The 52,653-nt window shown below is 61.5% G+C and carries 45 protein-coding genes and 1 pseudogene; 21 read left to right on the top strand and 25 right to left on the bottom strand.

Annotated elements, in window-relative coordinates; genetic code table 11:
* Positions 1 to 108: 108 nt before the first annotated feature.
* The 4 genes from GIW02_RS15615 to GIW02_RS15600 form a co-directional block, all read right to left on the bottom strand.
* Positions 109 to 1,062 carry a hypothetical protein gene (locus GIW02_RS15615; protein ID WP_236418628.1) on the bottom strand — a complete coding sequence of 318 codons (954 nt, stop codon included), beginning with the start codon at positions 1,060 to 1,062 and terminating at the stop codon, positions 109 to 111.
* Positions 1,063 to 1,082: 20 nt separating this feature from the next.
* On the bottom strand, positions 1,083 to 2,798 hold the full coding sequence (locus GIW02_RS15610; protein ID WP_236418627.1) for a proline--tRNA ligase: 1,716 nt from the start codon (positions 2,796 to 2,798) through the stop codon (positions 1,083 to 1,085).
* A gap of 194 nt (positions 2,799 to 2,992) precedes the next feature.
* The gene (locus GIW02_RS15605) at positions 2,993 to 4,525 is read right to left on the bottom strand and encodes an AmpG family muropeptide MFS transporter (RefSeq protein WP_236418626.1); all 1,533 of its coding nucleotides are present in this window, start codon (positions 4,523 to 4,525) and stop codon (positions 2,993 to 2,995) included.
* A gap of 43 nt (positions 4,526 to 4,568) precedes the next feature.
* Positions 4,569 to 4,931, bottom strand: a complete 363-nt coding sequence (locus tag GIW02_RS15600) for an MGMT family protein (protein ID WP_236418625.1) — start codon at positions 4,929 to 4,931, stop codon at positions 4,569 to 4,571.
* A gap of 127 nt (positions 4,932 to 5,058) precedes the next feature.
* On the opposite strand from GIW02_RS15600, the gene GIW02_RS15595 reads away from it, so the two are divergent.
* From GIW02_RS15595 to GIW02_RS15550, 10 genes are all read left to right on the top strand, one after another.
* Positions 5,059 to 6,066, top strand: a complete 1,008-nt coding sequence (locus GIW02_RS15595; protein ID WP_236418624.1) for a DUF481 domain-containing protein — start codon at positions 5,059 to 5,061, stop codon at positions 6,064 to 6,066.
* A gap of 106 nt (positions 6,067 to 6,172) precedes the next feature.
* Positions 6,173 to 6,904, top strand: a complete 732-nt coding sequence (locus tag GIW02_RS15590; protein WP_236418623.1) for a HugZ family pyridoxamine 5'-phosphate oxidase — start codon at positions 6,173 to 6,175, stop codon at positions 6,902 to 6,904.
* Positions 6,905 to 6,970: 66 nt separating this feature from the next.
* A complete protein-coding gene (locus tag GIW02_RS15585) occupies positions 6,971 to 7,447 on the top strand; it encodes an FxsA family protein (protein WP_236418622.1) in 477 nt (158 codons plus the stop codon).
* Between the two features lie 247 nt (positions 7,448 to 7,694).
* Entirely contained in the window at positions 7,695 to 7,991 is a 297-nt protein-coding gene (locus tag GIW02_RS15580; protein WP_017846112.1) for a co-chaperone GroES, read from the top strand.
* 49 nt (positions 7,992 to 8,040) lie between these two features.
* Positions 8,041 to 9,687 (top strand): chaperonin GroEL, encoded by a 1,647-nt coding sequence (groL, locus tag GIW02_RS15575; protein ID WP_105523826.1) that lies wholly within the window; start codon positions 8,041 to 8,043, stop codon positions 9,685 to 9,687.
* A 265-nt stretch (positions 9,688 to 9,952) separates the two neighbouring features.
* Positions 9,953 to 10,636, top strand: coding sequence for a two-component system response regulator ColR (colR, locus tag GIW02_RS15570; RefSeq protein ID WP_003175870.1), 684 nt, complete (start codon positions 9,953 to 9,955; stop codon positions 10,634 to 10,636).
* Complete coding sequence (locus tag GIW02_RS15565; protein WP_236418363.1) at positions 10,626 to 11,906, top strand: sensor histidine kinase; 1,281 nt, start codon at positions 10,626 to 10,628, stop codon at positions 11,904 to 11,906. The genes colR and GIW02_RS15565 overlap by 11 nt, the downstream gene beginning before the upstream one ends.
* Before the next feature lie 196 nt (positions 11,907 to 12,102).
* Positions 12,103 to 12,783, top strand: coding sequence for a class I SAM-dependent methyltransferase (locus GIW02_RS15560; RefSeq protein ID WP_236418365.1), 681 nt, complete (start codon positions 12,103 to 12,105; stop codon positions 12,781 to 12,783).
* A gap of 4 nt (positions 12,784 to 12,787) precedes the next feature.
* On the top strand, positions 12,788 to 13,507 hold the full coding sequence (locus GIW02_RS15555; RefSeq protein WP_236418367.1) for a lipopolysaccharide kinase InaA family protein: 720 nt from the start codon (positions 12,788 to 12,790) through the stop codon (positions 13,505 to 13,507).
* Entirely contained in the window at positions 13,504 to 13,731 is a 228-nt protein-coding gene (locus GIW02_RS15550; protein WP_236418368.1) for a hypothetical protein, read from the top strand. The genes GIW02_RS15555 and GIW02_RS15550 overlap by 4 nt, the downstream gene beginning before the upstream one ends.
* A gap of 54 nt (positions 13,732 to 13,785) precedes the next feature.
* Here the strand turns inward: GIW02_RS15550 and GIW02_RS15545 are convergent, their stop codons facing one another.
* From GIW02_RS15545 to GIW02_RS15525, 5 genes are all read right to left on the bottom strand, one after another.
* Positions 13,786 to 16,812 carry a multidrug efflux RND transporter permease subunit gene (locus GIW02_RS15545; protein ID WP_236418369.1) on the bottom strand — a complete coding sequence of 1,009 codons (3,027 nt, stop codon included), beginning with the start codon at positions 16,810 to 16,812 and terminating at the stop codon, positions 13,786 to 13,788.
* Positions 16,813 to 16,815: 3 nt separating this feature from the next.
* Positions 16,816 to 17,946, bottom strand: coding sequence for an efflux RND transporter periplasmic adaptor subunit (locus GIW02_RS15540; protein ID WP_236418370.1), 1,131 nt, complete (start codon positions 17,944 to 17,946; stop codon positions 16,816 to 16,818).
* 146 nt (positions 17,947 to 18,092) lie between these two features.
* Complete coding sequence (locus GIW02_RS15535; protein ID WP_236418373.1) at positions 18,093 to 19,190, bottom strand: DUF1513 domain-containing protein; 1,098 nt, start codon at positions 19,188 to 19,190, stop codon at positions 18,093 to 18,095.
* A gap of 2 nt (positions 19,191 to 19,192) precedes the next feature.
* A complete protein-coding gene (locus GIW02_RS15530) occupies positions 19,193 to 20,257 on the bottom strand; it encodes an imelysin family protein (protein ID WP_236421929.1) in 1,065 nt (354 codons plus the stop codon).
* 31 nt (positions 20,258 to 20,288) lie between these two features.
* Positions 20,289 to 21,716 carry a di-heme oxidoredictase family protein gene (locus GIW02_RS15525; protein ID WP_236421928.1) on the bottom strand — a complete coding sequence of 476 codons (1,428 nt, stop codon included), beginning with the start codon at positions 21,714 to 21,716 and terminating at the stop codon, positions 20,289 to 20,291.
* 140 nt (positions 21,717 to 21,856) lie between these two features.
* Here GIW02_RS15525 and GIW02_RS15520 point away from each other — a divergent pair, with 140 nt between their 5' ends.
* Complete coding sequence (locus GIW02_RS15520; RefSeq protein ID WP_236415810.1) at positions 21,857 to 22,420, top strand: NAD(P)H nitroreductase; 564 nt, start codon at positions 21,857 to 21,859, stop codon at positions 22,418 to 22,420.
* A gap of 132 nt (positions 22,421 to 22,552) precedes the next feature.
* On the opposite strand, the gene GIW02_RS27335 is transcribed toward GIW02_RS15520, so the two are convergent.
* The 8 genes and pseudogenes from GIW02_RS27335 to gap form a co-directional block, all read right to left on the bottom strand.
* Entirely contained in the window at positions 22,553 to 23,308 is a 756-nt protein-coding gene (locus GIW02_RS27335) for a methyl-accepting chemotaxis protein (RefSeq protein ID WP_371858613.1), read from the bottom strand.
* Positions 23,309 to 23,410: 102 nt separating this feature from the next.
* Positions 23,411 to 24,478, bottom strand: a pseudogene (locus GIW02_RS27330) (PDC sensor domain-containing protein); the annotation flags it as partial.
* A gap of 352 nt (positions 24,479 to 24,830) precedes the next feature.
* Positions 24,831 to 25,232, bottom strand: coding sequence for a YbaN family protein (locus GIW02_RS15510; protein ID WP_236415812.1), 402 nt, complete (start codon positions 25,230 to 25,232; stop codon positions 24,831 to 24,833).
* A 154-nt stretch (positions 25,233 to 25,386) separates the two neighbouring features.
* Entirely contained in the window at positions 25,387 to 25,995 is a 609-nt protein-coding gene (locus GIW02_RS15505) for a biliverdin-producing heme oxygenase (protein ID WP_236415813.1), read from the bottom strand.
* A 139-nt stretch (positions 25,996 to 26,134) separates the two neighbouring features.
* Positions 26,135 to 28,705, bottom strand: coding sequence for a TonB-dependent receptor (locus GIW02_RS15500; protein ID WP_236415814.1), 2,571 nt, complete (start codon positions 28,703 to 28,705; stop codon positions 26,135 to 26,137).
* Between the two features lie 117 nt (positions 28,706 to 28,822).
* Positions 28,823 to 29,791 (bottom strand): FecR domain-containing protein, encoded by a 969-nt coding sequence (locus GIW02_RS15495; protein ID WP_236415815.1) that lies wholly within the window; start codon positions 29,789 to 29,791, stop codon positions 28,823 to 28,825.
* A gap of 74 nt (positions 29,792 to 29,865) precedes the next feature.
* The gene (locus GIW02_RS15490; protein WP_236415822.1) at positions 29,866 to 30,384 is read right to left on the bottom strand and encodes a sigma-70 family RNA polymerase sigma factor; all 519 of its coding nucleotides are present in this window, start codon (positions 30,382 to 30,384) and stop codon (positions 29,866 to 29,868) included.
* A gap of 201 nt (positions 30,385 to 30,585) precedes the next feature.
* On the bottom strand, positions 30,586 to 31,587 hold the full coding sequence (gene gap / locus GIW02_RS15485; RefSeq protein ID WP_236415830.1) for a type I glyceraldehyde-3-phosphate dehydrogenase: 1,002 nt from the start codon (positions 31,585 to 31,587) through the stop codon (positions 30,586 to 30,588).
* A 221-nt stretch (positions 31,588 to 31,808) separates the two neighbouring features.
* On the opposite strand from gap, the gene edd reads away from it, so the two are divergent.
* The 4 genes from edd (at position 31,809) to GIW02_RS15465 (ending at position 36,917) form a co-directional block, all read left to right on the top strand.
* Entirely contained in the window at positions 31,809 to 33,635 is a 1,827-nt protein-coding gene (gene edd, locus GIW02_RS15480; RefSeq protein ID WP_236415832.1) for a phosphogluconate dehydratase, read from the top strand.
* Positions 33,632 to 34,588 (top strand): glucokinase, encoded by a 957-nt coding sequence (locus tag GIW02_RS15475; RefSeq protein ID WP_236415834.1) that lies wholly within the window; start codon positions 33,632 to 33,634, stop codon positions 34,586 to 34,588. Before edd ends, GIW02_RS15475 begins: the two co-directional genes overlap by 4 nt.
* 135 nt (positions 34,589 to 34,723) lie before the next feature.
* Positions 34,724 to 35,458, top strand: coding sequence for a response regulator transcription factor (locus GIW02_RS15470; RefSeq protein ID WP_236415836.1), 735 nt, complete (start codon positions 34,724 to 34,726; stop codon positions 35,456 to 35,458).
* 31 nt (positions 35,459 to 35,489) lie between these two features.
* Positions 35,490 to 36,917 carry an ATP-binding protein gene (locus tag GIW02_RS15465; RefSeq protein WP_236415841.1) on the top strand — a complete coding sequence of 476 codons (1,428 nt, stop codon included), beginning with the start codon at positions 35,490 to 35,492 and terminating at the stop codon, positions 36,915 to 36,917.
* A 140-nt stretch (positions 36,918 to 37,057) separates the two neighbouring features.
* Here the strand turns inward: GIW02_RS15465 and GIW02_RS15460 are convergent, their stop codons facing one another.
* Positions 37,058 to 37,987, bottom strand: a complete 930-nt coding sequence (locus GIW02_RS15460; protein WP_236415838.1) for an AraC family transcriptional regulator — start codon at positions 37,985 to 37,987, stop codon at positions 37,058 to 37,060.
* Positions 37,988 to 38,314: 327 nt separating this feature from the next.
* Here GIW02_RS15460 and GIW02_RS15455 point away from each other — a divergent pair, with 327 nt between their 5' ends.
* Together GIW02_RS15455 and GIW02_RS15450 are read left to right on the top strand one after the other, a co-directional pair.
* On the top strand, positions 38,315 to 38,656 hold the full coding sequence (locus GIW02_RS15455) for an antibiotic biosynthesis monooxygenase family protein (RefSeq protein WP_065925866.1): 342 nt from the start codon (positions 38,315 to 38,317) through the stop codon (positions 38,654 to 38,656).
* A 42-nt stretch (positions 38,657 to 38,698) separates the two neighbouring features.
* Positions 38,699 to 38,944, top strand: coding sequence for a hypothetical protein (locus GIW02_RS15450; RefSeq protein ID WP_236415840.1), 246 nt, complete (start codon positions 38,699 to 38,701; stop codon positions 38,942 to 38,944).
* A gap of 159 nt (positions 38,945 to 39,103) precedes the next feature.
* On the opposite strand, the gene GIW02_RS15445 is transcribed toward GIW02_RS15450, so the two are convergent.
* The 5 genes from GIW02_RS15445 to GIW02_RS15425 form a co-directional block, all read right to left on the bottom strand.
* On the bottom strand, positions 39,104 to 39,724 hold the full coding sequence (locus GIW02_RS15445; RefSeq protein ID WP_236415843.1) for a flavin reductase family protein: 621 nt from the start codon (positions 39,722 to 39,724) through the stop codon (positions 39,104 to 39,106).
* A 151-nt stretch (positions 39,725 to 39,875) separates the two neighbouring features.
* On the bottom strand, positions 39,876 to 41,195 hold the full coding sequence (locus GIW02_RS15440) for an MFS transporter (RefSeq protein WP_236421927.1): 1,320 nt from the start codon (positions 41,193 to 41,195) through the stop codon (positions 39,876 to 39,878).
* A 271-nt stretch (positions 41,196 to 41,466) separates the two neighbouring features.
* Positions 41,467 to 42,792, bottom strand: coding sequence for a sigma-54-dependent transcriptional regulator (locus GIW02_RS15435; RefSeq protein ID WP_236414246.1), 1,326 nt, complete (start codon positions 42,790 to 42,792; stop codon positions 41,467 to 41,469).
* Positions 42,786 to 44,552 (bottom strand): ATP-binding protein, encoded by a 1,767-nt coding sequence (locus tag GIW02_RS15430; RefSeq protein WP_236414244.1) that lies wholly within the window; start codon positions 44,550 to 44,552, stop codon positions 42,786 to 42,788. The genes GIW02_RS15435 and GIW02_RS15430 overlap by 7 nt, the downstream gene beginning before the upstream one ends.
* A 506-nt stretch (positions 44,553 to 45,058) precedes the next feature.
* Entirely contained in the window at positions 45,059 to 46,582 is a 1,524-nt protein-coding gene (locus GIW02_RS15425; RefSeq protein ID WP_010208051.1) for a fumarate hydratase, read from the bottom strand.
* Between the two features lie 336 nt (positions 46,583 to 46,918).
* Here GIW02_RS15425 and GIW02_RS15420 point away from each other — a divergent pair, with 336 nt between their 5' ends.
* Positions 46,919 to 47,851, top strand: coding sequence for an iron-sulfur-binding ferredoxin reductase (locus GIW02_RS15420; RefSeq protein ID WP_236414242.1), 933 nt, complete (start codon positions 46,919 to 46,921; stop codon positions 47,849 to 47,851).
* A 30-nt stretch (positions 47,852 to 47,881) separates the two neighbouring features.
* Complete coding sequence (locus GIW02_RS15415) at positions 47,882 to 48,631, top strand: enoyl-CoA hydratase (RefSeq protein ID WP_236414240.1); 750 nt, start codon at positions 47,882 to 47,884, stop codon at positions 48,629 to 48,631.
* Here the strand turns inward: GIW02_RS15415 and GIW02_RS15410 are convergent, their stop codons facing one another.
* Positions 48,632 to 49,516, bottom strand: a complete 885-nt coding sequence (locus GIW02_RS15410; protein WP_236414238.1) for a LysR family transcriptional regulator — start codon at positions 49,514 to 49,516, stop codon at positions 48,632 to 48,634. It lies immediately after the preceding gene.
* A 111-nt stretch (positions 49,517 to 49,627) separates the two neighbouring features.
* Here GIW02_RS15410 and GIW02_RS15405 point away from each other — a divergent pair, with 111 nt between their 5' ends.
* Together GIW02_RS15405 and GIW02_RS15400 are read left to right on the top strand one after the other, a co-directional pair.
* The gene (locus tag GIW02_RS15405; RefSeq protein ID WP_236414236.1) at positions 49,628 to 50,746 is read left to right on the top strand and encodes an NADH:flavin oxidoreductase; all 1,119 of its coding nucleotides are present in this window, start codon (positions 49,628 to 49,630) and stop codon (positions 50,744 to 50,746) included.
* Positions 50,743 to 51,732: an MBL fold metallo-hydrolase gene (locus tag GIW02_RS15400; protein ID WP_236414226.1), complete on the top strand. Its 990-nt coding sequence runs from the start codon at positions 50,743 to 50,745 to the stop codon at positions 51,730 to 51,732. The genes GIW02_RS15405 and GIW02_RS15400 overlap by 4 nt, the downstream gene beginning before the upstream one ends.
* Positions 51,733 to 51,798: 66 nt before the next feature.
* Here the strand turns inward: GIW02_RS15400 and GIW02_RS15395 are convergent.
* Positions 51,799 to 52,653, bottom strand: an 855-nt coding sequence (locus GIW02_RS15395) for a pyruvate kinase (protein ID WP_236421926.1), incomplete at its 5' end; no start/stop codon positions are given.

The following is a 52,653-nucleotide window of genomic DNA, read 5'->3' as shown; positions in this document are numbered from 1 at the left end:
ATAGCGGTGTGTCAGTCAGCTTATAGATAGCTGACACACTGCAATCGGGGGCAAGTCGAATCGTCGCACCGCCCCTCCCACATTTGGATTTATATCCAGTCTGGAGACTCAGCGTGCGCCGGGATCTGCCACCAACCGTCCCGCATCCTTGGTCAGCGCTTGCAGGAATTCCTGCTGCAACTCCGGATCGTTGCGGGTCAGTTCGATCAGGCTTTGCTCCAGTTCGCTGGCTTCTTCTTCCAGGCCCAGCTCCGACAGGCGCTTGACGCGGTGCACCCATTGGCTGACCTCATCGTCTTCCAGGTCGTCGTAGATCAGGCCGTGGGCCTCCAGCAACTTGCCCCGCAAGGTGCCGCTGATCGCCAGGGTCGAGTCCGAATGCACGTCGTCCTGGCCATCTTCCACGCTGATTTTCAAGGTCGTGACGCGGTTCAGGTCCTGCTCGGCAAACGGGCTGTCCAACAGGTTCAGGCGCAGGACGCCGTTGCGGTCGGTGGTCAGCTCGTGAACCTGCTTGCCGGCGGTGACCTGTACCGGGCGTTCGCTCCAGGGCAGGCTCGAATACTCCACGCGCTTGTCGCGCTGGACTTCATCGATACCCGCCAGGTTCTGTTGCGCACGGCCATGGGATTGCACGTTCATGAACGGGTTGAGGCCGTCCACGCCGTAGGTCAGCCAGTCGCGGGTCACGCTGGTCGGCAGGTTGCCAAGGGCGAAGATATTCACCACGTTGGCGCCCGCGCCGGCCACCAGCGCTACGGCACCGAGGGGCATCTCATAGAGTTTGCGCCAGGGTTGGTAGGGGGTGTAGCGGTCGTAACGACGGGTGACTTCAAATTCAGTGACCTCAAAGGTCTTCTGCTCGTGAATGCGCACCCGGCGTTGCGGCAGCTCCAGCACTTTGGGTTCGCCTACATCGATCTGCAGGCTGTGGTCGAGCAACTTACGCTCGACCCGCTCCTCGTGCTCACTGCGTTGCGACATCTGGTTGGCGCAGCCGCTGACCAGCAGGGCGCCGCACAAGGCGGCGCCCCCCAGGGCTCTGGTGTTTCGCTTGAACATGACTTCTCTTGATCTGGTTTTCAGCGACGAATACGCGCCTGAAGGAAAGACAGCACGTCAGCCACCGGCAACGGTTGGGCTTGTGCTTCGGTCCGGCTCTTGTATTCCAGATTGCCATCGGCCAGGCCGCGGTCACTGACCACGATCCGGTGCGGGATGCCAATCAGTTCCATGTCGGCGAACTTGATGCCCGGGCTGGTTTTCTTGTCCCGGTCATCGAGCAACACTTCAAAACCGGCAGCGGTCAGTTCCGCGTACAGTTTGTCGGTGGCTTCGCGTACTTGCTCGTTGTCGTAGCGCAGCGGTACCAGGGCGATCTGGAACGGCGCCAGGGCGTCACTCCAGATGATGCCTTTTTCGTCGTTGTTCTGCTCGATGGCAGCAGCAACCACGCGGGAAACGCCAATGCCGTAGCAACCCATGTCCAGGGTGATCGGCTTGCCGTTTTCGCCCAGTACTTCGCACTTCATCGCCTTGCTGTACTTGTTGCCCAGCTGGAAGATGTGCCCGACCTCGATACCGCGCTTGATCTCCAGGGTGCCCTTGCCATCCGGGCTCGGGTCACCGGCGACCACGTTACGCAGGTCGGCGACGGTCGGAACCGGCAAATCACGCTCCCAGTTCACGCCGAAGTAGTGCTTGTCGTCGATGTTCGCGCCGATACCGAAGTCGCTCATCAGCTCGACCGAACGGTCGATGATGATCGGCAGCGGCAGGTTCAGCGGGCCGAGCGAACCGGCACCGGCGCCAATGGCGTCGCGCAGTTCTGCATCGGTGGCCATGACCAGCGGGCTGGCGACGCCAGGTTGCTGGGCAGCCTTGATTTCGTTGAGTTCGTGGTCGCCACGGATCACCAGGGCGATCAGCTTGCCTTCTTCCTCAGCACGCACGATCAGGGTCTTGATGGTCTTTTCAATCGGCAGATTGAATTTTTCCACCAGGGCCGCGATGGTCTTGGTTTCTGGGGTATCGACCAGGCGCAGCTCTTCAGCCGGGGCAGGGCGCGAGGTTTCGCGTGGCACGGCTTCGGCTTTCTCGATGTTCGCCGCGTAGTCGGAACCGTTGCTGAACACGATATCGTCTTCGCCGGATTCGGCCAGCACGTGGAATTCGTGGGAGCCGGCACCGCCTATGGAGCCGTTGTCCGCTTCAACCGGGCGGAACTTCAGGCCCAGGCGCGTGAACACGTTGCAGTAGGCCTGGTGCATGCGGTCGTAGGTGACCTGCAAGGAAGCCTGGTCGGCGTGGAACGAATACGCGTCCTTCATGATGAATTCGCGGCCGCGCATCAAACCGAAGCGTGGGCGGATTTCATCGCGGAATTTGGTCTGGATCTGATACAGATTCAGCGGCAGCTGCTTGTAGCTGCTCAGCTCGTTGCGCATCAGGTCGGTGATCACTTCTTCGTGGGTCGGGCCGGCGCAGAAGTCGCGACCGTGGCGATCCTTGAAGCGCAGCAACTCAGGGCCGTACTCTTCCCAGCGCCCGGATTCCTGCCACAACTCAGCCGGTTGGGTGCTCGGCATCAACACTTCCAGAGAGCCGGCGGCGTTCATTTCTTCACGAACGATGGCTTCGACCTTGCGCATCACCTTCAAGCCCATGGGCAGCCAGGTGTACAGGCCGGAGGCCAGTTTGCGGATCATGCCGGCGCGCAGCATCAGCTGATGGCTGATCACAACCGCGTCGGAAGGCGTTTCTTTCTGTGTGGCGAGCAAATATTGACTGGTACGCATGGTAGGCCGTTGTCGGTTGCTTGGACTTGAAATGACTTGGGATTGTACGGGCGGTTGCTACTGGAGTACAGGCATCAGAATGCACAGAGCTGCGTGGGCTAGTGTGGGAGGGGGCTTGCCCCCGATAGCGCTGTGTCAGCCATAGATAAGTTGAATGACACCCTGCTATCGGGGGCAGGCCCCCTCCCACCTTGTCAGTATTCTACCGGGGGATTCAATTTGATCCGCCGGTTTTCCTGATACCAATGCAGCGCTATCAGCACCAGCGTCGGCACCCCCAGCATGCAGGTGATCAGGAAGAAGTTGTGATAGCCGAACTTTTCTACTATCACCCCCGAATACCCGCCGATCAGGCGTGGCAGCAACAGCATGATCGAGCTGAGCAGTGCATATTGGGTGGCGGAAAACTTGAGGTTGGTCAGGCTCGACAGATAAGCCACGAACGCCGAAGTGGCCAGGCCCGAGCTGAAGTTGTCCAGAGAGATGGTGAAGATCAGCATCTGCAGGTCCGGGCCCATGTCCGCGAGCATCACGAACAACAGGTTGGTGCCGGCCGACGTGATACCGCCGATAAACAGGATCGGCAGGATGCCGAAACGCACGATCAGCAGGCCGCCCATGCCGGCGCCGAGCAGGGTCATGATCAGGCCGAAGATCTTGCTGACCCCGGCGATCTGGTCCTTGGTGAAGCCCTGGTCGATGTAGAACACGTTGGCCATCACGCCCATCACAGTGTCGGACATGCGATAGGTTGCGATCAGCCCCAGCAGCAGCAGTGCCTGCCAGCGGTAGCGCAGGATAAAGTCGTTGACCGGCGTCAGCACCGGCGCCAGGCCCCGACGGCCCATGGCCGAAAGGCACAGCGCGGTGAGGGTGATATAGAGGATGGCACGCAGGAACGCGCGGTCGTCCATCAGCAGGTCCCACAGGCTTACGCCGTGAAACACCACGCTGGCGAAATCGGTGTTGTACAGCTGGGTGAACATCGCTGGCACCGACACCAGCAGCACGATCAGCACAAATACCGAAACCAGCTGGTGCACAAAGCTGTAGCGCCCGGCCTGCAATTGGGTGCGCAGCGGCACGTTCGGCTCGCGCATGAACAGCGTGGTCAGCAGCGCCGGAATCATCAGCACGCCGAACAGCACGTAGGTGCCGGTCCAGGCCGAGTGTTTATAGTTGAAGCCGGTGGAGCCGAAGCCTTCGGCAAAAAACAGCGCGCCCGCGGTCGCCAGCAGCGCGGCGATGCGGTAACCGGACATGTAGCTGGCAGCCAGGGCGGCCTGGCGGCTGTCGTCGGCGATTTCCAGGCGATAAGCGTCTACCGCGATGTCCTGGGTCGCGGAGGCGAAAGCAACGACGACGGCAATGGCGATCAGCCAGGACAGGTGTTTTTGAGGGTCGCAGAACCCCATGCCGATCAATCCGAGGATCACCAGCGACTGGGCCAGCACCAGCCAGGAACGGCGCCGTCCAAGCTTGCCGAGCAGCGGCAGGCGCCATTGGTCAAGCAGCGGCGACCAGACCCACTTGAAGGCGTAGGCCAAACCGATCAGGCTCGCATAGCCGATGGTTTCGCGGGCCACACCGGCCTCACGCAACCACACCGACAGCGTCGAGAACACCAACATGTAAGGCAGGCCGGCGGCAAAGCCGAGCAACAACAGGACTAGCGTCGAGGGGCTGGCATAGGCGGCGAGCGCGGCGCGCCAGGTTTTACGGGGCATGGGCTGGAGTCTGCCTCAGATTCACGGAAACAAAGCGCGCACTCTAACCGCTGTGCTCTACCGGGCGCCAGCCATGGCGCTGAATATCCACGCGATTGTTGCGCACCGTAACGCCCTCATCGCGCAATCGCGCCCGCTGCTCATCGCCCGAGGCACTGCCCACCGGCAGACTTATCCGACCACCGGCACCCAGCACCCGGTGCCAAGGCAGTTTGGTGCCCTCGGGCAGTTGGCTCAGCGTACGTCCCACCCAGCGCGCCGCACGGCCCAGGCCGGCCAGGTGGGCCAGCTCGCCATAACTCACCACGCAGCCGGCGGGTACCTGGGCCAAGGTCAGGTACAGCGCGGTGCGGCGCATCTCGGCAGGGCTTTGGGGCGGTTCGACTGGCGGGTTCGATATAGGCATGTCTTTGTAAGAAAAGTCTGTAAGTGTGGCGTTGAGAATTGAACTCAACATTAATACTTGAGTCAGTCCTAGCTATCTAACACGATAATCGCCCTTTTTTCGCCAACCTTGAGCTCACTATCCGCTTATGTGGTCCAGAACCTTGTTGTGCCTCGCTGTTTTCAGCGCCTCCACGCCCTTGTTGGCCGATACCGTCTGGTTGAAGAACGGTGATCGCCTGACCGGCAAAATCAAGGTCTTCGACGGTGGCAAGCTGCTGATCCAGACTGATTATGCAGGTGCCATCCCGGTGGATTGGAAGCAGGTCAAAACCCTTGAAAGCGACCAGGAGCTGCTGGTCAAGCAGGATGCCTACACCGGTGAGAAGGCCAAGTCCCTCAAGGCGGCAGAGGATGGCAAGGTGGTCCTGGCCAATGGCGAGGCGCCCAAGACCGTCGAGCTGGCCAGCATCCAGCAGATCATCAAGCCCAAGCCTGTGATCGAAGACCTGGTGTGGAAGGGTAATGTCGATCTGGCGCTGGACTACAAGCGTGCCGAAAACGACACCAACGACTACGACGTCGATTTCAAGACCACTGCGCGTCATGGTCAATGGCGTCATACCGGGCAGGGCGAGTACAACCGCGAGTTCCAGGACGACGTCACCACCACTGACAACTGGGCCCTGGAATATGACCTGGACCGCTTCCTCACCGAACACTGGTTCTGGCAAGGCCGCCTGACCTACAAGCGTGACAAGGTTGAAGACCTGGCGCGCCAGCGCACCGTCGGTACCGGTCCGGGCTACCAGTTCTGGGACGATGAGCTGGGCGCGTTCTCCCTCGGTTCGCTGGTCAACCGCACCGACTATGAATACGCCGAGGGCGGTAAAGACAATTTCTACTCGGTGGCCATGAAGTGGAATTACAACCGCTACCTGGTGGGCAAAACCGTCGAATTCTTCACCAATGGTGAGCTGGGCCGTCCGATTGACGGGCCGGTCGATTACTCCCTGGATGCGGAAATGGGCCTGCGCTACAAAGTCACCGAGTGGGCGTCCCTCAACCTCAAGGCCGAGCGCGACCTCATCAGTGGCGATTCGGAGAGCAGCCTGAGCAAGACCCGCTACACCGCAGGTTTTGGCGTGGCCTGGTAACACGGCCGAACAAAACGGGCTTGGCAACCTTTGCGGTTATTGATTACCTTGCGTTGAGATCCATTCCCATATGCCATGGGCGGCTGAATACCCGAGGAGTCAAACGTTGAGCGCACAGGTTGCCAAGAACGCCCGAGAGCTGTTGCTCAAGGAATACCGTGGGGCTCTCTCCACATTGTCCAAGGCCATGCCCGGCTTTCCGTTCGGTTCGGTCGTGCCCTACTGCCTGGACGAGCAGGGTCGCCCGCTGATCCTCATCAGTCGCATCGCCCAGCACACCCATAACCTGCAAAAAGACCCCAAATGCTCGCTGCTGGTGGGTGAGCGCGAGGCCGATGATGTGCAGGCGGTAGGCCGCCTGACCTACCTGGCCGAAGCCGAGAAGCTCGAAGACCCCGCAGCCATCGAAGCGGCTGCCGAGCGCTATTACCGCTATTTCCCTGATTCTGCCAACTACCACAAGGCCCACGATTTCGACTTCTGGGTGCTCAAGCCGGTACGTCACCGTTATATCGGCGGCTTTGGCGCGATCCACTGGGTCGACGACCTGACCCTGGCCAACCCGTTCTTCGGCAAGGCCGAGCGCAGCATGATCGAACACATGAACAGCGATCACACCAAGGCCATCGCCCACTACGTCGAACTCAGCGGTTTGCCGACGTGCGAGCCTGCACAGTTGGCCGGTATCGACAGCGAGGGCATGCACCTGCGCATCGGCCAATCTTTGTATTGGTTGCCTTTCGAAGCCTCCTGCAACACTCCGACACAAGTGCGCGAGGCCTTGGTTTCATTGGCTCACGCCCACGAGTGGCCGAAAAAAACAGCTGCCAACGCTTGAATTCACGAAACGGCGACGTCATCTAAGGTGGACTGGCAAGGCATTCTTGCGTTGAGGAACCATTTGATGCGCCCTTTTTTGTTGCTCTTTCTGCTGTTCCCGGTGCTGGAGCTGTTCGTATTCGTTCAAGTCAGCAGTGCGATCGGGTTTTTCCCGGCCCTGTTGCTGATCATTCTCGGCTCGGTGCTCGGCGTTCTGGTCCTGCGTGTCGCCGGCCTGGCCACGGCGCTGCGTGCCCGTGAAAGCCTGAACCGCGGCGAATTGCCCGCTCAAACCATGCTTGAAGGCCTGATGATGGCCCTGGCAGGCGGTCTGTTGATCCTGCCGGGTTTCATCAGCGATGTGTTTGGCCTGGTCATGCTGCTGCCGATCACCCGCAAGCTGCTGGCCGGCAAGATGCGCCAGCGTGCCGAAGAGGCCGCGATCCGCCAGCGCGCGTTTTCCGATGACCTGCAATCGCGTGGTGGCCCAGCTCCGCGCCAGCCCTTGGGGCGCGAAGGTGATGTAATCGAAGGCGAGTTCGAACACCGCGACACCAAATAACCGCTTCACCGTTACGGCACCTCAGGGTGCCGTACTGCTTTACAGGGCGCGGCAGTTGCAAAAAAATTCATCCCCGGCCCCTTGTAATAAGCTTATGCGCCCTTATGTAACGGTCACCGCAAGGTTTCTGGTGGCGACACCAGACAGACTTCCGCGTTTTGCTCAGCGAACCGCGACCGGCACCGCCGGATTAAACCTGCCGGTACAGATACCGGCCGATGAAAAACACAATTAGGAGAGATCGACAATGAGCAAGCTTCGTCCTCTGCACGACCGCGTCGTTATCCGTCGCAGCGAAGAAGAAAAGAAAACCGCTGGCGGTATCGTTCTGCCAGGTTCGGCTGCTGAAAAAGCCAACCACGGTGTGATCGTCGCTGCAGGCCCAGGCAAAACCCTGGAAAACGGTGAAGTACGTGCGCTGGCCGTTAAAGTCGGTGACAAGGTTGTATTCGGTCCTTACTCCGGCAGCAACACTGTGAAAGTCGACGGCGAAGACCTGCTGGTAATGGCTGAGAACGAGATTCTCGCTGTACTGGAAGGCTGATTTCCCGCTCATTTTCCCGTTACTACAAAGTATTTAAGGAATATCGATCATGGCTGCTAAAGAAGTTAAATTCGGCGATTCCGCCCGCAAGAAAATGCTCACCGGTGTTAACGTCCTGGCTGACGCAGTAAAAGCGACCCTGGGCCCGAAAGGCCGTAACGTGATCATCGAGAAGAGCTTCGGCGCTCCGACCATCACCAAGGACGGCGTTTCCGTAGCAAAAGAAATCGAACTCGAAGACCGTTTCGAGAACATGGGCGCGCAGCTGGTCAAAGACGTTGCCTCCCGTGCCAACGATGACGCAGGCGACGGCACCACCACCGCTACCGTTCTGGCTCAAGCCATCGTCAACGAAGGCTACAAAGCCGTCGCTGCCGGCATGAACCCGATGGACCTCAAGCGCGGCATCGACAAGGCGACCATCGCCGTTGTTGCCGAGCTGAAAAACCTGTCCAAGCCATGCGCTGACACCAAGGCTATCGCTCAGGTAGGCACCATCTCCGCCAACTCCGACAGCTCCATCGGCGACATCATTGCCGAAGCCATGGAAAAAGTCGGCAAAGAAGGCGTGATCACCGTTGAAGAAGGCACTGGCCTGGAAAACGAACTGTCGGTTGTAGAAGGCATGCAGTTCGACCGTGGCTACCTGTCCCCGTACTTCGTCAACAAGCCAGAGACTATGGTTGCCGAGCTGGACAGCCCGCTGATCCTGCTGGTCGACAAAAAAATCTCCAACATCCGTGAAATGCTGCCAGTCCTGGAAGCCGTTGCCAAAGCTGGCCGCCCACTGCTGATCGTTTCCGAAGACGTTGAAGGCGAAGCCCTGGCGACGCTGGTTGTGAACAACATGCGTGGCATCGTTAAAGTCGCAGCCGTCAAGGCTCCTGGCTTCGGCGACCGTCGCAAGGCCATGCTGCAGGACATCGCCGTTCTGACTGGCGGTACCGTTATCTCCGAAGAGATCGGCCTGAGCCTGGAAAGCGCTACCCTGGAAAACCTGGGCAGTGCCAAGCGCGTGACCATCTCCAAAGAAAACACCATCATCGTTGACGGTGCTGGCGTAGAGCAGGACATCCAGGCTCGCATCACTCAGATCCGTGCCCAGGTTGCCGAGACTTCGTCCGACTACGACCGTGAAAAACTGCAAGAGCGTCTGGCCAAGCTGTCCGGCGGCGTTGCAGTGATCAAGGTTGGCGCTGGTTCCGAAGTTGAAATGAAAGAGAAGAAAGCCCGCGTTGAAGACGCCCTGCACGCTACCCGTGCAGCCGTTGAAGAAGGCGTGGTTCCTGGCGGTGGCGTTGCGCTGATCCGTGCTCTGGAAGCCTTGACCGGCCTGACCGGCGACAACGCTGACCAGAACGTCGGTATCGCTGTACTGCGTCGTGCTGTTGAAGCACCGCTGCGCCAGATCGCTGCCAACTCCGGCGACGAGCCAAGCGTTGTGGTCAACGAAGTCAAGAACGGCAAAGGTAACTACGGTTACAACGCTGCGACTGGCGTGTACGGCGACATGATCGAAATGGGCATCCTGGACCCTACCAAGGTGACCCGTTCGGCGCTGCAGGCAGCAGCCTCCATCGGCGGTCTGATCCTGACCACCGAAGCGGCCATTGCTGACAAGCCTAAGGCTGAAGGCGCTGGCGGCGGCGGTATGCCAGACATGGGCGGTATGGGTGGCATGGGCGGCATGATGTAAGCCAGCCTTACCCGGCCAGTAAAAAAGCCCCGCCTGCAGTGATGCAGGCGGGGCTTTTTCATGCCTGGGGTTTTTCCGGGCGTAACGCTGCATCAGTTTGTCAGCCGTTCTGTGGGCGGCGGGTGAAGCCACAGTGAAAAACTCGTGAAGCACATCAATGGCTTGAAAATACGATTGAGTGGCTCCGACGGCCTAGTCGTGAGCCACACTTGGCCGTAAGCTGCGCGAGCCAACACGGCCGTTAACGCGTACGGAGACACTGCCCATGCGAATTTTATTGGTTGAAGACAACCGCGATATTCTGGCCAACCTGGCCGATTACCTGGGGCTCAAAGGCTACACAGTGGACTGTGCGCAGGACGGTCTGTCGGGCCTTCACCTGGCTGCCACCGAACATTACGATTTGATCGTGCTCGACATCATGTTGCCCGGTATCGACGGCTACACCTTGTGTAAACGCCTGCGCGAAGACGCGCGCCGCGATACACCGGTGATCATGCTCACCGCTCGCGACCAGTTGGACGACCGGCTGCAGGGCTTCAAGTCCGGCGCCGATGATTACCTGCTCAAACCCTTTGCCCTGTCGGAGCTGGCCGCGCGTATTGAAGCGGTGCTGCGCCGCGCCCAGGGTGGCGGCCGCCGCGCCCTGCAAGTGGGTGACTTGAGCTACGACCTCGATACCCTGGAAGTGACCCGCGAAGGGCGCCTGCTCAAGCTCAACCCCGTCGGCCTGAAACTGCTGGCGGTGCTGATGCAGAAGAGCCCTCATGTGCTGCGCCGGGAGATCCTCGAAGAAGCCCTGTGGGGCGACGATTGCCCCGACAGCGACAGCCTGCGCAGCCACGTGCACCAGCTGCGTCAGGTGATCGACAAGCCCTTCGCCAAGCCGTTGCTGCAAACGGTGCACGGCGTGGGTTATCGCTTGGCCGAGGGCCGTGATGGAGTTTAAGCAAAGCCTTGCCCAACGGATCATCATCGCCTTTGCCTTGATGAGTGCGTTGGTGGCTGGCGCCTTCGCCATGGGCATTGTCGCGACCGTGCACCTGGTGGAAGAGAAGCTGATTTCGGCGGGCCTGGGCGGCGACTTGCAACGTCTGCTGCTGATGGACACCGTCGAAGACTGGCGACACCGACCCGAGCCGGACCAGCTGTTCTACTTCAGTGGCGGGCCTGGCGACTTCGAGTTGCCCAAGGACCTGCGGCATCTGGAGCCGGGCTTTCACGAAGTGTTTCGGGAGGCCTTGTCGTATCACGCGATGGTCGAGGTGGTCGACGGTCGGCGCTACGTGCTGTTGCAGGACCAAAGCGATTTTGAAGAGCGCGAGCGCGTGCTCTTTGCCGTGGTGCTGGTGGGCTTTGTGCTCAGCCTGGCGCTGGCGGTGTTCCTCGGCTGGGTGCTGGCGCGCAAGGTGATGGCGCCGGTGGTGCGTCTGGCTCGCCAGGTGCGTCACCGCGACCAGTTGCTGGGCCTGGCACCACCCCTGGCGCCGGACTACGCGGCCGATGAAGTGGGCGAGTTGGCCGTGGCCTTTGATGCCACCTTGGGCCGGCTGCGCCAGGCGTTGTCCCGTGAGCAGCTGTTTACCAGCGACGTCAGCCACGAGTTGCGCACCCCACTGATGGTATTGGCCAGCTCCTGCGAATTGCTGCTGGAAAACCCGGCTATCGATCAGCGCGGGCGTAACCAGGTGCAACGTATCGCGCGGGCCTGTGAGGAGATGCGCGAGCTGGTGCAAACCTTCCTGATGCTGGCCCGCGCCGAGCACGACGAAGCGGCCATGTCGCCCCAGGTCACTCTCACCCAGGTGGCTGATGACCTGCTGGGCATCTGGCGGGCGCCGATCGAGCACAAGGGGCTGGCGCTGATCTATCAGCCGGGCAACCCGCTGGATACGCGCTACAACACCACCTTCTTGCACGCGGTGATGGGCAATCTTTTGCGCAATGCGCTGCACTACACCGAGCAGGGGTTTATCCGGTTGACTCTGGAGCCGAATGGGTTCGTGGTGGAAGACAGCGGCGTGGGTATCCCCGAAGACAAGCGCGAAGCGATGTTCGAGCCATTTGTGCGCGGCAGCGAGAAGCGCGGTGAGGGCCTGGGATTGGGCTTGTCGCTGGTCCAGCGGATTTGCGAGAACCAGGGCTGGAGCGTGAGCCTGAGCACCATGGAGCCCAATGGCTGCCGTTTTCACGTCTTATTGAGCCAGGCCGACGCCTGAGTTCTACAGCTCGCCCCTCTGCCGCGATTGTGCCTAAGTACCCCGTACTTAGGCGAAGATGGCCCCATGCTATTGCATGTGTCTGTAAAGTCTTGAAATGTATGGGATTGGACAGGACAAGTTTTTCACAACGGGTTGACCTGTTGATCACAGAACGGTGCTTAGAGTCGTAGGCATCAGTAACTGGAGATCAGTGATGTCTAACCCCATCAAGCTCGAATTTTCCGAAAAGTACGACGACAATCACGCCCACGAATATTTGCTCAAGCACCAGGACAATCTGGCTCGCCGCCTGTCACATAAGCGCGATGAGCAACTGGCCCGTGGCGCGTTGGCGATGGCCGGTGAACCCGGTCTGGTGTTGGACCTGCCGTGTGGCGCCGGGCGTTTTTGGCCGTTGCTGGCCGAGAAACCCAACCGTGTGATTATTGGCGCCGACAATTCGGCGTCGATGCTGAAGGTGGCAACCGCCGCCCAACCCGCGCAAGTGGTGAAACGGGTACGGCCTTTGCAGACATCTGCCTTTGATATCGATCTGCCGGATAACTCGGTGGACAGCATTTTCTGTATGCGCCTGCTGCACCACATTGGTGACCCGGCGCACCGGTTGGCGATATTACGGGAGTTTCAACGTGTTACCCGCGACAGCGTGATCATTTCGCTTTGGGTTGATGGCAATTTCAAAGCGTGGAAACGCAAGCGGCTCGAAGGGAAGCGTCGAGAAAACGGTGAGCAGGAAGGTTACCAAAATAGATTTGTGTTACCGGCTGTTACTGTTGAAGCAGAATTCGAGCAGGCCGGCTTCCGTGTTCAGGAATCCCTGGACTTCATACCGCTCTACGCCATGTGGCGAGTGTATGTATTGCGCAAGAGGTAACAGGATGGCAGTTGAGTGCGTAGCAGGCAGTCACGTAGCTCCCGAAGAACGCTTTGATTACTTCTGGCGCCAGCAGGGCGAGTGGGTCGAGGAACCCAACCGTCGGCGTGGCGGCGAAAGTGGTGTGCAGCGAGTTATCAGCGACAACGGCCGCCTGCTTTACAGCAAGCGCCAGACCGGCCACACCTACCGCAGCTGGCTGCACCCGTTCGGGCGCCCCACGGTGCTGCGCGAACGGGATGCCATCAAGGGCCTGCGCCTGCTGGACGTGCGCGTGCCGGAAATGGTCTTTTGCGAAGCCCGTCGTGACCCCCAGCACCAATGGAAGGCGCTGCTGGTGACGGCCGCGCTGGACGGTTTCGACGAAATCGAACACTGGTACGCCGCCGGTGGCCGTGAACAGTACGGCGAGTTGGTCCACGAGCGTGTGCTCAAGGAACTGGCCGCCACCCTGGCGCGCATGCACAAAGGGCGCTGGCAGCATGGCTGCCTGTACATCAAGCATATTTTTGTGCGCGTGACGGGGCAGGGCGACTCAGCCAATGTAGAAGTGGCGCTGCTGGACTTCGAAAAATGCCGCCAGCGTTTGACCGCTTATCGGGCGGCGTCCCATGACATGCTGCAACTGCGCCGCCATTCGTCGTGGAACGACAGCGACTGGGTAAAACTCAGCTACTTTTACGAGACGGCGTTTGGCAGCGCTATCAAGGGTTTAACCAAATGAAGCTAGAAATAGCACGAGGTGTGTTCCTGGTGGCGGCGTTGGGCGTTACCGCCTTGGCCCTGGCCGCATGGGAACAGCCTCGCACACAGGTACTCAGTGCGGTGCAAGGAGGCGCGCAATGCCTGTTGCCGCGCGTCGCCAAGGCGAGTGTCGCAGCCAAGCCTGACCATGAGTTACTGCTGTTCATGTTTGGGCTGTCTCAAGGGATGAGGCCGCAAAGTTGAAACGATTCAAACCCCCGAAAAAGGGCCTTGCGATGCGAGGCCCTTTTTTTTGCCTCAGGCTTTGTCCGGCTTGGCCAACAAGGTGTACACACAGGGCAACACGAACAACGTAAACAGCGTGCCGATTGACATGCCCGTGGCAATCACCATGCCGATATCGAAGCGGCTTACCGCGCCTGCACCGGTCGCGAAGATCAGCGGCACCATGCCGAACACCATCGCTGCGGTGGTCATCAATACGGGCCGCAGGCGAATCGCTGCGGCTTCTTCCACGGCCTGTCGCGGTGTGAGCCCCTTGTCTTTGCGCAACTGATTGGCAAATTCAACGATCAGGATGCCGTGCTTGCTGATCAAGCCAATCAGCGTCACCAGGCCGACCTGGGTATAGATGTTCATGCTCGACCAGCCGAGGAACAGCGGGATCAACGCCCCGCAGATCGACAGCGGCACCGTCACCAGGATCACCAGCGGGTCGCGGAAGCTTTCGAACTGAGCCGCCAGCACCAGAAAGATAATCGCCAGGGCCAGGGCAAACGTGACCCATAACGCGCTGCCCTCCTGGATAAACTGCCGGGACGCGCCGCTGTAGTCGAACGCGTAGCCTGCCGGCGTCTCTTCAACTGCGATCTGGCGCACGGTGTCGATGGCTTCGCCCATGCTGACAATCGGAAAGCCCGAAATCAGCGCCGAGTTGAGTTGCTGGAACTGGTTCAACTGCCGGGGGCGGGCGCGGTCGGTGAGGGTGATCAGGGTCGACAAGGGCAGCAGTTCGCCCTGGGTGTTTTTCACGTAGTAGTTATTCAGCCAGTCGGGGTTGTCGCGGTAGGCGCGTTCGACCTGGGCGATCACCTTGTAGCTGCGCCCGTCGAGGGTGAACCGGTTGATTTCCGCCTCGGCCAGCAGGGTCGCCAGGGTGCCGCCGAGGTCCTGCATCGACACGCCCATCTGCGCCGCCTTGGCGCGGTCAATATCCACCACCACTTCGGGTTTGTCGAACGCCAGGTCGATGTCGACAAAGGCGAACTTGCCTGACTCCATTGCGCGCTTTTTCACACGGTTGGCCACTTCCAGCAACGAGGCATAGTCGTTGGCGGTGTTGATCACGAAGCCGAACGGCAGCCCTTCGCCGGTGCCCGGCAGGGAGGGCAGGTTGAAGCCGAATACCTGCAGGCCCGGAATCTGTTCCAGACGCTTTTGCACGTCTGGGAGGATCTGCATCTGAGTGCGGTCGCGCTCGTTCCACGGCTTGAGCAAGAAGCCGCCGATGCCCGACTGCACGCCATTGAACCCGTTGATCTGGAACGACGAGTAATACTCCGGGAACTCCTTGAAGATCTTGATGAACTCGTCGGTGTAGCTGTTGAGGTACTCCAGGTTGGTCGGTTGCGGCGCGCTGGCTATCATGAAAATGATGCCCTGGTCTTCATCGGGGGCCAGTTGCGACTGGGTGAACTTGAGGAATACCGGGATCAGGCACAGCACGATCAGCGCAAACACGATCACCACCGGCCGGGTGTTGAGGGTGCCGTGCAGCATGCGTTGGTAGCGACGCTTGAGGCTGTCGAAGATGCGGTCGAGGCGATGGGCCAGGCCCGAAGGGTTTTCCTCGTGGCGCAGCAGCAGGGCGCACATCATCGGTGACAGGGTCAGCGCGACGATGCCGGAAATGATCACCGCCCCGGCCAGCGTCAGCGCGAACTCCTTGAACAGCGCCCCGGTCAGCCCCTCGAGAAACCCGATGGGTGCATACACCGCCGCCAGGGTGATGGTCATCGACACCACCGGCAATGCAATTTCGCGTGCGCCTTCAAGCGCCGCGTCCAGTGGCTGCTTGCCGTCCTCGATATGCCGGTGGATGTTTTCCACCACGACGATGGCATCGTCCACCACCAGGCCGATGGCCAGTACCATCGCCAGCAACGTCAGCAAGTTGATCGAGTAGCCCATCAACTGCATGAAAAACAGCACGCCGATCATCGACAGTGGGATGGTGACCACCGGGATCACCACGGAGCGCAGGGCACCGAGGAACAGGAACACCACCACGATCACGATCAGCACCGCTTCAAACAGCGTCTTGACCACCTCGTTGATGGACGCCTGGATAAACAGCGTGGCGTCGTAGGCGATTTCTGCGACGAGGTTGGGGGGCAGCTGGGATTCCAGCTCCGGCATGATCTTGCGCACTTCCTTGATGACCTCCAGCGGGTTGGCGCTGGGGGTGGCCTTGATGCCGATATACACCGATGGCGTGCCGCCGAATGAGCTGATGGCGTTGTAGTTTTCTGCGCCCATTTCCACGCGCGCCACATCCCGCAGCAGTACGCGGCTGTCGCCATCGGTTTTGACGGTGATGGCGCCAAAGGCCTCGGCCGACTTGAGGTCGGTGTTGGCGTTGATGCTGGTGACCACGAACTCGCCTTTGACCTCACCGGCCGCGGAGAGGAAGTTGTAGCGGCGTACGGCCTCGGTGATGTCACTGGCGCTGAGGCCGAAACCGGCGAGTTTTACCGGGTCGAGCCAGATACGCATGGCAAATACCTGGTTGCCGAGGATCTCCGCTTCGGCCATGCCCGGCAGCGTTGCCAGCTTGGGCTGGATGACCCGCGACAGGTAGTCGGTGATCTGCGGGTTGCTCAACTGTTGGCTGGAGAAACTGATGTACATCAGCGCCGAAGCATCGGCCGCTTCCTTGCTCAGTACCGGGTCTTCGGCGTCCTGGGGCAGCTTGTTTTTCACCTCGTTGGCCTTGGCCAGCAACTCGGTAAACAAGCGGTCGCTGTTGGAGCCGATGCGCGCGTAGATGGAGATCACCGAGAAATTCTGGCGACTCACCGAGGTCATGTAGTCGATGCCCTCGGCGCTCGCCAGGCTTTGCTGCAACGGCTGGGTGATATAGCCCTGGATGGTTTCGGCATTCGCACCGGGGTAGGCGGTGGTCACCGTGATCAGGGCGTTTTCCATGCTCGGGTACTGGCGCAGCGGCAACTTGCTATAGGCCTGGAAACCCAGGAGCACGATCAGCAGGCTGACCACCATGGCCAACACCGGACGGCGGATAAAGGCGTCTGTGAACTTCATGGATCAATGCCCTGCCGGCAGGTTTTTGTCCGGGCTGATGGCAATCGGCGTGCCGTTGTCCAGTTTCAACTGGCCGGCACTGACCACCTGTTCACCGGCGTTCAAGCCTTTGCTGATCAATACCAGGCCGCCACGGCGTTCCGCGGTTTCGACAAAGCGCCGCTCGGCGATCAGCAGGGGCTGGCCGTCGGCGTCCTTTTCGACCTCGCCGTTCTCGGCTTTTTTCTCGGCCACGGCGTACACCGAGTTGCCGTACAGGGTGTAGGTGATCGCGCCTTCCGGCACCACGATTTGCGCGGTTGGGTTGGGCAGCAGCACGTCCAGGCTGGTGAACATGCCGGGCAGCAGCTTGCTGTCCGGGTTGGCCAGGGTGGCGCGCACCAGCACGTTGCGTGTGCTGTTCTCCACCTTGGGGTTGATCGCGCTGACGCTGCCGGGGAATTGTTCGTTCGGGTAGGCCGAAACCAGTACCTGGACGGCTTGCCCGAGGGCGACTTTGGGCACCGAATGCTCAGGGATATAAAAGTCGACGTAGAGGCTGCTGATGTCCTGCAGGGTCGCGATCACCGTGCCGCTGGCGAGGTAGTCGCCGACGTCCACCTGGCGAATGCCGATGGTGCCGCTGAACGGCGCGACGATGTGTTTCTTGGCCAGGGAAGCCTTGAGCTGGTTGACCGTGGCTTTGTTCTTTTGCAGTTGCGCGGAGAGGCGGTCGAACTCGCCTTTGGAGATTGCCTGGCTGCCTACTAACTGGCTGCCGCGCCCGTAATCCAGTTGGGCCAGACCGAGGTCAGCCTGCGCGGTTTCCAGGAGGGCGCTTTCCACCGCGCTGTCCAGTTGTACCAGGGGTTGCCCGGCCTTGACCTTCTGCCCGGACTCGAACTGCACGTCCTTGACCGTACCGGCCACCTCCAGGCTCAGGTTCACGCCTTGCAGCGCCTTGAGCGTGCCCACCGACGGCAGGCGTTGCTGCCATGGCTGTTCGGTCGCGGTCGCGACGGCCACGCTGACAGGCGGCTTGGGCTTGGCGAAGACCTGGATCTGCTGATAGATGGAAAAGGCTTTATAGCCCGCCAACAGCAGGACGATTAACAGGACGACACCCAACATGATCAGCATGCGACGGCGCAGCATATTCCGTTTCCTTGGAAAAACTGGGACAGACGAAGACACACACGTTCGGAACATTACTCCGAGTGTTGAGGTGATTCCAGTTGGTCGTCAGGGCAGGCAAGAGGGGTAAGGAGCGTTCCCATAGGCGCAGTGGGAACGACCTACAGTCAAATCAGATGAAGATGGTTGTCCCAGAGCCCTGCGGGCAATTCCAACGGTTTTGCTACCAACTGTTTCTGGCGGCAATCGTAGAAACGGCAACGTCCCTGACCTGAGGTCACGACAAAACCATCCGCCACCGCACCGACACCGGCGCAGTCGGGCAGCGGGCCATCAAGGCGTAACTCGCCGCTGTCCATGTGCCAGATAAAGAAGCGGTTGCCGCGCGGTGCCGTCAGCGCCACCAGGCGCAATTCGCTGTGCACCGCGACGCTCGCGGTGTAATGCCCCATCGCCTGCAACTGCTCATCGGCCACCGGGAACGCCACGAAGGGCTGCCCCGGACGCTTGATCGCCAGCAACTCGGAGCGCTCCTGGGATGCGCCCATGAACTGCTGCCCGGTGAGGATGGTGCCATCGCTGGCGATCCCCATATGGCGCACGCTGTTCATCTGCTGGCCCAGGGTTTCCTTGCTGATCAGGCTGCCGTCGCGGTGCATCAGCACCAGGCTCGGCTCCATGGCGTTGAGGTTCATCTCCACGCGGCTTTCGGCTTCGGTGCGAATACCGCCATTGGCCACCACCAGGGTTTCGCCATCGGGCATCCACGACACCTGATGCGGGCCGATGCCATGGGTGGAGATTTCGCCGCTGTGCACCAGCCGCTCACCTTCGAACTTATACACACCGAGCAGGCCACGCCCAGGGTCGGTCGTGTCGTTCTCGGTGGCGTACAGCCAATCGCCGCTCTTGTGAATCACCGCATGGCCGTAGAAGTGGCGGTTGGCGTTGGAGGTGATGGTTTGCAGCAGCGTGCCATCACGCAGGTCGACCAGGTAACTTTCGGTGCCCGGACGGCGGGCGACAAACAGCGCGATCGGCAGCGTCGGGTGGTGGATGATGTCGTGGCAGCGCTGGCCGACCTGGGTCGCGAACACCTGCTTGCCATCCAGGCGGAAGCCCACGGCATAGTGCTTGCCGTCTGCGTCATCGCGCGCCGACAGCAGCAGCGGGCCATGCTCCTTGTGCTTGAACAGCGTCCAGCCACCCAGTGTGAGTGCACTGAGCAGTGCGCTACCCAGCGCCAAAGCCTGTCGCCTGAGCATCATCAGTCACCGTCGTTGGCGTTGAAGCCGAGTTGGATGCCCAGCGCCTTGGCCAACTCGCCTTCGTGCAGGCGATGGACGACGTTGAGGCTGTCGTAGATGTCATTGAGCTGCTGGCGCCCGGCGTCATCGTTCAACAGTTCGTTGAGGGTGCGCTGGTTGCTGGCGAACAGTTTCAACGACGCGGCATAGGCGGCGTCGATCTTGTCGGCCAACGGCTTCTGGTCGGCAGGCAACAGCCCACGCAGGCCTTTGTTGTCGACGCCGACCCATACCGTTTGCGCGGCGGCGAGGCTCGCCTGGAGGCTTTGCAGGGACGACTGGCTGCGCCAGGCATCGGCCTGGAACGGCTGCGGGATGCCCTTGGTCTGGCGGCCCATCGGCGTACCGAGCTTTTTCTTCAGGGTGTCGAGTGCGGTGACCTGCACACGCAGCAGATCGGCAATCGCTTCGTGGGAATCGGCGTAGCGCTGGTTGGGAAACTTGGTCATCTGCGCGAGCATGCCGTCGGTGCTGTTCCAACTCGCCAGGATCTCTTCGGCCAGCGCCTTCTGACGGTCACCGATGGCGACCAACAGCGGGCAGTAGCGGGCTTTCTGGGCGTCGTCGGCGATGTCGGTCTTGGCGTCGTAGAGGATGTATTCGTAGGCCGACAGGCCCTGCACCACGACGCTGGACTTGGCCAGTGCGGCGCCGTCGATCTGCGGCTGGGCGGAAACAAGCTGCTCGACCTGGCGGCCCACAAGGTTTTTCTTGTCCGGCCAGAACTGCACCTGCCACGCACGGTTGCCCTCGGCCAGCGGGCCGATCAGCAGCGGTTGCAACTCGGCCCAGGCCTTTTGGGCGTGGAGGAAGTCGGCACGGGCGGTGTCCAGGCTTTCCTTGCCCTGGCAGTAGGCCAACGCGCTGACAGCCAACTGGCGATCAGCTTCGACCCAGCGGCTGTAGGTCGGCAGGATCACCTGTTTGGCGATGGCGGCCGAGGTCACGGCTTGCGGGTCCTGGGGCGAGCACGCGCCGAGGGCGAGGGCGGCCAGGCTGGTGAACAACAACTTGGGACGGAACATGTCGAGCTCCCTTCTGTAATTGGGGCGAAGCTTATAAAGAATTCAGGAACGCGAGCAACGCCGCGCGCTGTTCGGCATTAAAGGACAACACATGCTGCTGCGCCGCTTGTGCTTCACCGCCGTGCCACAGCACGGCTTCGAGCAGGTTGCGGGCGCGGCCGTCATGCAAAAACTGGGTGTGGCCGGAGACGGTCTGCGTCAGGCCGATGCCCCACAACGGCGGCGTGCGCCAGTCGCGGCCACCGGCCTTGAATTCACTGCGGTTGTCGGCCAGGCCCGGGCCCATGTCGTGCAGCAGCAGGTCGCTGTAGGGGCGGATCACCTGGCTTGCCTGCTCGGGTTCGGCGGCGTTGGCGGCGGTGGTGAACGTCGGCTTGTGACAACCCTGGCAACCGGCCTGGTAGAACAGGTTTTTCCCGGCCAGCACTTGCGGCGAGTCGACGTCACGGCGCACCGGCACGGCGAGGTTGCGGGTGTAAAACAGCACCAGGCGCAGGATGTTGTCGCTGACTTCCGGCTCGCCCTCCGGGCCATTGCCGTTAGGTGCCTGTTTGCAGGCGACCTGCGCGTCGGTGCAGTCATCAAAGGGTCTCAGGGACGTGGTGAGGCCCATATCACCAGAGAACGCGTGAACATTTTGTTGATTGAGGTTGGGTTGCCCGGCTTTCCAGCCAAAACGCCCGAGAACGGTTTTTTGCTGGGCGTCATCCCAGACCCAATTTGCGCGACCGACGATGGCTTCCGGATCGGCGGTTTTCGCCTCGGTATTGCGCAGGATGTCTTCGTCGCTGATGGCTTCGAGCAAACCGAGGCCGATCATCGGCGGGGCAATGCGCGCGGAAAAGCGTGTGTCTGGATGCATCGGGCCATAGCCGAGCTGGGTGATCTGCAGGTCCGGCTGGCGCAGCTCGACCACGCTGCCGTCCTTGAAGGTGACGTTGACGGGCGTGTAGTCGACCCGCACTTTGCCTTCGGGCGCTACGCCGGGCACGGACATATCCTGCAACTGGCCGCCGTACACGGGCTCGGGCACCACACCGGTCTGTTCGATCAGCCTGGCATACAGCGGCGTATCCGGGATCGACAGGCGCACCAGCATCGACACCGCGTTGGGGGCGTCGGGCAGCGGCGGGTGGCCACGACCGTCCTTGATGTGGCAGTTCTGGCAGGCGTTGGTATTGAACAGCGGGCCCAGGCCGTCACGGGCGGTGGTGGTCGACGGCGCGATCACCCAGGGGCTGCGAAAGAAGCTGTTGCCGACGCTGAAGTCCAGGCGGCGCGTGGGCGACAGGTTGGCCGAGGGCAGGGAAAACGCGTTCTGGTCACGCTTGTTCACCGTCGTCGCACCGCCGGCACGCGACTCACCCGGCTCTGCCTTGGTGAAGCGAGGGGCGTCATCACAGGCGGCCAGGCTCAAGGCCAGCATCGCTGCGCATAGGCGAAAAAACGAACGGAGCATCGAGTTTCCTGGACCAAGGCTGAAAATACGGGCGCAAAGTCTAACAGGGCCGGGGGCAATGAATAAGAGCAATTATCGTTTGGTGGCATCCCGACTCATTCCCGCTAGAATGGCCGCACATTTTTCTCTGGAGGTGGCCAATGCAGGCTCTCGACGCTTTGCTCAACCGTGTTTCCGTGCCGCGTTTGCTGGAACCGGCACCGACCCAGGAGCAGCGCGACGTGCTGTTCGCCGCCGCCATGCGCGCCCCTGACCACGGCCAACTGCGCCCTTGGCGTTTCCTTACCGTGGAAGGCGCCGCCCGTGAGCAGATGGGCACGCTGCTGGCCGAGGCCGCGCGCCTGCAGGACGCCGACGCGCCGCAAGCCGCCATCGACAAAGCCCAGAACGGCCCACTGCGCGCGCCGCTGGTGGTGGTGGTGATTGCGCGTCTGCAGGAGCATTTCAAGGTGCCCAAGTCCGAGCAGTTGCTGGCCGCCGCCTGCGCCGCCCACGGCATTCTGCTGGCGGCCTACGCTCAGGGGATCGGTGCGGTGTGGCGCACTGGCGAATTGTCCTACTCGGCCCACGTCGCCAAAGGCTTGGGGCTGACGGCGGATGAAGAAGTGATTGGCTTCCTCTACCTGGGCACCCCGCAGAACCCGCCGCGTACCGCAGCGAAAGAAGATGTGGCGGCGTTTGTTAAAGCCTGGCCCGGCCTTTAAGCCTACTCGGTCCAAATGTGGGAGGGGGCTTGCCCCCGATGGCAGTGTGTCAGCTAAGAATAATTCAGCTGAACCACCGCCATCGGGGGCAAGCCCCCTCCCACATTTGGACCTTGGTGTATTTGAGATCGGCTACACCCTGAACTGATCCATCAACTTCATCTGCTGGCTGGCCAGGGCATTCAGTTGGCTGCTGATGGCCGCCGACTCGGTGGCCTGGCCGGTGAGGGTTTCAGTCACGGTGCGGATCGCCGAGACGTTGCGGTTGACCTCTTCGGCCACGGCGCTTTGCTGTTCGGCGGCGCTGGCGATCTGCAGGTTCATGTCGCTGATCACCGTGACCGCGTCGCTGATCTTGCCCAGGGCCTGCACCGCCTGATGGATCTGCCCGGCATTGTTCTGGGCCTGGCTCTGGCTCGAGTGCATGGTGGCGACCACGCCACGGGTGCCGCTCTGGATGCGTTCGATCACCAGGCGGATTTCCTCGACGGAGTCCTGGGTGCGTTTGGCCAGGTTGCGCACTTCATCGGCCACCACGGCAAAACCCCGCCCGCTTTCCCCGGCGCGTGCCGCTTCAATCGCGGCGTTGAGCGCCAGCAGGTTGGTTTGCTCGGCAATACTGCGGATCACTTCCAGCACGGAACCGATCTGCTCGCTGTTGACCGCCAAGGCTTCGACCTCGCCGACCGCCTTGCTGACTTCTTCGGCCAGGGTGGTGATGTCGCGGGTGCTCTGCTCAATGATCGACATGCCTTCGCGCGCCGACTGGTCGGCCCCGCGTGCCGCGCTGGCGGCGTTGGAGGCACTGTTGGCGACATCGTGCGCGGTGGCGCTCATTTCGTTGGAGGCGGTGGCCACCTGGTCGATTTCGCGGAACTGCACCTGCATGCCTTCACTGGTCTGGCGTGCAATGGCCGAGGACTGGTCCGCCGTGCCGCGCGCTTCGGTGATGCTTTGCTTGATCTGCGCGATGGTCGGTTGCAGCTTGTCGAGGAAGCGGTTGAACCAGTTCACCAACTCGCCAAGTTCGTCTTTCTTGGCGTAGGTCAGGCGTTGGGTGAGGTCGCCGTCGCCGCTGGCGATGTCCTTGAGCATGGCGGCCACGCTGTTGATCGGCCGGGTCACGCCGGTGGCGGTCAGCCAGATCAGCAGCAGGCCCAGCAGACCGGCGGCGGCGCCCACCAGCAAGGCCTTGAGGGTACCGCTGGCCTGGGCCTCGTCGAGCACGCCTTGCAGTTTCGTGGCGTCGGCCAGCATCACGGCTTTGGGCAGCTTGATCACGACGCCCCAGGCCTTTGCATCGGCGATCGGCTTGACCGCATAGACCGCACGGATGATGTCGCCCTGTTCGCGGTTGACGTGGCTGTCACTGGCGAGCAATTGCACGATTTCCTTGCCTTCGGCGCCCAGGGTGTCGATCAGGTTCTTGCCCACCTTGGCGGGCTCGCCGCTGTAGGCGGCAATCAGGCCGGTGCTGGAAATGACTTCCAGGTGCGCGGCGCCCGCGAACAATTCCTTTTGCGCGACATCGGTGAGGGCTTGCAGGCTGTTGAGGGCGATATCGACACCGGCCACGCCGATCACTTTGCCGTCGACGATCAGCGGCAAGGAGATGGTGGTCATCAGCACAGGCTTGCCGCCCACGGTGTCTTCGTACGGGTCGAGCAGGCAGGTGCTGCGCGTATCCCGTGGGCAGGTGTACCAGATGTTGTAGGGCGTACCGCTGAGGTTGAGGCTGGTCTTGGTCAGGTCTTCTTCGACCATGATGGTGTTCAAGCCCGCACCGCCGGCACGGCTCCAGTAACTGGAGAAACGGCCTTTTTCGTTGGATACGCGGGCTTTGTCGTCGATGAATTCGTTGTCCTTGCCATCCAGGCCATTGGGCTCGAACGACAGCCAGATACCCAGCACTTTGCTGTTGCGTTCGAAGGTGGTTTTCAGGCTCTGGTTGAGTTCTTCACGCAGGGCGCCAGGCTCCAGCGAGCGTTTGGCCGCCAGGTTGCGCAGGTCTTTGACCTGGTCGGCGAGGGCGGTCACCACCAGCAGGTTTTCGCCCATGGCTTTCTGCAGCAGCACGGCCTGTTCGGCCGCTTTGGCCTGCAGCAGGTTCTGTACGCTGCTGGTGAGCATTCGCGAGCTTGAATCGCTGATCAGATGGTCATTCTGATCGGTCTGGTAGAGGTTGATGCTGATGATCAGCGCAATCACTCCCAGCAGGCACAGGCCGGACAACAGCACAATTTTCAAGCGTATGGAGAGGGTGTCGAACATAGGTTCACTCACGAATGGAGGTGTGGAAATGCATGAAATGCAGAGCCAAGTCCATTCGACGCTATGCCTGAAACATCGGCGTCATAATTTAATTCATGAGCGGAAGTCGATGAGCGGTAGGAGAATGCCTACAGGCTTGTTACGCGGGCTTTGCGAGGCGTTCGGGGCGTGACCAGATCCACAGGTTGCCCAGGCTCATCCCGGCAATCGCCAGGTAGATCGGCCAGCCGTGGTCGAGCATCACCAGCATCAGGATCGCGCACAGCAACATGCTCACGGTGGCGCTGACCTTGGCACGGCGCGCGATGATCTTGCCGTTGCGCCAGTTGAACAGGATCGGCCCGAACAGCCGGTGGTTTTCCAGCCAGGCACTCAGGCGCGGTGAGCTTTTAGTGGCGGCCCAGGCGGCCAGCAGGATGAATTCGGTGGTGGGCAAACCCGGTATGACAATCGCCACCAGCCCGATGCCCAGGCTGACGTAGGCCAGCAGGCCGAACAGGACCCGTGCGATTTTCGAGGTGGATGGGGCTTTGCCGGTCATAGAGTGGGTATCGCAGAAAATCCGTTTGAAATGTGGGCCAAATGTGGGAGGGGGCTGGCTCCCGATAGCAGTGGGTCAGCTACATATGGGCTGACTGACACACAGCCATCGGGGGCCAGCCCCCTCCCACATTTGAATGCATTCCAATTCGGGGTCAGGCCAGTTCAGGGGCGCTAGCGTACGCCTGTTCGAGCAGTACGGTGAAGCGTACAAACGCGTCAACCGCGCCTTTTTCCACCGCGGCTTCCTCTTCGGCGCTGAACGCCAGGCCGTCAAGGGTGCGGGTGAAGCTCTTCCAGCCTTCGGCGCGACCACCGGCCGGCTCGCCCAAGTGGCGGGCACCAAAGGTTTCGCTCAAGCCCAGGCCCACGGCGCGTTTGATCAGGAACGCGGCGCCGAGCTTGGAGCCTTCGGACACGAACAGCCAGCCAAGTGCTTCGGCTTTGCTCGGATTCTTCACGGCGCCGGCCACCGGTGCCGGCACTTGGGTGTCCAGGTCGGCCAGGTCCAGCTTGGCGGCTTCGGCGCGGCAACGCGCGGCCAGGTCAGGGACCAGCTTGATCAGCTCGGCATCGTTGTACAGGGCCACCAGTTCGGACTGGAACAGGTACTGGGCCACCACGAAACGGGCGAAATTGGCTTGAGTCTCAAACGGCGCATGGGCTTTTACCAGCGCATCCAGCTTGGTGTGTGGCTCGTTGGTGATCTGGTTCAGGCGCTGGGAGCGCAGGCTTGGGCGTTCTGCGGTGGAAGAAGCGGTCATGAAAAAAGTCCTTGAGAAAGGGGAGCGCCTTATTGCTCTGAAAGAGAGCCGTTGTCAAATAGACGAACAAGAAGACGCCGCACAGTAAAAAAACCTCACCCGGCCGGTGAAAAGTGGCGGCAGGGTGAGGTGGCTTTCGTCAGATATCCCAGATCACGTTGATCGCAAAGTTGCGGCCGGGCTGGGTCAGGCGGTCGATGTTGGCGGGCGCGGTCACGCCGGCTTCGCCGATGCCATCGAAACTGCGCACGTCATCCCAGTTCCAGTACTTCTTGTCGGTCAGGTTGTACACGCCGCCGTTGATGGTCACGTCGTTGGTGACTTTGTAGAAACCGGTCAGGTCGAGGATGCCGAAGCCCGGGGTTTTGAACGGGGCTTTGTTTTGGTCGCCGTCAGGTGAGAAGAAGGTGTTTTTGTCGACACGGTCCTGCTTCTTGACCAGGGTCCAGCTGACCAGCGCGCCGTAGTTGTCCTGCTCATAACCCAGGCCGAACACGCCCTTGAGCGGGTTGACGCTGTTGATCGGCTCGCCCGTGTCCTCGTTGCGGCCGTAGGCATAGGCTACCGAGCCCTGGGTGTACAGGCCGTGTGGTGCGCCGAAGGCGTCGAGGTTCAGGCGGCCTTTGGCTTCCACGCCCTTGATGGTGGCGTGCTTGATGTTGCTGGCCTTGAACGCGGTGCCGGTGGGCGACAGCAAGGCGGCGTCTTCGTTGATGAAGTCGCGGTACTTGTTATAGAACACCGCCACGTCGAAGTTGCCCGACTCGAAGTTGCCACGCAGACCGGTTTCATAGCTCTTGCTGGTTTCCGGCTTGAGGTCCGGGTTGGGCTCAACCACGTAGTCTTGCGGGAGGTTTTCGAAGCGGCCGTACAGGGCCTTGGCCGACGGCGTGCGGAAACCTTCGGCGTATTGGCCGAACCAGGTGTAGTTGTCGGTCAGGGCGTAGGTCAGGCCGAATTTCGGCGAGACGCGATGCCAGGTCTTGTCGCTGTCGTCGTGGGCAAACTGCCGATTCGGGTCGGTGGAGTTGAGGAAGTCCTCGGTCAGCTTGGGCTTGAGCTGGGTGTAGTCGTAACGCACGCTGGGCAGGAAGGTCCATTTGCCCCAGCTGATCTGGTCCTGGGCGAACAGGGCGTAGGTGTTGATGGTCGGGTCCGGGAAGTCGCTGGCCGGTACGACGATGTCTCGCGGGTTGGTGCTGGGCGCGCCGACGGCTGCGCAGTCAGCGCTGACGGTCAGGCAGGTTGCGCTGCCGGTGCGCGAGCCGGTGACTTTGGCCTGTTTGAGCGTGGTGCCGTAGGTCACCGCATGGTCGGTGTCACCGATCGCAAACGCCTTGTCCAACTGGGCGTCGAAGACCCATTGTTTTTCCTGGTAGAGCGTCTGGCGATCGCGCTGCAAATTGCGCGCACCCGACACGTAGTGTTCGGTGGTGGTCTGGTCGGTCTTGGCGATCTGGTAGTTGAGGCTGGTCTTGATCCGGTCGGCAATCGGCGATTCGAGGGCGAAGCTGTTTTCAACCGCGAAACGCTCGCGAGTGATGGTGTCGTTACCCGCCCGCGCACGGTAGAGGTTGCTGTTGAAGCCGGTGTTGTACGGACCGCCCACCGCGCTTTTCTGGTTGGTGTCGCGGTCGTCCTTGTACTTCTCGTAGGTCAGGCCGAGGCGGTTGTCGTCGCCATAGTTCCAGCCCAGCTTGGCCAATACGTTGGTGGTGCGTGCGTCTTCCGGGTTGGCGCCGGTGCGATTCAGGCCGGTGACGTTGTTGCCATCGTAGGATTCGGTTTCGTGGCCGTTGCGCTGGCTCAGGTGCAGCAAACCGTCGAAGTCCTGCACGCGGCCGGCGACGGTGCCGGAGGTCAGCCAGCTTTCGTCGGCGGAGCTGTAGCCGGTTTTCAGGCGCGCGCCGACGTCTTTGCCGGGCTTGATGATGTCGTCCGGGTCGAGGGTGAAATAACTCACTGCGCCGCCGATAGCGCTGCTGCCGTACAGGGCCGAGGCCGGGCCGCGCAGGATCTCGACGCGCTTGACGATTTCCGGGTCGACATAGTTGCGCCGGGTTTGCGCGTAAGGGCCGTTGGAGAAGTGGTCAGGCACTTCAACGCCATCGACCTGGGTAAGGATGCGGTCGCCGTCGATACCGCGGATATTGAAACCGGCGTTACCGGAGCGCGTACCGGCGCCCCCCACCGACACACCCGGTTCGTAGCGCACCAGGTCGCGGCTGTTGCCGACGTTCAGGCGGTCCAGCTCTTCGCGGTCATGCACGCTGACGGTGCTTGGAACGCTGTTCACCGCCTGCTCGTTGCGGGTGGCGCTGATGGTCACCTGTTGCAGGTTGAGGGTGCCGCCCGTTGCGCGTTTTTCCAGCACGATGTTGTTATTGCCCAGTTTGCGGTAGTTCAGGTTGGTCCCCACCAACAGCCGGTCCAGGGCTTTTTCCGGCGACAGCGGGCCGCGCACGCCAGGTGACGACACACCCTGGCCCAGCTCCGCCGGCAGGCCGACTTGCCAGCCGGTCACGGCGGTAAAGGCATTGAGTGCCGAAACCAGTGGCTGCTGTTCGATCTGGAAGTTGTAGTTGCCGTGGCTGCGCGGGGCAGGCTCGGCGGCGGTGGCGGCCATCACCGGTGCGCCGGCCAGCAGGATGGCGGCGGTCAGCAACGACAGGACGGGCGAAGAGGACCGGCGGTTGAAACGAGAGGACATCGAGAGCGCTCCGGAAGGTACGAATCTTATAGTTGCGAACCGAATCAAATAGGAATCAGTTGCATTGGCTAAGACGAGACGTACCGCCCAGGGCTATCGAGTAAAAATAATTCTCATTTAGTTCAAGATGACCAGCGCGGGGTATTCCGACAGCTTGGCCGAGGTGATGTGGGCCAGCGAGCGCACCACGTCCAGGGGCTGGTCGAGGCGATAGTTGCCGGTGACGGCGACGCTGGCGAGCTGGTCGTTGGTATTGAGGATCCAGCCGGGGTAGTAGCGGCGCAATTCTGCGAGGACTTCGCTCATCGGGCAGTTTTCGAAAATCAGCCGGCCCTGCACCCAGGCCAGGTCTTTGTTGGCGTTGAGCTTGGCCGGCTGGCCAAAGCCTTTGGGCCCGATGCGGATACTTTCGCCGGCACGCAGGCGTACGCGCGCATCGTCGAAGGTATTGCTCAGGTCCACATCGCCGCGTTGCACCTGCACCTGGGCTTCGCCATTGAGGTAGCGCACGGCGAAGTCGGTATCACGCACGCTGGCGCGCACGGGGCCGGCGTCGATTTCCAGGGGCAGGCCATGGCTGGGGGCGATTTCGAAAAACGCCTCGCCCTGATACAAGCGGGCGATGCGTTGGTGGTCCTTGATGCTGCTGGAAAACGCCGAGTTGGTGTTCAGCAGCACCTTGGAGCCATCGTCCAGTTGCAGGCGCTGGCGTTCGCCGACCACCGTGAGGTGATCGGCCTGCAGGCGTACCGGCAGGTTGCTGAAACTGAACAGGCCGATCACCAGCACGGCGGCGGTGGCCAAGGGTTTCCAGTGCGGTTTGACCCGGCGCCAGGCGCTGGGTGTGCGAGGCGCGGCGAGGGCGACGGCGGCGCTGTGCACCGGCGCGCCACCCCAGGCAGCCTGGGCTTTGCCAAAGGCGTGAACATGGGCGGGGTCGCTGGCCAGCCAGGCTTCAAACTCGGCCTGCTGCCCGGGCTGCGGGCACTGCAAGGCGATCAGCCAGTCGAGGGCTTGGTCCATCGCCACGTCTTGCAACACCTCATGAGCCAGCTCATGGGGGCGCAGTTTATTCGGGTCCGTCACGGTGTTCCTCGGGTCTTTGCCACGTTTTGTTCGTCTTTCCTACGGCATGGGTCGACATATCTGTCGGATGGAGCTTAAAGCCGATCCAGCCTTTCGGCCACACCTACGCAGATGGCCATGATCAATTTGAGTTCCTTTTGCACGGTGCTCAAGGACACGTCCAACTGATCGGCAATCTCCTGGTAGCTGCACCCGTGCAGCCGGCTGAGGATGAAGATGCGTTGCTGGCGAGCACTCAGCTGACCCAGGCTGACACTCAGGTGCTCCAGCATTTGCTCGGCCTGGGTAGCGTCTTCGGGGGTGCTGGTGGTGGCAGCGACGCTTTGCAGGACGTCCAGCGGCACATCTTCCTGCAGTGTGCGGGCCTGAATTCTGCGCGAACGCAGGTGGTCCAGCGCCAGGTTGCGCGCGGTTTGATAGACGAAGGGTTCGAGATGATCGATCGGCCGCTCGCTGAGGGCCCGGGTGACGCGCAGGTAGGTTTCCTGCAACAGGTCCTCGGCGGTGCTGTGGTTATTGACCATCCGCTGCAAGGTGCGTAGCAGAATCACCCGTTGAGTGAGAAAGACTTGGTTGAAACGAGATTGGCTCACAGTGATACCAGACCGATTTGCAGTTAATGATAATGCTTATCATCAACTCAAATGGCAAGGAACTATTTCTGCAGGCCTTGCACGGGTCAAATGTGGGAGGGGCTTGCCCCCGATAGCGATGGGTCAGTTATGAATGTATTGACTGACACACTGCAAGCGGGGGCAAGCCCCCTCCCACATAAAGCTCATCACAAAACGGATTTACTCGGCGTTACAGAGCGCCAGGCAGTTATCCAGCATACGGTTGGAGAAGCCCCATTCGTTGTCGTACCAAGCCAGCACTTTGAGCAACTTGCCGCTGACCTTGGTGTGATTGGCATCGAAAATCGACGACAGCGGGTTATGGTTGAAGTCGCTGGAGACCAACGGCAGCGTATTGTAACCAAGGATTTTCGAATGCTGGCTGGCTTGCTTGAGCAGCGCATTGACCTCTTCGGCGGTCGCTTCTTTTTTCAATTGAACGGTCAGGTCCACCAGCGACACGTTGATCACCGGTACACGCACGGCCATGCCGGTCAGCTTGCCTGCCAGTTCCGGCAGCACCAGGCCGACGGCTTCGGCGGCGCCGGTCTTGCTCGGGATCATGTTCTGAGTGGCCGAGCGCGCGCGGTACGGGTCGGTGTGGTAGACGTCGGTCAGGTTCTGGTCGTTGGTGTAGGCGTGAATCGTGGTCATCAGGCCGCTTTCGATGCCCAGTTCGCGGTGCAGCACCTGGGCGACCGGCGCCAGGCAGTTGGTGGTGCACGAAGCGTTGGAGATGATCTGGTGGGATTGACGCAAAATGTCATGGTTCACGCCGTAGACCACGGTGGCATCCGCGCCCTTGGCCGGGGCCGAGATAATCACCTTGCGCGCGCCAGCGGTAATATGGGCGGCAGCTTTGTCACGGTCGGTGAACAGGCCGGTGCACTCGAACACCACGTCGATCTTGTGCGCAGCCCACGGCAGGTCGGCCGGGTTACGAATGGCACTCACGGCAATCCGGTCGCCATTGACGGTCAGGCTTTCCTGATCGTGGGCGACCTCTGCGTCGAAAGTGCCATGCACGGTATCGTATTTAAGCAGGTGGGCGTTGATCGAGCTGTCGCCCAGATCGTTGATGGCGACGATCTGCAAATCCTGGCGGTAGCCTTGGGTATACAGTGCGCGCAGGACATTACGGCCGATACGGCCAAAACCATTGATTGCGATACGAAGAGTCATTGGAGAGTGCCTGTCGTCGATTTGTTGTAAGAATTACAAGATTATTCGCATAAAAATAGAAAACAAGCCTTTTTAGTGGCAATATTTTGTTCAATCTACAACGAGTGACCTGAATCAACTGGTCCGATTGGTCAAGTAACACCCTGCCAACCTCTTCGCGGCGGGCGTTTGACCAGCATAGACTCTCAGGTCGCCACATCCGTTAGCCTGGAGTTCTACACATGCATCCCCGCGTCCTTGAGGTCACCGAACGGCTTATTGCCCGCAGCCGAGCCACCCGCGAGGCTTACCTTGCGCTCATTCGCGGCGCAGCCAGCGACGGCCCGATGCGCGGTAAGCTGCAATGCGCCAACTTTGCCCACGGCGTGGCCGGTTGCGGCACTGAAGATAAAAATAGCCTGCGTATGATGAATGCCGCCAACGTGGCAATTGTTTCGTCATATAACGACATGCTTTCGGCGCACCAGCCCTACGAACATTTCCCCGAACAGATCAAGAAAGCCCTGCGCGAAGTCGGCTCGGTCGGCCAGTTCGCCGGCGGCACCCCCGCCATGTGCGACGGCGTAACCCAAGGCGAGCCCGGTATGGAGCTGAGCCTGCTCAGCCGCGAAGTCATCGCCATGTCCACGGCGGTAGCGCTGTCCCACAACATGTTCGACGCCGCGCTGATGCTGGGCATCTGCGACAAGATCGTCCCCGGCCTGATGATGGGCGCGCTGCGCTACGGCCATCTGCCGATGATCTTCGTGCCGGGCGGGCCGATGCCGTCGGGCATCTCCAACAAGCAGAAAGCCGATGTGCGCCAGCGCTACGCCGAAGGCAAGGCGACCCGCGAAGAGCTGCTGGAATCGGAGATGAAGTCCTACCACAGCCCCGGCACGTGCACCTTCTACGGCACTGCCAACACCAACCAGCTGTTGATGGAAGTGATGGGCCTGCACTTGCCGGGCGCCTCGTTCGTCAACCCGTACACACCGCTGCGTGACGCACTGACCCGCGAAGCCGCGCACCAGGTCACGCGCCTGACCAAGGCCAACGGCAACTTCACGCCGATCGGCGAAATTGTCGACGAGAAGTCCATCGTCAACTCCATCATCGCCCTCAACGCCACCGGCGGCTCCACCAACCACACCCTGCACATTCCGGCCATCGCCATGTCGGCGGGCATCATCCTCACCTGGGACGACATGGCCGACCTCTCCGAGGTGGTGCCGACCCTGTCCCACGTGTATCCGAACGGCAAGGCGGACATCAACCACTTCCAGGCGGCGGGCGGCATGTCGTTCCTGATCCGCGAACTGCTCGAAGCCGGCCTGCTCCACGAAGACGTCAACACCGTGGCTGGCAAGGGCCTGAGCCGTTACACCCAGGAGCCGTTCCTGGTCGATGGCGAACTGATCTGGCGCGACGGCCCCATCGAAAGCCTCGACGAAACCATTCTGCGCCCGGTAGCCCGCGCGTTCTCCCCGGAAGGCGGCTTGCGCGTGATGGAAGGCAACCTGGGCCGTGGCGTGATGAAAGTCTCGGCAGTTGCCCTTGAGCATCAGGTCGTCGAAGCACCGGCGGTGGTGTTCCAGGATCAGCAGGACCTGGCCGACGCGTTCAAGGCTGGCCAACTGGAAAAAGACTTTGTTGCCGTCATGCGCTTCCAGGGCCCGCGCTCCAACGGCATGCCCGAGTTGCACAAGATGACCCCGTTCCTCGGCGTGCTGCAGGACCGTGGCTTCAAAGTTGCGCTGGTGACGGACGGGCGTATGTCCGGCGCGTCGGGTAAGATTCCCGCCGCGATCCACGTGAACCCCGAAGCCCAGAGCGGCGGGCCGCTGGCACGCGTGCGCGATGGCGACATCATTCGCGTGGATGGCGTCACAGGCACCTTGGAGCTTAAAGTGGACGCCGAAGAATTTGCAGCGCGCACGCCTGCCACGGGCCTGTTGGGCAATAACGTGGGGGCCGGTCGCGAGTTGTTTGCATTCATGCGCTTGGCCGCAAGCTCCGCAGAGCAGGGCGCCAGCGCCTTTACCTCTGCCTTGGAGACGCTTAATTGAAGCTTGCGCTGGTCGGTGACATCGGCGGTACCAACGCCCGTTTTGCGTTGTGGCGGGATCAGGCGCTGCACTCGATTCGAGTGCACGCCACCGCGGATCACAAAAGCCCTGAGGATGCGATCAAGGTCTATCTCAAGGAAGAGGGCCTGGAAATCGGCGACATCGGCGCGGTGTGCCTGTCGGTGGCCGGGCCGGTGAGTGGGGATGAGTTCAAATTCACCAATAACCACTGGCGCTTGAGCAAGACAGCGTTTTGCCGGATGTTGCAGGTGGATGAGCTGCTGCTGGTGAATGACTTCTCGGCCATGGCCCTGGGCATGACCCGCCTGCAGCCGGATGAATTTCGCGTGGTCTGCGCCGGTACGCCGGAGCCATTGCGCCCGGCGGTGGTGATCGGCCCGGGCACAGGCCTGGGCGTCGGCACCTTGCTCGACCTGGGCGCGGGCCGTTTTGCCGCGTTGCCGGGGGAGGGTGGGCACGTCGACCTGCCCCTGAGCAGCCCGCGTGAAACCCAGCTGTGGCAGCACATCTACACTGAAATCGGGCACGTCAGCGCCGAAACCGCCTTGAGCGGTGGCGGCCTGCCGCGTCTGTACCGGGCGATCTGTGCAGTAGACGGGCACACGCCCGTGCTGGACACTCCCGAAGCCATTACGGCAGCGGGCCTGGCCGGTGACCCGATCGCCATGGAAGTACTCGACCAGTTCAGCATCTGGCTGGGCCGGGTCGCGGGCAACAACGTGCTGACCACCGGTGGGCGCGGTGGCGTATACATCGTGGGTGGCGTGATACCGAGGTTTGCCGACTTCTTTATCAACAGCGGCTTTGCCAAGAGCTTCAGTGACAAGGGCTGCATGAGCGACTACTTCAAAGGCATTCCGGTGTGGCTGGTGACCGCGCCGTATTCCGGGTTGACCGGGGCTGGGGTGGCGCTTGAGCAGGCTTTTGCGTAGGGGCTGAGGGCCTCTTCGCGAGCAAGCCCGCTCCCACATTGGAATGCATTTCAAATTGTGGGAGGGGCGGTGCGACGATTCGACTTGCCCCCGATAGGGCCCTCAAGAACCCCCCATAACAACAAGGAGGACCCCGTGAGCGTAATCAGTAAATCGATTCTCCTCGTCGACGACGACCAGGAAATCCGCGAATTGCTGCAGACCTACCTCAGTCGTGCCGGTTTCCAGGTGCGTGGCGTGCCGGATGGCGCGGGGTTCCGCCAGGCGATGAACGAGGCGCCATGTGACCTGGTCATCCTTGATGTGATGTTGCCGGACGAAGACGGTTTCAGCCTTTGCCGCTGGATCCGCCAGCACCCGCGCCAGGCGCAGGTGCCGATCATCATGCTTACCGCCAGCTCTGACGAGGCCGACCGCGTGATCGGCCTGGAGCTGGGCGCCGACGACTACATCGGCAAGCCGTTCAGCCCGCGCGAGTTGCAGGCGCGGATCAAGGCCCTGTTGCGCCGTTGCCAGTTTGGCCAGGAGCGCAGCGGCGGTGGCGAAGTGTTGGTGTTCGACGAATGGCGCCTGGACATGATCAGCCACCGGCTGTTTCACGTGGACGGTGAAGAGGTGATCCTTTCCGGCGCCGACTTTGCACTGCTCAAACTGTTTCTCGACCACCCCCAACAGATCCTCGACCGCGACACCATCGGCAACGCTACCCGAGGCCGCGACCTGATGCCGCTGGACCGCATTGTCGACATGGCGGTCAGCCGTCTGCGCCAGCGCCTGCGTGATACCGAAAAACCCCCGAGGCTGATCCGCACCGTACGCGGCAGCGGTTATCAACTGGCAGCCAGCGTGGTTGCCGGCAATGCCCACTGAACACCTGACCGAGCGTCGCCGCCGCTTCCCGGTGCCGCGCTCGCTGCTGGGGCGCATGCTGCTGCTGACCTTGCTCGCGGTGCTGTTCGCCCAGGCGCTGTCCAGCGTGATCTGGGTGTCGCAATTGCGCGCCACTCAGCTCGAAGGCCTGGTCACCAGTGCCCGCAGCCTGGCGCACTCGATGACGGCCAGCGTGAGTTACTTTCGCTCGTTGCCGGTGGCCTATCGGCCGTTGGTGCTTGACCAATTGCGCAGCATGGGCGGCACTCGGTTTGTGGTGACCCTCAATGACCGTCCGCTGGACATGCAAGTGTTGCCTGAAACCCCGCGTAAACAGGCGGTGCTGGTGGCAGTGGATGACGTGCTGCGCCAGACCCTCGGCGCCGACGTGCATATCTCGGTGGAGTTCGTCAGCGCCGAAGACCTGCGCATCTTCAATGCCGGCCTCAAGCTCGATGAACTGCCGCGCTCCTGGGCGCATTACGCGCTGACCCTGGAGCCGGTGAACCCGCCGGTGCTGGTGACCCAGATCCAGCTGGCGCCGGGCGAATGGCTGTACATCGCGTCGCTGTTGCCCGAGCCCTACACCAGCCTTGAAGAACAAGGCCTGCCGTCGCAGCAGGTGTGGTTTATCGTGCTGACCAGCGGCTTTCTGCTGTTGTTCATCGGTTTGCTGGTGCACTGGCAGAGCCGGCCACTCAAGCGCCTGGCGCGGGCGGCGCGGGACATGTCCCTGGGCGCGGACGTGGAACCGGTGGCCGAAGGCGGCGGCAGCGAAGTGGTGGAAGTGGGCCGTGCGTTCAATGCCATGCGCGAACGCATCAGCCGCTACCTGACCGAGCGCAGCCAATTGTTCAGTGCGATTTCCCACGACTTGCGCACGCCCATCACCCGCCTGCGTCTGCGCGTGGAACTGCTTGAAGACGAGAACCTGCAAACCAAATTCGGCCGCGACCTGGATGAACTGGAGCTGCTGGTGAAGGGCGCGCTGCAATGCGTGAAAGACACGGACATCCACGAAAATATCGAGCCCGTGGACCTCAACCACGTGCTCGACTGCCTGGTGGAACCGTACCTGGCACCCAACGGCAATGGTCGGGTGACGCAGCACGGTCGCGCCCTGACGGCCTACTCGGGCAAGCCGCTGGCGCTCAAGCGCTGCATCGGCAACCTGATCGACAACGCCCTGAAGTACGGGCAGAACGCGCATTTGCACATCGAAGACGATGGCGCTGAATTTGTCCTGCACGTCGACGACGAAGGCCCTGGCGTGCCGGAACAGCGCCTGGAGCAAGTCTTCGAGCCGCACTTTCGCTTGGCCGGGCATCAGCAGGGTTACGGATTGGGTCTAGGCATTGCGCGCAATATTGCCCATAGCCATGGCGGTGAAGTGAGCTTGCAGAATTTGCGCGAGGGCGGCTTACGCGTGACCTTGCAACTGCCTCGAACCCTGGACTGACAAACACCACAGATCAAAATGTGGGAGGGGGCTTGCTCCCGATGGCGGAGTATCAGTCAGCTTATCTATAGCTGACCCACAGCCATCGGGAGCAAGTCGAATCGTCGCACCGCCCCTCCCACATTTTGATCCCCATCAGGTCAGACACTTTGGCGCAACCTGGCCAAATCCCTCAACGGCGGCGCTCCAAACAACCGGCTGTACTCGCGGCTGAACTGCGACGGGCTTTCATACCCCACCCGATACCCCGCCGCCGAGGCTTCCAGCCCTTCGGCGATCATCAGCCGCCGGGCTTCCTGCAAGCGCAGCTGCTTCTGGTACTGCAGCGGGCTCATGGCGGTGATCGCCTTGAAACGGTGATGCAAGGTCGAGACGCTGAGGTTCACTTCCTTGGCCAGATCATCGATGCGAAGCGGTTGTTCGTAGTTGCGGTTCAACCACTTGATCGCCTGGCTGACGCGATGGCTCTGACTGTTGGCCACGGCAATTTCGTACAGGCGATAACCCTGTGGGCCGCGCAACAAGCGGTAAAGAATTTCGCGGTTGATCAACGGCGCCAGCATCGCGATATCTTTCGGCGAGTCCAGCAAGCGCGCCAGGCGTAGCACGGCATCGAGCAGTTGGGTGTCGATGCGGTCCACGTACATCCCACGGGAGGTCGGCCGCGACGGTACGCCCATCGGCCCGGCTTCTGCGATCAGGGCCGTCAGCTGCGCCGGGTCGATGTTGATGCGCACCGACAGGTTCGGGTCATCCGGGGTGGCTTCGATGATCCGGCCGGCCACCGGCATCGCGACCGAAAACACCAGGTAATTGAGCGGGTCGTAGGCGAAGACTTCGTCCGCCAGGCGGACCTCCTTGCGGCCATGGGCCAGGATGCACAGCGCAGGTTCTACCAGCACCGGCATGAAATCGCGGGGCGTGTTGTGACGATTGAGGAACAGTGAGGTGATCGCTGTGCCGTAGGAGCCGTCCTCCCAGGTATGTCGGCAGACAATGCAGGCCAACTCTTCGCGCTGTCTTTCCATATCGGCATCAAGGGGCATGGCGTGATATTCGGGCGACGACATGGAGCGTCCTCTGAGTGCTTTTACGATGGGCTCAGCTTAGCGGCGGGTTCCAAAAAGTGTTACGTCGATCCTGCACCATCCTTGCCTGATCCTGCGAAACATCGTCAATCAGGCAAGCAGCGGGTCTGTCATGCCCCTGAAACAATACGTTTGCCCGTGGAATAAAACCACGGCGCCAAGCGTCTTGTTTACGCTTCTCGCAGGATTGTGCAATAAGCCGGCAGGAATTGACTAACCGCGTTCACACCCACGCCGTTATCTTTGATCCTGTGGCAACACGCCCTCACAGTGCTTGCCGAGCATCACTTCTCAACGGGAGAGTCGAACATGTCCACCCCCATTCCCGCGAGCCATATGGCCTTTATCCGCGCCCGCACCGGGTGCAGCACCGAACTCGGTGCACGCTTGAGCAGTTTGATCGAACCGGGCCGCCAGGCTCAGGGTTGCCTGCAATTTTCGTTGCAGCATTCTCAGGTCGACCCCGATGTCTGGTTGATCTCGGGTTTCTGGAGCAGCGAGCAGGCGATGAGCGCCTACTTCAACTCGCCGGCCTTGATGATCTTTACCGAGTTGCTGAACGACATGGTCGTGCGCAGCATGGACTTTCAGACCTTCACCGATGCATCCGCCGCCAATGCCTACGGCGAGTACCTGCAACTCGCCGGTTGAGGGTTAGAATGGCCGACTTTTCCATTGGCCAGGACCTGCAACATGGCACGTAGACAATTTGCTCAGCACGAAGCCGTTTCCGCCGTAGTACCCGGTGAAGGGGGCTACAGCGCCGCCGTCGCCGTCAAGGCACTGGACGGCATGGGCGCACCGCAGTTTCACAAGATCCTTGATGGCCAGAAGTTCAAGACCGCCTCCGACGCCGACGATGCAGCGACTGTGCAATTGGAGCGCCTGGTCGATGTGGACGAAGAAGGTCAGCTGACCTGGGCAACTGCTGCAAGCTGAAGCCGAGCACTTTTTATTGGCCAACAAAGAACACATGTGGGAGCCGGGCTTGCCCGCGATGAGGGCATGCCAGCCGACTCATTAGGTGGCTGACACTGCGCTATCGCGGGCAAGCCCGGCTCCCACACCGTTCAGTTATGTTTGTTGGAAAATGATCAATCAGCGCGGGCGATGCATCTTGAACAGCGCCTCAGGCCCCAGCTGGAAGTAGTCCGCCGGGCCACCCCCGCGCAAAATCGGCTCGGCGGCAGCGGTGTCGTAGATGCCATCCTTGAGCAGCCACTTGGCAATGTGCACCGCGACCACCTCGCCCAGCACCAGCCAGCTGGGCACCAGTGCCTTGTCGGCGCGTTGCAGCTGGATGATCTGCGTCACCTTGCACTCGAACGACACCGGGCTCTCGCCCACCCGTGGCACGCCGACGATTTTCGACGCCACCGGCGTCAGGCCGGACAGTTCGAATTCGTTGACCTCTGGCGATACCGCCGCGCAGCTCTGGTTCATCTGCTCGGCCAGCGGGCGGGTGGCCAGGTTCCACACGAACTCGCCGGTCTGTTCGATATTGTTCAGGCTGTCTTTGCGCCCGACACTGGAAAACCCAATGATCGGCGGAATGTAGTTGAACGCATTGAAGAAGCTGTAGGGCGCCAGGTTCAGGCGGCCTTCGCTGTCGTGTGAGGAGATCCAGCCAATCGGGCGTGGCCCGACAATGGCGTTGAACGGGTCGTGGGGCAGGCCGTGGCCGTTGGCGGGTTCGTAGAAGTGGATATCGTCAGACATGGCCTGTTCCATACGCGGTTCTGGGGCACGCATCATAACCAATGTGGGAGCGGGCTTGCTCGCGAATACGGTCTGTCAGTCACCCAGTTCGGTAGCTGACAGACCGTATTCGCGAGCAAGCCCGCTCCCACATTTTTACCGCATTGGTTCTTTAGTCGGTGGTGATGCGCGAATGCTTGCGGGTGTCTTTCATGGTCACGTAGACCACCAGCGACACCGCGATGCACGCGGTCACGTACCAGTAGTAGCCGGTTTCCATGCCGATGCTCTTGAACCACAGTGCGATGTATTCAGCGGTGCCGCCGAAGATCGATACGGTCAGTGCATAGGGCAGGCCAACGCCCAGGGCGCGGATCTCGGTTGGGAACAGTTCGGCTTTCACCACTGCGTTGATCGAGGTGTAGCCGCTCACGATGATCAGCGCTGCCATGATCAGGAAGAACGCGCCCCACCAGGTCTGGATGGTGTGCAGGGTGGTGAGGATCGGTACCGTGCAGAGCGTGCCGAGGATGCCGAAGGCGATCAGGATCGGCCGACGCCCGACCTTGTCCGACAGAGCACCGACCAGCGGTTGTATGCACATGAACAGAAACAGCGTCGCTGCCGAAATGGTGGTGGAGTCGGAGATGCTCATGCCGACGGTATTCACCAGGTATTTCTGCATGTAGGTGGTGTAGGTGTAGAAGGCCAGGGTGCCGCCCATGGTCAGGCCGACCACGGTAAGTACTTCCTTGGGGTGGCGCATCAAGGTGCGCATCGCGCTTTCCTTGGCTTTTTCCTTCTTGGTGAACGACTCGGTTTCTTCCATGCCGCGACGCAGGTACAGCGCGACGACTGCGCACAGGGCACCGATGGCGAACGGGATACGCCAGCCCCACGCATACAGCTGCTCGGTGGTCAGCACTTGTTGCAGCACGATCAATACCGCCAGGGCAATGAGCTGGCCGGAGATCAGGGTCACGTACTGGAAGCTGGAGAAGAAACCGCGACGTTCCTTGGTCGCCATTTCACTCAAGTAGGTGGCCGAGGTGCCGTACTCACCGCCGACCGACAGGCCTTGCAGCAAGCGTGCGAGCACCAGCAGGATCGGTGCGCCGATGCCGATGGTGTCGTAGCCCGGGGTCAGGGCAATCAGCAACGAGCCGAAGCACATCAGCAGCACCGAGGCCATCAACGCGGCCTTGCGGCCTTTGTAGTCGGCGTACATCCCCATCAACCAGCCACCGATCGGGCGCATGATGAAACCCACGGCAAAGATCGCGGCGGTGTTCATCAACTGGGCGGTGGAGGAGCCTGCAGGGAAGAAGGCCTTGGCGAAGTACAGCGAGAAGGCGGCGTAGACGTACCAGTCATACCACTCGACCATGTTGCCGACGGAGCCGCTGAAAATCGATTTGATCCGGCTGGAGGTGGTGCGTTCTTTCGCCGGCGCAGCCGCCGACCCCAGAGGCAAAGTGTTGGAGTTATCCATTGAAGGATCCTTCATCTAGTTGTTTTTATGGAGCGGCGCTTGCGCAGCCTGGCTTGGGCTATAGCAGGAGCTGTGCCAGGTAGGTGAAGGCCCGGTTTAGAAGGGCTGCGAGGTTTTATTGAGCGGAAAGTCGCTGATGATTTGTGATGGGTAAGCGGAAATCCGCTTATGGCTGCCGCCGCCATCGCGGGCAAGCCCACTCCCACATTTGGCTGTGTTCACACCTCGAAATGTGGGAGGGGGCTTGCCCCCGATGGCGTCCTCAAGATCGCTAGAGAAACATCTCCCGTACCAACCCATGCCGCTGCATCTTCTCATTGAAGGTGCGGCGCGGCAGTTGCAGCTCGGCCAGCACCGCCTTGATGTCGCCCTTGTGTCGGGTCAGCGCGGCTTTTAGGCAATGGGCCTCGAAGGCTTCCTGTTGCGAGGCCAAGGATTGCCCGGCCTCGATGCCTTCCGGCTCCGGGTCGCCAAGGCCCAGCACCTGGCGCTCGGCGACGTTGGCCAGCTCACGCACATTGCCCGGCCAGTCATGGCTGAGCAGGCGCCCCAGTTGCGCGCCGCTCAGCGGCTCAACACTGCGACCCAAACGCTCGCCGGCGCTCTGCGCAAAATGGTCGAACAGCAGCGGAATATCTTCACGGCGCTCGCGCAACGGCGGCAGGCGTAGCTGTGCGACGTTCAACCGATACGCCAGGTCTTCACGAAAACGCCCGGCGCGGGCTTCTTCCAGCAAGTCCGGCTTGGTGGCGGCGATGATGCGCAAATCCACCTGAATACTGTGATTGGAGCCCAGCCGCTCCAGCTTCTGTTCCTGTAGCACGCGCAGCAGTTTGACCTGCTGGGCCAGGGGCATGCTTTCGATTTCGTCGAGGAACAGCGTACCGCCATGGGCATATTCCAGCTTGCCGATGCGTTTGCCCTGGGCGCCGGTGAACGCGCCGCTTTCGTGACCGAACAGCTCAGCCTCAAACAGTTGCTCGGGGATCGCGGCACAGTTGAGCGCCACGAACGGCTTTTTTGCCCGTGGGCCGAAATCATGCAGGCAGCGCGCGACCAACTCTTTGCCGCTGCCGGTTTCACCACGAATCAGCACGTTGACCGGCAAGCTCGCCAGGTCCAGCACCTGGCGGCGCAGGTTCTGCAGGCCTCGGGACACGCCCAGCAGGCTGTTTTCCAATTGCGCGCGATGGTCGGCCTGTTGGTGCAGGCGACGGTTTTCGAGGATCAGGCCGCGCTTGTCCAGCGCCCGGCGCAGGCTGTTGAGCAGGGCGTCGGGGCTGAAGGGTTTTTCCAGAAAGTCGTAGGCGCCGTCGCGCATGGCGTCGACGGCCATCGGCACGTCGCCATGCCCGGTCAGCAGGATCACCGGCAAGTCAGCGTCACGGCGTTGCACTTCGGCGAGCAGCTCCAGGCCGCTGAGGCCGGGCATGCGTACGTCGCTCAGAATGACGCCGGGAAAGTCCTTGGGCAATTGCGCCAGGCATTCCTCGGCACGGCTGAACAGCTGCACGTCAAACCCGGACAGGCTCAACCATTGCTCGACGGCCGTGCGAATGCTGGCTTCGTCATCGACCACAATCACGGCGTTCAACATAGGTCGGGCGTCTCCAGTGCGATAGGCAGGCTCAGGGTAAACACCGCGCCGTCGCCACGGTTACTGGCGATCAGGCGACCGCCCAGTTCGTGCACGATAGCGTAGGACACCGCCAGCCCGAGGCCGAGCCCGTCGCCCACCGGCTTGGTGGTGAAGAACGGGTCGAACACGCTGTTGAGGTGCTCTTGGGCGATCCCGCCGCCGCTGTCGCTGACGGTGAGTTGCCACAGCTGTTGGTCGGCGTGCAGGCGGATTTCCAGGCGTTTGCGCGGTTTGTCGGCCATGGCGTCGAGGGCATTGCGCAGCAGGTTGATCAGCACCTGTTCAAGGCGGATCGCATCGCCACGAACCCAGGCGGGGCGGGCCAGGTCGAGTACCACGCCGATGGCTTCGTCGCGCAGGCGCGCATCCAGCAGGTGCAGGGACTGGTCGACCACGGTGGCCAAATCCAGGCGTTCGCGCAGGCCGCTCGGGCTTTTGCGTGCAAACGTCTTGAGGTGGCCGGTGAGCGCGGCCATGCGTGTGAGCATATCGTCCAGCGGGGTCAGGGCCTTGTAGGCGTCGTCCACCCGGCCGTGGTCCAGCAGCAGGCGCAAGGTGGCCAACTGCATGCGCTGGGCGGTCAGTGGTTGGTTGATTTCATGGGCGAGTGCAGCGGACATCTGCCCCAGCGCCGCCAGCTTGGCCGATTGCACCAAACCATCCTGAGCGGTGCGCAGGGCCTGGGTGCGTTCTTCAACCAGTTGCTCAAGCTCCTCGCGACTGCGTTGGCGCAAGCGGGCAAGGCGCCAGCGCTGCGTGAGGAACAGCAGCAGGAACACCAGCGCCAGCCAGGAACCGGCGGCGGCCAGGCCGGCGTTGCGTTGGTCTTCAAAGGCGAACTGCGGTTTGCGCAGCAGGTGCAGGGTCCAGCCTTCGGCCTTGAGCGGCAGGGATTCCCAGATGTAATTGGCGTTGCCATCGGGCCCGTTGACGCGCATCAGGTGGCTGTTTTCATCGAAGCGTTGCAGCGATTCAGCCTGCAGCGGTTGCAGCTGTTTCTTGTCGTATTGGCGGGTGGCCTTGAGTTCAGCCAGGTCGCTGGCCGACAGCGGGCGCAGGTTGCGGTAGCGCCAGCCCGGCTGGTTGGCGATAAACACGATGCCGCGCGCGTCGCTGACCAGCAGCAGGTCATTGCCTTGGGCCCATTCGCGCTCAAGCTCGGGGAATTCCAACTTCACCACCATGGCGCCGAGGAACTGCTCGTGTTCATCCACCACTGCGCTGGAGAGGAAATACCCCGGGACCCCGGTGGTCACCCCCACCGCATAAAAACGCCCGGTGCCCTGGCTCAAGGTCTGGCTGAAATACGGCCGGAACGCGTAGTTGTGCCCCACGTAACTGCTCGGCAAGTTCCAGTTGCTGGCGGCCACAGCCAGGCCGGTGCGGTCCATCAATTCCAGGGTTGAAGACTGTGCAGCGCCATTGATGCGCTCCAGTTTGCGGTTGAGCAGATCCTGGGTGGTGGCATCCAGCGGGCTCTTCAAGGCGCTGATCATTTCCGAGTCCAGCGCGAGCACGGCGGGGAGGGCGCGATAGCGTTCGATCAGGGTGTGCAGCGAGTTGGCGTACAGCGCGAGCTGCTGGTTGGCGCGGGCGGCGTCATCCACCAGGGCCTGGCGCTCGGCATGGCGGGTGGCCAAGGCAGCGGCCAGCACGGCACCGGCGATGATCAGCAGGGAGTAGAAGGTCAGGCGCAGGGGGCGAGGGATCGCGATCATACGGATATGAACAGCTGCAATTAGGGGGGAGCACCATACCATGTGCTGCCTGGGTCTTGTGTTGGGTGGGGGCTTTGGGTGGTGAGCAGGTTTTTTGTGGCGAGCGGGCTTGTGTGGCGAGCGGGCTTGCCCGCGTTGGGTGGCGAAGCCGCCCTGAAACCTGGCGCCTCGGTATCACTGACACATCGCGGTGACCTTATTGGGGCCGCTTCGCAGCCCAACGCGGGCAAGCCCGCTCGCCACATAAGCCAGTGGCCACATAAGCTCTTGGTCATATAAGCCAATGGCCACATAAGCTCTTGGTGATATAAGCCAATGGCCACATAAGCTCTTGGTGATATAAGCCGATGGCCACATAAGCCCTTGGTCATATAAGCCAATGGTTACATAAATCCATGGCCATATAAGCCAATGGTCAGACAAGCCTGCTTGGCACAAAAGAACTGGCCATAAAAAAGGCGACTGGGCCATGGGCCGCAGTCGCCTTTGTGCTTGCGGGAGGGTGCTTACTGCACTTCTACCGCCAGGCTTTCACTGATCTTTTTCTGCCAGATGGCAGGACCGGTGATGTGTACGGATTCGCCCTTGCTGTCCACCGCGACGGTGACCGGCATGTCTTTCACGTCGAACTCGTAGATCGCTTCCATGCCCAGTTCGGCGAAGGCCACCACGCGCGACTTCTTGATGGCTTGCGCCACCAGGTAAGCAGCGCCGCCCACGGCCATCAGGTACACGGCTTTGTGGTCCTTGATCGCTTCGATGGCGGTCGGGCCACGTTCGGATTTGCCGATCATGCCTAGCAGGCCGGTTTGCTCGAGGATCTGACGGGTGAACTTGTCCATGCGCGTGGCGGTGGTCGGGCCGGCCGGGCCAACCACTTCTTCGCGCACCGGATCAACCGGGCCAACGTAGTAGATGAAGCGACCTTTTAGGTCCACCGGCAGGGTTTCGCCCTTGTTCAGCATCTCGACCATGCGCTTGTGCGCCGCGTCGCGGCCGGTGAGCATCTTGCCGTTGAGCAACACGGTTTCGCCCGGTTTCCAGCTTTGTACTTCTTCCGGGGTCAGGGTGTCGAGGTTGACGCGGCGGGCCGACGGGCCGGCTTCCCAGACGATTTCCGGGTAGGCGTCCAGCGGTGGCGCTTCCAGCGACGCCGGGCCCGAGCCGTCGAGCACGAAGTGCGCGTGACGGGTGGCGGCGCAGTTGGGGATCATGCACACCGGCAGCGAGGCGGCGTGAGTCGGGTAGTCCATGATCTTCACGTCGAGCACGGTGGTCAGGCCACCCAGGCCCTGGGCGCCGATGCCCAGTTGGTTGACCTTCTCGAACAGCTCCAGGCGCATCTCTTCGATACGGTTCTGCGGGCCGCGCTTTTTCAGCTCGTGGATGTCGATGGATTCCATCAACACTTCCTTGGCCATCACCGCAGCTTTCTCGGCAGTGCCGCCGATACCGATGCCGAGCATGCCCGGTGGGCACCAGCCGGCGCCCATGGTTGGAACGGTCTTGAGCACCCAGTCGACGATCGAGTCGGACGGGTTGAGCATGGCCATTTTCGATTTGTTCTCGGAGCCGCCACCCTTGGCCGCCACGTCCACTTCCACGGTGTTGCCCGGGACGATGGAGTAGTGGATGACCGCAGGCGTGTTGTCCTTGGTGTTTTTACGCGCGCCTGCCGGGTCGGCGAGGATGGAGGCACGCAGGACGTTTTCCGGCAGGTTGTAGGCGCGACGCACGCCCTCGTTGATCATGTCGTCCAGGCCCATGGTGGCGCCATCCCAACGCACGTCCATGCCCACGCGCACGAACACGGTAACGATACCGGTGTCCTGGCAGATCGGGCGATGGCCGGTGGCGCACATGCGCGAGTTGATCAGGATCTGGGCGATGGAGTCACGGGCGGCCGGCGATTCTTCGCGCAGGTAGGCTTCGTGCATGGCCTGGATGAAATCAACGGGGTGGTAGTAGGAAATGAATTGCAGGGCGTCGGCAACGCTCTGAATCAGGTCGTCTTGCTTGATCACGGTCATGAGTCGCGCTCCTCTATAAGGGAACATTCAATAAAAGGTGGGCCCAGTGTTGCATCGGTCGGCTGAGCCCACCTTTCCAAGGCACGCCAAAGTGGTGCTGGCGCGACGCTAAAAAGGCGCGGCAGTATAACCCGACGCGGTGGCCGATACACCCGACTATGGTCAAACTCTGATGGGTGTGAACACGGGGCCGATGTGGAAGCGGGCTTGCTCGCGAAGGCGGAGTATCAGTCACCCTGTATGTCGACAGGCACACCGCCGTCGCGAGCAAGCCCGCTCCCACAATCGAGCCGCTCGCGGTATGGTTAGCGATCTTCACACTGCTTGAGCCTTTATATGCCTGAACTGCACGTCGGCGAACGCCACTGGTCGGTCGCCACCGGCAGCAACCTGCTGGATGCCTTGAACCAGGCGGGTGTGGCCGTGCCTTACAGTTGCCGCGCTGGCAGTTGCCATGCCTGCCTGGTGCGTTGCCAGGGCGAGGTCGACGACAAGCAGCCCGACGCCCTGAGCCCCGCGCAACGTCAGGACGGCTGGCGTCTGGCCTGCCAATGCCAGGTCAGCGCGGATCTGCGGGTCGAGGCGTTCGACCCGGCGCGTGACGGTTTGCCGGCCCAGGTGGTGGGCGCAGACTGGTTGAACGCGACGGTGCTGCGCCTGCGTCTGCAACCGGAGCGTGGCCTGCGTTATCGCGCCGGGCAGCATCTGGTGCTGTGGGCAGGGCAGGTGGCGCGGCCCTATTCACTGGCGAGCTTGCCCCAGGACGAGCCCTTTCTGGAGTTTCACCTCGATTGCCGCCAGCCCGGCCAGTTCAGCGATCTTGCCCGGCAGTTACAGGTGGGCGACAGGCTGCGGCTGGGCGAATTGCGTGGCGGCGCGCTGCAATACGATCCCGACTGGCAATCCCGGCCATTGTGGTTGCTGGCGTCCGGCACCGGCCTGGGCCCGCTGTGGGGCGTACTGCGTGAGGCGCTGCGCCAGGATCACCAAGGCGCCATCCGTGTGATTCACCTGGCCCATGAGGCCAGCGGTCACTACCTGGCCGAACCCCTGGCGGCGCTGGCTGCGCAGCATCCCAACCTGTCGGTGGAACTGTGGACCGAGGCGCAGTCGGCCCAGGCATTGGCGCAACTGCGGCTTGTTTCGCGGCAGACGCTGGCTTTACTCTGCGGGCACCCAGCCAGCGTCGAGGCGTTTTCCAAGCGCCTGTTCCTGGCGGGGTTGCCGCGCAATCAACTGCTGGCCGACGTGTTTGTGCCCCGTGGTTGAGCGCTGAATTCCACCACCGCGAGACTCGCCATGACCGACGCCATCCTGCAGCAACGCGAACGCGGGGTGCTGACCCTGCAGCTCAATCGCCCCGACAAGAAAAACGCCCTGACCCGTGCGATGTACAGCCAACTGGCCGAGGCGCTGGAGCAGGCCGATGCGGATGCGGCTATCCGCTCGGTGCTGATCCAGGGCAGTAGCGACTGTTTTACCGCCGGCAACGACATCGGCGACTTCCTTGAGCAGCCCCCCACCGACCTCGACAGCCCACCGTTTCACTTCATGCAAAGCCTGCTCAATTGCCGCAAGCCGGTGATCGCTGGCGTCGCAGGGGCGGCGGTGGGCATCGGCACGACGCTGCTGCTGCATTGCGACTTGGTCTATATCAGCCGTGACGCGCGCCTGCGCATGCCGTTCGTCAACCTGGGGTTGTGCCCGGAGTTTGGTTCGAGCTTGATCCTGCCGCGTCTGCTGGGGCATGCAAAAGCCGCAGAACTGTTGCTGTTGGGCGAGGGCTTCAGCGGCGAACAGGCGGTGGCGTGGGGGATTGCCACCGAGGCGTTGAGCAGCGGTGAGGCCGCACTGGCCAAGGCGCGCGAGGTAGCCGAGCGCTTTGAAAGCCTGGCGCCAGGGGCGGTACAGGTCACCAAGCAATTGATGAAAAGTGTCGATCGCGAGCAGTTGCGCACAGTGATTGAAGAGGAGGGTGCGTTGTTCACCCAACGCCTCAAGTCGCCGGAAGCGATTGCGGCGTTGTCTGGGTTTATCGCGCGGCGTTGATCAAATCGGCAGCTCGGCCAGGTCGGCCTCAAGCGCCTCGAGGAACACCTTGACCCGCGCCGGGACGTAGCGCCGGCTGGGCATGATCGCCCACACCGCCAGGTCCTCCAGGGACGCATCCTGCAAATGCACTTGCACCAGCGAGCCGTCCTTGAGTTGCCTGCACACGTCTACGCACGTCAGCATCGCCAGGCCCAGGCCCTGAATGGCCGCGGCCCTCACGGTATCGACGCTGGTGGTCTGAAAGCGCCCGCGCATGCGCCTGGGTTGCAGTGTGTGGTCAATCACCAAGGGCCAGCGGGGCGCGCTATCGAGGATGATGCAGTCGTGGGCGTCGAGGTCACTCACCACGGTTGGATGGCCGCGCCGTTGCAGGTACTCGGGCGAGGCGCAGATCAGTCGCGGGTTGACGCTGATTTTTCGGGCGATCAGTTCCGAATCGGCCAGTGGGCCTATGCGCAGCGCCACATCCATTCCCTGGGCGACGATATCGGCCATCTGCTCGCTGATATTGATCTCGACCTTGAGGTCCGGGTAGTCCTCCAGCAAGCGCGGCAGCAACGCCACGACGATGGACTGGCCGAAGATGCTCGGGGTACTTACGCGCAATACGCCGGACACTCGGCTGGAGGTCTGGCCGAGTTCACGTCGGGCATTGTCCTCCGCCTCGCTCATGGCGAAGGCGTGGGGCAGCAGCGCTTCGCCCTCGGCGGTCAGTGACACCGAGCGTGTCGAGCGATGAAACAGGCGCACGCCCAGCTCTTCTTCCAGCGCCGCCACGCGGCGCGAGACCTGCATCGGCGTCACGTCAAGCTGGCGTGCGGCGGCTGAAAGGCTGCCCGTTGAGGAGACGGCAATAAACACGCGTAGGTCTGAAGTCAGCATAATTATATCGATATCCGTTATAGCGCCTTCACGGTGGGGGGCATTGAGCGCTCATGTCGCGTGCGTTAGCTTTCGCGCAGACCGCAAATGGTGCGCGTGGAGTGAACAAGCATGACTGATTTGAGCCAAAAAGTTTTATCCAAATATGTTATTAAAAATGCATCGTTGGCGAACCGCCTTGCCGTGGCACCCATGACCCGTGTGAGCGCCACCGAAGACGGGCTCCTCACGCCGGCCATGCACGACTATTACCTTCGATTCGCCAAGGGCGGTTTTGGGCTGATCATCAGCGAAGGCTTGTACACCGACCAGGCCTTTTCCCAGGGCTACCTGTACCAGCCGGGCCTGGTGAGTGACGCGCAGGCCTGCTCGTGGACAGCCACCAACCAAGCCCTGCAGCAACAGGGTACAAAAGTGTTTGCACAACTCATGCATGCAGGGGCGCTGAGCCAGGGCAACCGGTTTTCCAAACGCAGTGCAGCCCCGTCGGCGGTGCAGCCGGTAGGCGAGCAAATGCCCTTCTACTACGGGGTCGGTCGCTACAATGAGCCCCTTGAACTCAGCGAAGTGCAAATCGCAGAAGTGATCCAGGGCTTCGTCGATGCGGCGGTGCGTGCAGTGAACATCAGTGGCTTTGATGGCATTGAGATCCACGGTGCCCACGGCTATCTGCTCGATCAATTCCTGACCACCTACACCAACCAGCGTCAGGACCGCTGGGGCGGTGACATTCATGCCCGTGTGGCGTTGCTGCTGGGCATCGTCAAGGCGATCAAAGCCGAACTGGGCAGCAAAGTGCCGGTGGGGATGCGCATTTCGCAAAGCAAAGTGAATGACTTCGTCTACAAGTGGCCAGGTGGCGAAGCGGATGCGCAGGTCATTTTCTCGTCCCTGGCGCAGGCGGGTGCTGACTTCATCCACGTCAGCGAGTACCGAGCCTGGCAGCCGGCGTTTGCTGGCGGGCAGGAGACCCTGGTGGCGCTGGCGCGTCGGTATGCGCCGGGCCTGACGATCATTGCCAATGGGAGCCTGCTTGATATCGGGCGGGCCAATGATGCGTTGCACGATGGTGCCGACCTCATTGCCCAGGGTGAAGGCGCCCTGAGCAATCCAGACTTGCCCCTGCTGTATGCCTCGGGGCGTGAGCCCAGGCCGTTCGATAACGTGATTCTTGGCCCGATTGCCAACATCAAGGACAGTGAATTGGCATTCGGCGCAGAATACGCATGAGCTTGCGAAAGCCCTGGCTGGCCCTCGCCGGACTGTTGATCGCGATTGCGGGCGCGCCCATTGCCGGTGCGGCGGCAAAGACCGCGCCGTTGTTTGAAGCGGGATCATTGCCTGCGCAGTGGCTCAGCGCCGGCCCGGCGTGCGCGACGTTGCGCGATGATTTCCAGGTCCATCCCTACAACGAAAACCTGTACATCCTGCGTCAGTCGGGCTGCGTGAGCAGTGACAAGCCGTTCCTGTACCTGCTGTTTGGCAATGATCGGGCAATCCTGTTTGATACCGGAGCGGGTAATGATGCGCACCCTGCGACTGGCCGTGGGCCGAACGTGGTGGGGGTTGTCGACCAGGTGATCAATCAATGGCTGGCGCGTCATGGCCGCCCATCGATTCCCTTGGTAGTCACGCACTTGCATGGTCATGCCGACCATGTGTGGGGTGATGCCCAGTTTGCAAAACGGCCGGGTACAACTTTCGTCAAACCCAATGATATAGAGGTGCTCAAGGGGTTCTTTGGCATTACCCGCTGGCCGCTACAACGTGTTGCCTACGATCTCGGCGGGCGCGTTCTCGACATTATTCCTGTGCCGGGGCACGATCCGACGAGCATTGCCGTGTATGACCGCCAAACCGCCGTGCTGTTGACTGGCGATTTTGTGTATCCCGGACGGATCTATGTGAACGACCCCGACCCGCAGGTTATGCAGGACAGCGTGCAGCGGCTTGTCGACTTCACCGCCAGCCGCGCTGTGGCGCATGTATTGGGCTCGCACATTGAGCAGCGAGCGCCCTATGTAGAGAACCCCATCGGCCTGCACTATGCGCCGCAGGAAACCCCCTTGCAGCTGGGGCGCGCACATTTGCTGGAGGTGCTTGAGGCGGCGAAGTTGCGCAGCGGGGGCGGAGCTGTGCAGAAGGCCTACCGGGATTTCACGCTTTGTGGCAAGTACCCCAGCTGTGAGCCGGTCACTGCTGGCGTTGTTGAATAGGGCTAGCCCAAAAAACAAAAAGCCCCGCCATTCACATGGCGGGGCTTTTGTTTTTCAGCGTATGACTCAGACCATTGGGTCGCCAACGTGCAGGATCTTCATGCCGTTGGTGCCGCCGATGGTGTGGTAGCTGTCGCCCTTGGTCAGGATGACCCAGTCGCCTTTCTCCACAACGCCACGCTTGATCAGCTCATCGATGGCAGCCTGGCTGACTTCATGAGGCGGCAACGAAGCCGGATCGAACGGAACGGTGTAGACACCACGGAACATGGCCGCACGGGCCTGCGTTTCGCGGTGCGGGGAGAACGCGTAGATCGGTACCGAGGAACGGATACGCGACATGATCAGCGGCGTGTAGCCACTTTCGGTCAGGGCGATAATCGCCTTCACACCCGGGAAGTGGTTGGCGGTGTACATGGCGGCCAAGGCGATGCTCTGGTCGCAGCTTTCGAACACTTTGCCGATGCGGTGGCTGGAGGTCTTGCTGGTCGGGTGCTTTTCGGCACCGACGCAGATACGCGCCATGGCCTGGACCGCTTCCAGCGGGTACGGGCCAGCAGCACTTTCAGCCGAGAGCATCACGGCGTCGGTGTAGTCGAGCACGGCGTTGGCCACGTCGGACACTTCGGCACGGGTCGGCATCGGGTTCTGGATCATCGACTCCATCATCTGCGTCGCCACGATTACCGCCTTGTTGTGGCGGCGTGCGTGCAGGATGATTTTTTTCTGGATACCGATCAGCTCGGCGTCACCGATCTCTACGCCCAGGTCGCCACGGGCAACCATGACCGCGTCGGAAGCCTTGATCAGACCGTCGAGGGTTTCGTCATCGGCCACGGCTTCAGCGCGTTCGATCTTCGCCACCAGCCAAGCGGTGCCGCCGGCTTCGTCGCGCAGTTTACGGGCGTATTCCATGTCGGC

This window comes from Pseudomonas syringae (assembly GCF_021606685.1).
GTDB lineage: Bacteria > Pseudomonadota > Gammaproteobacteria > Pseudomonadales > Pseudomonadaceae > Aquipseudomonas > Aquipseudomonas syringae_R.
The sequence above is the reverse complement of the archived record's forward strand: the minus strand, read 5'-3'. Positions and strand labels throughout refer to the sequence as shown.

Bases quoted from the DNA above. Each gene is read 5' to 3' on its own strand.
- GIW02_RS15615 (WP_236418628.1), bottom strand. From the start codon at position 1,062: ATGTTCAAGCGAAACACCAGAGCCCTGGGGGGCGCCGCCTTGTGCGGC.
- GIW02_RS15610 (WP_236418627.1), bottom strand. From the start codon at position 2,798: ATGCGTACCAGTCAATATTTGCTCGCCACACAGAAAGAAACGCCTTCC.
- GIW02_RS15605 (WP_236418626.1), bottom strand. From the start codon at position 4,525: ATGCCCCGTAAAACCTGGCGCGCCGCGCTCGCCGCCTATGCCAGCCCC.
- GIW02_RS15600 (WP_236418625.1), bottom strand. From the start codon at position 4,931: ATGCCTATATCGAACCCGCCAGTCGAACCGCCCCAAAGCCCTGCCGAG.
- GIW02_RS15595 (WP_236418624.1), top strand. From the start codon at position 5,059: ATGTGGTCCAGAACCTTGTTGTGCCTCGCTGTTTTCAGCGCCTCCACG.
- GIW02_RS15585 (WP_236418622.1), top strand. From the start codon at position 6,971: ATGCGCCCTTTTTTGTTGCTCTTTCTGCTGTTCCCGGTGCTGGAGCTG.
- GIW02_RS15580 (WP_017846112.1), top strand. From the start codon at position 7,695: ATGAGCAAGCTTCGTCCTCTGCACGACCGCGTCGTTATCCGTCGCAGC.
- groL (WP_105523826.1), top strand. From the start codon at position 8,041: ATGGCTGCTAAAGAAGTTAAATTCGGCGATTCCGCCCGCAAGAAAATG.
- colR (WP_003175870.1), top strand. From the start codon at position 9,953: ATGCGAATTTTATTGGTTGAAGACAACCGCGATATTCTGGCCAACCTG.
- GIW02_RS15565 (WP_236418363.1), top strand. From the start codon at position 10,626: ATGGAGTTTAAGCAAAGCCTTGCCCAACGGATCATCATCGCCTTTGCC.
- GIW02_RS15560 (WP_236418365.1), top strand. From the start codon at position 12,103: ATGTCTAACCCCATCAAGCTCGAATTTTCCGAAAAGTACGACGACAAT.
- GIW02_RS15555 (WP_236418367.1), top strand. From the start codon at position 12,788: ATGGCAGTTGAGTGCGTAGCAGGCAGTCACGTAGCTCCCGAAGAACGC.
- GIW02_RS15550 (WP_236418368.1), top strand. From the start codon at position 13,504: ATGAAGCTAGAAATAGCACGAGGTGTGTTCCTGGTGGCGGCGTTGGGC.
- GIW02_RS15545 (WP_236418369.1), bottom strand. From the start codon at position 16,812: ATGAAGTTCACAGACGCCTTTATCCGCCGTCCGGTGTTGGCCATGGTG.
- GIW02_RS15540 (WP_236418370.1), bottom strand. From the start codon at position 17,946: ATGCTGCGCCGTCGCATGCTGATCATGTTGGGTGTCGTCCTGTTAATC.
- GIW02_RS15535 (WP_236418373.1), bottom strand. From the start codon at position 19,190: ATGCTCAGGCGACAGGCTTTGGCGCTGGGTAGCGCACTGCTCAGTGCA.
- GIW02_RS15530 (WP_236421929.1), bottom strand. From the start codon at position 20,257: ATGTTCCGTCCCAAGTTGTTGTTCACCAGCCTGGCCGCCCTCGCCCTC.
- GIW02_RS15525 (WP_236421928.1), bottom strand. From the start codon at position 21,716: ATGCTCCGTTCGTTTTTTCGCCTATGCGCAGCGATGCTGGCCTTGAGC.
- GIW02_RS15520 (WP_236415810.1), top strand. From the start codon at position 21,857: ATGCAGGCTCTCGACGCTTTGCTCAACCGTGTTTCCGTGCCGCGTTTG.
- GIW02_RS27335 (WP_371858613.1), bottom strand. From the start codon at position 23,308: ATGCAGGTGCAGTTCCGCGAAATCGACCAGGTGGCCACCGCCTCCAAC.
- GIW02_RS15510 (WP_236415812.1), bottom strand. From the start codon at position 25,232: ATGACCGGCAAAGCCCCATCCACCTCGAAAATCGCACGGGTCCTGTTC.
- GIW02_RS15505 (WP_236415813.1), bottom strand. From the start codon at position 25,995: ATGACCGCTTCTTCCACCGCAGAACGCCCAAGCCTGCGCTCCCAGCGC.
- GIW02_RS15500 (WP_236415814.1), bottom strand. From the start codon at position 28,705: ATGTCCTCTCGTTTCAACCGCCGGTCCTCTTCGCCCGTCCTGTCGTTG.
- gap (WP_236415830.1), bottom strand. From the start codon at position 31,587: ATGACTCTTCGTATCGCAATCAATGGTTTTGGCCGTATCGGCCGTAAT.
- edd (WP_236415832.1), top strand. From the start codon at position 31,809: ATGCATCCCCGCGTCCTTGAGGTCACCGAACGGCTTATTGCCCGCAGC.
- GIW02_RS15460 (WP_236415838.1), bottom strand. From the start codon at position 37,987: ATGTCGTCGCCCGAATATCACGCCATGCCCCTTGATGCCGATATGGAA.
- GIW02_RS15455 (WP_065925866.1), top strand. From the start codon at position 38,315: ATGTCCACCCCCATTCCCGCGAGCCATATGGCCTTTATCCGCGCCCGC.
- GIW02_RS15450 (WP_236415840.1), top strand. From the start codon at position 38,699: ATGGCACGTAGACAATTTGCTCAGCACGAAGCCGTTTCCGCCGTAGTA.
- GIW02_RS15445 (WP_236415843.1), bottom strand. From the start codon at position 39,724: ATGTCTGACGATATCCACTTCTACGAACCCGCCAACGGCCACGGCCTG.
- GIW02_RS15440 (WP_236421927.1), bottom strand. From the start codon at position 41,195: ATGGATAACTCCAACACTTTGCCTCTGGGGTCGGCGGCTGCGCCGGCG.
- GIW02_RS15435 (WP_236414246.1), bottom strand. From the start codon at position 42,792: ATGTTGAACGCCGTGATTGTGGTCGATGACGAAGCCAGCATTCGCACG.
- GIW02_RS15430 (WP_236414244.1), bottom strand. From the start codon at position 44,552: ATGATCGCGATCCCTCGCCCCCTGCGCCTGACCTTCTACTCCCTGCTG.
- GIW02_RS15425 (WP_010208051.1), bottom strand. From the start codon at position 46,582: ATGACCGTGATCAAGCAAGACGACCTGATTCAGAGCGTTGCCGACGCC.
- GIW02_RS15420 (WP_236414242.1), top strand. From the start codon at position 46,919: ATGCCTGAACTGCACGTCGGCGAACGCCACTGGTCGGTCGCCACCGGC.
- GIW02_RS15415 (WP_236414240.1), top strand. From the start codon at position 47,882: ATGACCGACGCCATCCTGCAGCAACGCGAACGCGGGGTGCTGACCCTG.
- GIW02_RS15410 (WP_236414238.1), bottom strand. From the start codon at position 49,516: ATGCTGACTTCAGACCTACGCGTGTTTATTGCCGTCTCCTCAACGGGC.
- GIW02_RS15405 (WP_236414236.1), top strand. From the start codon at position 49,628: ATGACTGATTTGAGCCAAAAAGTTTTATCCAAATATGTTATTAAAAAT.
- GIW02_RS15400 (WP_236414226.1), top strand. From the start codon at position 50,743: ATGAGCTTGCGAAAGCCCTGGCTGGCCCTCGCCGGACTGTTGATCGCG.